The sequence below is a fragment of the Micromonospora sp. DT47 genome (assembly GCF_049844475.1).
In the GTDB taxonomy this organism is placed as follows: Bacteria; Actinomycetota; Actinomycetes; order Mycobacteriales; family Micromonosporaceae; genus Micromonospora.
In genome coordinates, this window is the sequence record NZ_JBNCLC010000020.1 from 1 (window position 1) to 55,098 (window position 55,098).

The 55,098-nt window shown below is 72.0% G+C and carries 54 protein-coding genes and 2 pseudogenes (1 of these 56 only partly in view); 29 read left to right on the forward strand and 27 right to left on the reverse strand.

What is annotated here, in order from left to right; all coding sequences use genetic code 11:
* Positions 1–82: 82 nt before the first annotated feature.
* Positions 83–496 carry a GntR family transcriptional regulator gene (locus tag ACLQ2U_RS24525; RefSeq protein WP_425753108.1) on the forward strand — a complete coding sequence of 138 codons (414 nt, stop codon included), beginning with the start codon at positions 83–85 and terminating at the stop codon, positions 494–496.
* A gap of 71 nt (positions 497–567) precedes the next feature.
* On the opposite strand, the gene ACLQ2U_RS24530 is transcribed toward ACLQ2U_RS24525, so the two are convergent.
* A complete protein-coding gene (locus ACLQ2U_RS24530) occupies positions 568–1,044 on the reverse strand; it encodes a GNAT family N-acetyltransferase (RefSeq protein ID WP_425753110.1) in 477 nt (158 codons plus the stop codon).
* A gap of 361 nt (positions 1,045–1,405) precedes the next feature.
* On the reverse strand, positions 1,406–2,062 hold the full coding sequence (locus ACLQ2U_RS24535; RefSeq protein WP_425753111.1) for a hypothetical protein: 657 nt from the start codon (positions 2,060–2,062) through the stop codon (positions 1,406–1,408).
* 87 nt (positions 2,063–2,149) lie between these two features.
* Here ACLQ2U_RS24535 and ACLQ2U_RS24540 point away from each other — a divergent pair, with 87 nt between their 5' ends.
* The 3 genes from ACLQ2U_RS24540 to ACLQ2U_RS24550 all read left to right on the forward strand — a co-directional run bounded on the left by ACLQ2U_RS24540 (position 2,150) and on the right by ACLQ2U_RS24550 (position 4,666).
* On the forward strand, positions 2,150–2,398 hold the full coding sequence (locus ACLQ2U_RS24540; RefSeq protein ID WP_425753112.1) for a hypothetical protein: 249 nt from the start codon (positions 2,150–2,152) through the stop codon (positions 2,396–2,398).
* Positions 2,399–2,408: 10 nt separating this feature from the next.
* Positions 2,409–2,939, forward strand: a complete 531-nt coding sequence (locus ACLQ2U_RS24545; RefSeq protein WP_425753113.1) for a GNAT family N-acetyltransferase — start codon at positions 2,409–2,411, stop codon at positions 2,937–2,939.
* A gap of 707 nt (positions 2,940–3,646) precedes the next feature.
* The gene (locus tag ACLQ2U_RS24550; RefSeq protein WP_425753114.1) at positions 3,647–4,666 is read left to right on the forward strand and encodes a hypothetical protein; all 1,020 of its coding nucleotides are present in this window, start codon (positions 3,647–3,649) and stop codon (positions 4,664–4,666) included.
* 447 nt (positions 4,667–5,113) lie between these two features.
* Here the strand turns inward: ACLQ2U_RS24550 and ACLQ2U_RS24555 are convergent, their stop codons facing one another.
* The 5 genes from ACLQ2U_RS24555 to ACLQ2U_RS24575 all read right to left on the reverse strand — a co-directional run bounded on the left by ACLQ2U_RS24555 (position 5,114) and on the right by ACLQ2U_RS24575 (position 8,868).
* A complete protein-coding gene (locus ACLQ2U_RS24555) occupies positions 5,114–5,425 on the reverse strand; it encodes an NIPSNAP family protein (protein WP_154936452.1) in 312 nt (103 codons plus the stop codon).
* A 283-nt stretch (positions 5,426–5,708) separates the two neighbouring features.
* Positions 5,709–6,044 (reverse strand): hypothetical protein, encoded by a 336-nt coding sequence (locus ACLQ2U_RS24560; RefSeq protein WP_425753115.1) that lies wholly within the window; start codon positions 6,042–6,044, stop codon positions 5,709–5,711.
* A gap of 210 nt (positions 6,045–6,254) precedes the next feature.
* Complete coding sequence (locus ACLQ2U_RS24565; protein ID WP_425753116.1) at positions 6,255–7,361, reverse strand: hypothetical protein; 1,107 nt, start codon at positions 7,359–7,361, stop codon at positions 6,255–6,257.
* A gap of 273 nt (positions 7,362–7,634) precedes the next feature.
* The gene (locus tag ACLQ2U_RS24570; protein ID WP_425753117.1) at positions 7,635–8,216 is read right to left on the reverse strand and encodes a GNAT family N-acetyltransferase; all 582 of its coding nucleotides are present in this window, start codon (positions 8,214–8,216) and stop codon (positions 7,635–7,637) included.
* A 364-nt stretch (positions 8,217–8,580) separates the two neighbouring features.
* Positions 8,581–8,868 (reverse strand): hypothetical protein, encoded by a 288-nt coding sequence (locus ACLQ2U_RS24575; protein WP_074310625.1) that lies wholly within the window; start codon positions 8,866–8,868, stop codon positions 8,581–8,583.
* Positions 8,869–9,265: 397 nt separating this feature from the next.
* Between ACLQ2U_RS24575 and ACLQ2U_RS24580 the strand changes: the two genes are divergently transcribed.
* Positions 9,266–10,009, forward strand: coding sequence for an SDR family NAD(P)-dependent oxidoreductase (locus ACLQ2U_RS24580; protein ID WP_109945170.1), 744 nt, complete (start codon positions 9,266–9,268; stop codon positions 10,007–10,009).
* A gap of 93 nt (positions 10,010–10,102) precedes the next feature.
* Positions 10,103–10,318 carry a hypothetical protein gene (locus ACLQ2U_RS24585; RefSeq protein ID WP_425753118.1) on the forward strand — a complete coding sequence of 72 codons (216 nt, stop codon included), beginning with the start codon at positions 10,103–10,105 and terminating at the stop codon, positions 10,316–10,318.
* Between the two features lie 23 nt (positions 10,319–10,341).
* Here the strand turns inward: ACLQ2U_RS24585 and ychF are convergent, their stop codons facing one another.
* A complete protein-coding gene (ychF, locus tag ACLQ2U_RS24590) occupies positions 10,342–11,427 on the reverse strand; it encodes a redox-regulated ATPase YchF (protein ID WP_425753119.1) in 1,086 nt (361 codons plus the stop codon).
* 104 nt (positions 11,428–11,531) lie between these two features.
* On the opposite strand from ychF, the gene ACLQ2U_RS24595 reads away from it, so the two are divergent.
* The gene (locus tag ACLQ2U_RS24595; protein WP_425753120.1) at positions 11,532–12,134 is read left to right on the forward strand and encodes an exonuclease; all 603 of its coding nucleotides are present in this window, start codon (positions 11,532–11,534) and stop codon (positions 12,132–12,134) included.
* A 3-nt stretch (positions 12,135–12,137) separates the two neighbouring features.
* Here ACLQ2U_RS24595 and ACLQ2U_RS24600 read toward each other — a convergent pair whose 3' ends face one another.
* Together ACLQ2U_RS24600 and ACLQ2U_RS24605 are read right to left on the reverse strand one after the other, a co-directional pair.
* The gene (locus ACLQ2U_RS24600; RefSeq protein ID WP_425753121.1) at positions 12,138–12,878 is read right to left on the reverse strand and encodes a Type 1 glutamine amidotransferase-like domain-containing protein; all 741 of its coding nucleotides are present in this window, start codon (positions 12,876–12,878) and stop codon (positions 12,138–12,140) included.
* Between the two features lie 68 nt (positions 12,879–12,946).
* Positions 12,947–13,447, reverse strand: coding sequence for a MarR family winged helix-turn-helix transcriptional regulator (locus ACLQ2U_RS24605; RefSeq protein WP_425753122.1), 501 nt, complete (start codon positions 13,445–13,447; stop codon positions 12,947–12,949).
* Positions 13,448–13,577: 130 nt separating this feature from the next.
* Here ACLQ2U_RS24605 and ACLQ2U_RS24610 point away from each other — a divergent pair.
* A pseudogene (locus tag ACLQ2U_RS24610) lies at positions 13,578–14,312 on the forward strand (EamA family transporter); the annotation flags it as partial.
* A 179-nt stretch (positions 14,313–14,491) separates the two neighbouring features.
* Here ACLQ2U_RS24610 and ACLQ2U_RS24615 read toward each other — a convergent pair.
* Positions 14,492–14,968, reverse strand: a complete 477-nt coding sequence (locus ACLQ2U_RS24615; RefSeq protein WP_425753123.1) for a hypothetical protein — start codon at positions 14,966–14,968, stop codon at positions 14,492–14,494.
* Positions 14,969–15,110: 142 nt separating this feature from the next.
* Here ACLQ2U_RS24615 and ACLQ2U_RS24620 point away from each other — a divergent pair, with 142 nt between their 5' ends.
* The 7 genes from ACLQ2U_RS24620 (at position 15,111) to valS (ending at position 24,646) form a co-directional block, all read left to right on the forward strand.
* Positions 15,111–15,620 (forward strand): SigE family RNA polymerase sigma factor, encoded by a 510-nt coding sequence (locus ACLQ2U_RS24620; protein ID WP_425753124.1) that lies wholly within the window; start codon positions 15,111–15,113, stop codon positions 15,618–15,620.
* Entirely contained in the window at positions 15,617–16,072 is a 456-nt protein-coding gene (locus ACLQ2U_RS24625) for a hypothetical protein (RefSeq protein ID WP_425753125.1), read from the forward strand. Before ACLQ2U_RS24620 ends, ACLQ2U_RS24625 begins: the two co-directional genes overlap by 4 nt.
* A gap of 79 nt (positions 16,073–16,151) precedes the next feature.
* Complete coding sequence (locus ACLQ2U_RS24630) at positions 16,152–17,654, forward strand: DNA-3-methyladenine glycosylase 2 family protein (protein WP_425753126.1); 1,503 nt, start codon at positions 16,152–16,154, stop codon at positions 17,652–17,654.
* On the forward strand, positions 17,651–18,169 hold the full coding sequence (locus ACLQ2U_RS24635) for a methylated-DNA--[protein]-cysteine S-methyltransferase (RefSeq protein WP_425753128.1): 519 nt from the start codon (positions 17,651–17,653) through the stop codon (positions 18,167–18,169). The genes ACLQ2U_RS24630 and ACLQ2U_RS24635 overlap by 4 nt, the downstream gene beginning before the upstream one ends.
* Before the next feature lie 37 nt (positions 18,170–18,206).
* Positions 18,207–20,015, forward strand: a complete 1,809-nt coding sequence (locus tag ACLQ2U_RS24640; protein WP_425753129.1) for an ABC transporter ATP-binding protein — start codon at positions 18,207–18,209, stop codon at positions 20,013–20,015.
* Positions 20,012–21,916, forward strand: coding sequence for an ABC transporter ATP-binding protein (locus tag ACLQ2U_RS24645; protein ID WP_425753130.1), 1,905 nt, complete (start codon positions 20,012–20,014; stop codon positions 21,914–21,916). The genes ACLQ2U_RS24640 and ACLQ2U_RS24645 overlap by 4 nt, the downstream gene beginning before the upstream one ends.
* 165 nt (positions 21,917–22,081) lie before the next feature.
* Positions 22,082–24,646, forward strand: a complete 2,565-nt coding sequence (valS, locus tag ACLQ2U_RS24650) for a valine--tRNA ligase (RefSeq protein ID WP_425753131.1) — start codon at positions 22,082–22,084, stop codon at positions 24,644–24,646.
* 16 nt (positions 24,647–24,662) lie between these two features.
* Here the strand turns inward: valS and ACLQ2U_RS24655 are convergent, their stop codons facing one another.
* From ACLQ2U_RS24655 to ACLQ2U_RS24675, 5 genes are all read right to left on the reverse strand, one after another.
* The gene (locus tag ACLQ2U_RS24655; RefSeq protein ID WP_425753133.1) at positions 24,663–25,364 is read right to left on the reverse strand and encodes an enhanced serine sensitivity protein SseB C-terminal domain-containing protein; all 702 of its coding nucleotides are present in this window, start codon (positions 25,362–25,364) and stop codon (positions 24,663–24,665) included.
* A gap of 64 nt (positions 25,365–25,428) precedes the next feature.
* Entirely contained in the window at positions 25,429–26,139 is a 711-nt protein-coding gene (locus ACLQ2U_RS24660) for an ABC transporter permease subunit (RefSeq protein WP_425753217.1), read from the reverse strand.
* Positions 26,139–27,089, reverse strand: coding sequence for an ABC transporter ATP-binding protein (locus tag ACLQ2U_RS24665; RefSeq protein ID WP_425753134.1), 951 nt, complete (start codon positions 27,087–27,089; stop codon positions 26,139–26,141). Before ACLQ2U_RS24665 ends, ACLQ2U_RS24660 begins: the two co-directional genes overlap by 1 nt.
* Positions 27,086–27,970, reverse strand: a complete 885-nt coding sequence (locus ACLQ2U_RS24670) for an ABC transporter permease (RefSeq protein WP_425753135.1) — start codon at positions 27,968–27,970, stop codon at positions 27,086–27,088. Before ACLQ2U_RS24670 ends, ACLQ2U_RS24665 begins: the two co-directional genes overlap by 4 nt.
* Positions 27,963–28,877: an ABC transporter ATP-binding protein gene (locus ACLQ2U_RS24675; protein ID WP_425753136.1), complete on the reverse strand. Its 915-nt coding sequence runs from the start codon at positions 28,875–28,877 to the stop codon at positions 27,963–27,965. The genes ACLQ2U_RS24670 and ACLQ2U_RS24675 overlap by 8 nt, the downstream gene beginning before the upstream one ends.
* A 200-nt stretch (positions 28,878–29,077) precedes the next feature.
* On the opposite strand from ACLQ2U_RS24675, the gene cysC reads away from it, so the two are divergent.
* From cysC to galT, 3 genes and pseudogenes are all read left to right on the forward strand, one after another.
* Positions 29,078–30,607, forward strand: coding sequence for an adenylyl-sulfate kinase (cysC, locus tag ACLQ2U_RS24680; RefSeq protein ID WP_425753137.1), 1,530 nt, complete (start codon positions 29,078–29,080; stop codon positions 30,605–30,607).
* A gap of 129 nt (positions 30,608–30,736) precedes the next feature.
* Positions 30,737–31,440: pseudogene (locus tag ACLQ2U_RS24685) on the forward strand (DeoR/GlpR family DNA-binding transcription regulator).
* Positions 31,437–32,513 carry a galactose-1-phosphate uridylyltransferase gene (gene galT / locus ACLQ2U_RS24690; RefSeq protein WP_425753138.1) on the forward strand — a complete coding sequence of 359 codons (1,077 nt, stop codon included), beginning with the start codon at positions 31,437–31,439 and terminating at the stop codon, positions 32,511–32,513. The pseudogene ACLQ2U_RS24685 and the gene galT overlap by 4 nt, the downstream one beginning before the upstream one ends.
* 336 nt (positions 32,514–32,849) lie before the next feature.
* On the opposite strand, the gene ACLQ2U_RS24695 is transcribed toward galT, so the two are convergent.
* A complete protein-coding gene (locus tag ACLQ2U_RS24695) occupies positions 32,850–34,067 on the reverse strand; it encodes an NADP-dependent isocitrate dehydrogenase (RefSeq protein WP_425753139.1) in 1,218 nt (405 codons plus the stop codon).
* Between the two features lie 135 nt (positions 34,068–34,202).
* Between ACLQ2U_RS24695 and ACLQ2U_RS24700 the strand changes: the two genes are divergently transcribed.
* Positions 34,203–35,024 (forward strand): MBL fold metallo-hydrolase, encoded by an 822-nt coding sequence (locus ACLQ2U_RS24700; protein WP_425753140.1) that lies wholly within the window; start codon positions 34,203–34,205, stop codon positions 35,022–35,024.
* A gap of 57 nt (positions 35,025–35,081) precedes the next feature.
* Here ACLQ2U_RS24700 and ACLQ2U_RS24705 read toward each other — a convergent pair whose 3' ends face one another.
* Together ACLQ2U_RS24705 and ACLQ2U_RS24710 are read right to left on the reverse strand one after the other, a co-directional pair.
* Entirely contained in the window at positions 35,082–36,032 is a 951-nt protein-coding gene (locus ACLQ2U_RS24705; RefSeq protein WP_425753141.1) for a malate dehydrogenase, read from the reverse strand.
* A 127-nt stretch (positions 36,033–36,159) separates the two neighbouring features.
* Positions 36,160–37,020 carry a bifunctional methylenetetrahydrofolate dehydrogenase/methenyltetrahydrofolate cyclohydrolase gene (locus ACLQ2U_RS24710; RefSeq protein ID WP_425753142.1) on the reverse strand — a complete coding sequence of 287 codons (861 nt, stop codon included), beginning with the start codon at positions 37,018–37,020 and terminating at the stop codon, positions 36,160–36,162.
* Between the two features lie 415 nt (positions 37,021–37,435).
* On the opposite strand from ACLQ2U_RS24710, the gene ACLQ2U_RS24715 reads away from it, so the two are divergent.
* The 5 genes from ACLQ2U_RS24715 to ACLQ2U_RS24735 all read left to right on the forward strand — a co-directional run bounded on the left by ACLQ2U_RS24715 (position 37,436) and on the right by ACLQ2U_RS24735 (position 43,066).
* The gene (locus ACLQ2U_RS24715; protein WP_425753143.1) at positions 37,436–39,040 is read left to right on the forward strand and encodes a peptide ABC transporter substrate-binding protein; all 1,605 of its coding nucleotides are present in this window, start codon (positions 37,436–37,438) and stop codon (positions 39,038–39,040) included.
* A gap of 80 nt (positions 39,041–39,120) precedes the next feature.
* Positions 39,121–40,059 carry an ABC transporter permease gene (locus tag ACLQ2U_RS24720; RefSeq protein ID WP_425753145.1) on the forward strand — a complete coding sequence of 313 codons (939 nt, stop codon included), beginning with the start codon at positions 39,121–39,123 and terminating at the stop codon, positions 40,057–40,059.
* Positions 40,052–41,008 carry an ABC transporter permease gene (locus tag ACLQ2U_RS24725; RefSeq protein ID WP_425753146.1) on the forward strand — a complete coding sequence of 319 codons (957 nt, stop codon included), beginning with the start codon at positions 40,052–40,054 and terminating at the stop codon, positions 41,006–41,008. Before ACLQ2U_RS24720 ends, ACLQ2U_RS24725 begins: the two co-directional genes overlap by 8 nt.
* A 5-nt stretch (positions 41,009–41,013) precedes the next feature.
* On the forward strand, positions 41,014–42,051 hold the full coding sequence (locus ACLQ2U_RS24730) for an ABC transporter ATP-binding protein (protein ID WP_425753147.1): 1,038 nt from the start codon (positions 41,014–41,016) through the stop codon (positions 42,049–42,051).
* Entirely contained in the window at positions 42,035–43,066 is a 1,032-nt protein-coding gene (locus tag ACLQ2U_RS24735) for an ABC transporter ATP-binding protein (protein ID WP_425753149.1), read from the forward strand. The genes ACLQ2U_RS24730 and ACLQ2U_RS24735 overlap by 17 nt, the downstream gene beginning before the upstream one ends.
* Positions 43,067–43,165: 99 nt before the next feature.
* On the opposite strand, the gene purH is transcribed toward ACLQ2U_RS24735, so the two are convergent.
* Positions 43,166–44,737, reverse strand: coding sequence for a bifunctional phosphoribosylaminoimidazolecarboxamide formyltransferase/IMP cyclohydrolase (purH, locus tag ACLQ2U_RS24740; protein WP_425753150.1), 1,572 nt, complete (start codon positions 44,735–44,737; stop codon positions 43,166–43,168).
* The gene (gene purN / locus ACLQ2U_RS24745) at positions 44,734–45,354 is read right to left on the reverse strand and encodes a phosphoribosylglycinamide formyltransferase (RefSeq protein WP_425753151.1); all 621 of its coding nucleotides are present in this window, start codon (positions 45,352–45,354) and stop codon (positions 44,734–44,736) included. Before purN ends, purH begins: the two co-directional genes overlap by 4 nt.
* Positions 45,355–45,536: 182 nt before the next feature.
* On the opposite strand from purN, the gene ACLQ2U_RS24750 reads away from it, so the two are divergent.
* Together ACLQ2U_RS24750 and ACLQ2U_RS24755 are read left to right on the forward strand one after the other, a co-directional pair.
* Entirely contained in the window at positions 45,537–45,836 is a 300-nt protein-coding gene (locus ACLQ2U_RS24750; protein WP_425753152.1) for a CD225/dispanin family protein, read from the forward strand.
* Between the two features lie 28 nt (positions 45,837–45,864).
* Entirely contained in the window at positions 45,865–46,632 is a 768-nt protein-coding gene (locus tag ACLQ2U_RS24755) for a DUF4190 domain-containing protein (RefSeq protein WP_425753153.1), read from the forward strand.
* Positions 46,633–46,821: 189 nt separating this feature from the next.
* Here the strand turns inward: ACLQ2U_RS24755 and ACLQ2U_RS24760 are convergent, their stop codons facing one another.
* On the reverse strand, positions 46,822–48,162 hold the full coding sequence (locus ACLQ2U_RS24760; protein WP_425753154.1) for a DUF6350 family protein: 1,341 nt from the start codon (positions 48,160–48,162) through the stop codon (positions 46,822–46,824).
* A 156-nt stretch (positions 48,163–48,318) separates the two neighbouring features.
* On the opposite strand from ACLQ2U_RS24760, the gene ACLQ2U_RS24765 reads away from it, so the two are divergent.
* Entirely contained in the window at positions 48,319–48,585 is a 267-nt protein-coding gene (locus ACLQ2U_RS24765) for a DUF4190 domain-containing protein (protein WP_425753155.1), read from the forward strand.
* A gap of 79 nt (positions 48,586–48,664) precedes the next feature.
* Here ACLQ2U_RS24765 and sucD read toward each other — a convergent pair whose 3' ends face one another.
* The 3 genes from sucD to ACLQ2U_RS24780 all read right to left on the reverse strand — a co-directional run bounded on the left by sucD (position 48,665) and on the right by ACLQ2U_RS24780 (position 51,710).
* On the reverse strand, positions 48,665–49,552 hold the full coding sequence (sucD, locus tag ACLQ2U_RS24770) for a succinate--CoA ligase subunit alpha (protein WP_425753156.1): 888 nt from the start codon (positions 49,550–49,552) through the stop codon (positions 48,665–48,667).
* Positions 49,553–49,554: 2 nt separating this feature from the next.
* Positions 49,555–50,733: an ADP-forming succinate--CoA ligase subunit beta gene (gene sucC / locus ACLQ2U_RS24775; RefSeq protein ID WP_425753157.1), complete on the reverse strand. Its 1,179-nt coding sequence runs from the start codon at positions 50,731–50,733 to the stop codon at positions 49,555–49,557.
* 572 nt (positions 50,734–51,305) lie between these two features.
* On the reverse strand, positions 51,306–51,710 hold the full coding sequence (locus ACLQ2U_RS24780) for a cobalamin B12-binding domain-containing protein (RefSeq protein ID WP_425753158.1): 405 nt from the start codon (positions 51,708–51,710) through the stop codon (positions 51,306–51,308).
* A gap of 388 nt (positions 51,711–52,098) precedes the next feature.
* On the opposite strand from ACLQ2U_RS24780, the gene ACLQ2U_RS24785 reads away from it, so the two are divergent.
* Together ACLQ2U_RS24785 and ACLQ2U_RS24790 are read left to right on the forward strand one after the other, a co-directional pair.
* Positions 52,099–52,815, forward strand: a complete 717-nt coding sequence (locus ACLQ2U_RS24785) for a M23 family metallopeptidase (RefSeq protein ID WP_425753159.1) — start codon at positions 52,099–52,101, stop codon at positions 52,813–52,815.
* A gap of 267 nt (positions 52,816–53,082) precedes the next feature.
* Positions 53,083–53,874, forward strand: coding sequence for a M23 family metallopeptidase (locus ACLQ2U_RS24790; protein WP_425753160.1), 792 nt, complete (start codon positions 53,083–53,085; stop codon positions 53,872–53,874).
* 165 nt (positions 53,875–54,039) lie between these two features.
* Here the strand turns inward: ACLQ2U_RS24790 and ACLQ2U_RS24795 are convergent, their stop codons facing one another.
* Entirely contained in the window at positions 54,040–54,216 is a 177-nt protein-coding gene (locus tag ACLQ2U_RS24795) for a VOC family protein (RefSeq protein WP_425753161.1), read from the reverse strand.
* Positions 54,207–55,098 carry the 3' portion of an MFS transporter gene (locus ACLQ2U_RS24800; RefSeq protein ID WP_425753163.1) on the reverse strand. It continues 368 nt past the right edge of the window, so the window shows 892 of its 1,260 coding nt (coding positions 369–1,260); the start codon falls outside the window, past its right edge; the stop codon is at positions 54,207–54,209. The genes ACLQ2U_RS24795 and ACLQ2U_RS24800 overlap by 10 nt, the downstream gene beginning before the upstream one ends.

A 55,098-nucleotide genomic window follows, 5' to 3' on the forward strand; every position in this document is an offset into this window, starting at 1 on the left:
CCAGGCCTGGACCCTCTACCGCTGGGACACCCGCTCCACCCGCCGACCATGAACCCGCCTAATTGCGCGACCTCTTACTGCCATGACAGTCGATCCGCGCTCGCATACGCCGGTCTATGTGCAGCTCGCCGACATTCTGCGTCAGCAGATCGAGTCCGGTGAGATGTCGCCCGGGTCGGCCCTGCCCAGCGAGGCGCGGATGACGCAGGAGTACGGCGTCGGCCGGGAGGCGGTTCGGATGTCGATCTCACTGCTGCGTTCGGAGGGTCTGGTCAACACCGTGCGCGGACACGGCAGTTATGTCCGCGAGACCCCTCAGCGGCGGCAGGTCGAGCTGTCGCCGGGCGCCTCGGTCGTGGCGCGGATGCCGAGCGGAACGGAACGCCGGGCGATGCAGCTCGACGAAGGCGTACCGGTGCTCGAAGTACGCGACGCGAAGGGTGACGTCGAGGTCCTGCCCGGCGACGAGGTCGAGCTGACCCGCCCGCCGGCCTGACTGGCAACCCGTGCCCAACCCCCGACCCCGCCCAGGCCGACATCGACCAGCTCGACGCGCGGTTCGACCGCCTAGGCGGTCAAGCGCTTGCGCATCTGGACGGCGGTGACCTCGAATCCCATCTGTTCGTACAGTGCGCGGGCGCCGAGGTTGAACCCGAAGACACTCAGACCGACGGACACCACACCCAGCTCCCGACACACCTGCTCGGCGGCCTGGACGATCGCTCGCCCGTAGCCCTTGCGGCGTAGATCCTGACGCACCTTGAAGTCGTTGCCGAAGGCGTGCAGGCCATCCGACTTCCGTTCGACGTGCAGCCACAGCATTCCGACCTCGTCGTCGCCGTCGTACGCGGTCCAGAGACGGTGCCCCTCGGTGCCCAGGCCGGCGGGCAGGAGTCGCTGATAGTCCTCGCGCGCCTTCTCCCGCGCCTCCGGCAAGGGCATGGCACCAGAGTCCGCGATGTTCTGCGCGTAGTCGATCTCGGCACACTCTCGGTAGCGGAGGTACTGCTGATCGGTCATCGGTTCGAGTTTCAGCGTCACCACGCCATCACCGTAATTCAGTCGGCCCCCAGGTTCTGCCCCGTGACGGGGTCGAGCCGGCGGGAGGGCGGTGATTCGTTGACGACATCAGCTCGACAGCGTGGATACGCCGAAGAGCAGGCTGGTCACCAGCCGCGGGTCCGCGCCGGGCTCGCTCCTCCAGCGGGCCGCGTCAAGATCTACCGACACCGGGGGATGATAAGCAGCCGCTCGGCGGACTCCCGGAGTCGGCTGCGACAGGCCACGTCACTGCCGCTGGCGACGACCCGATCACCGGTCCTGCCATCGCGACGTCAATTGCTCGTACCGGGCGATCAGCTCGTCGCGGCTGAGGCCGCCGCCGTAGACCGAACCCCACACCAGGTCACGGAACCACAGGTGGTCCCGCCGGGTCGTCCGGGTCGACGACCGGCGGGATCTCCGTCCCAAGCGGAAAACCCAGCGCGGCGAAGAGAGCCAGCACCTCGTCCTCCATGGCGGGCGCCTCGTTCCACGTGCCGTCGACGATGGCCGAGATGACCTCGGTCGACGAGGTTCGGCCCGCCTCGTAAGCCCAGGCCTCGATCGCTTCGACGGCGAGGCGGGGCTCCACCCGTCCCGGACGGCCCTCCAGATGCTCGTACCCACAGTCTTCGTCGGTGTTGGGCAGGTGCAGGGAGAAGGCACGGCCCGCCGGGGTGCGGCCTTCCAGGTGGGCGCACACGCTTTCGGCGACCCAGCCGGCCAGCACGGGTGCCGCGGTCGCCGCCGCGAGATTCTCGACGCCCGCCGCCAACCGCAACCGCTCGCTGTAGAACGGCTTGACGCCGACCCGCTGCCAACCGTGCCCCAGGTCGTACAGCCCCACCGCGTTGCCCCACACGGGGTCCGGCGTACCGAACCGCGAGCCGAACGCCGGGCGGACCTGCGGGTGAGTCGGAAGGGTTCCGGTCACGGGCTTCGCCAGCAGAAGCGTTCCGTACCAACCCATGAACGGCACTCTACGAGACGGGCCCGAACCGACATACCCGTAGCCATCCACCGCTCTCATCGCACAATGGACCGGGGGCCCACCGGAAGACATCTACTCGTCGCTTGAAGCCGTCCGCCACCGGGAGAGCGCACGCAGATGAATCTCACCGAACTGAAAGCCGCGCTGGAGCGGCAGGGCCTGCCGTCGCGGCGGTACAGCCTGAGCGGCGGCTCCCCGAACGGCGGGTTCGGTCTCGACCACGAGGGCGACACGTGGACCGTGTACTACAGCGAACGCGGCCAGCGCTGCTACATCATCGAGAGCTACGACACCGAGGATGCCGCCTGCCGCCGGCTCTGGGACCTGGCCACGGGCGGCCGACGCCTCCCCGGGGGAACCGACTAGGTTCGGTCGGATGCGCACCATCACGAGCGACCGCCTCCTGCTGCGCGGCTGGCGGGACGACGACGCCGACTTCCTCCTGGACCTCAAGTCGCGCTGGGAGGTCGTGCGCTTCCTGGGCGCGCATCCCACGACCATGGGCACCCGCGAGGACGCACTCGCCTCGATCGCGCGCCGGCGTGCCATCGACGACCCGATCCACGGAATCTGGGCCATCACCACAGCCGGGGACGGCCGGCTGGTGGGCAACCTTCTGCTCAAGCCGATTCCCCTGTCGGCGGGCGAACGCTCCGGCGGGCCGCACGACGTCGAGATCGGCTGGCACCTCCATCCGGACGCATGGGGACACGGCTACGCCACCGAAGCAGCAGAGGCCGTGCTCGACGACGCGTTCAGTCGGGGCCTGGCGAAGGTCCTCGCCGTCACGGATCCCGACAACCACGCCTCGCAGGCCGTCTGCCGGCGGCTCGGCATGACTCACCTGGGCCGCACGACGAGGTACTACGACACCCCGAACGAACTCTTCGAGAAGCTCTCCGGCTGACTGGCTGGACCGCCGCGGTCGCGCCTCGTCGTGCTCCTGGCTGCCAAGCTCCGCTGGTCGTCTCGCTAGCGGAGTTCGACCCCTTCTTTGCGAAGGAACGATCACTCGTCGATGAGCTGCGCGAGCAGCGGCGCGGAGCTGCCCGAACAGTCCGCCACCGTCCATGGGCGTCCGTCCTTGCACGCGTCCGTCGTCACCCAGTTGGTCACCCTGCCGTGAGCGTCCGATGGTCCGGTCGACACTTGGCGTTGCATTGACCTAACCGTTGGTCGTACTCACCGAAACTGGACGAGACGCCCTCTGAACTGCGGTTACATGGGTCGTCAGTGGTCGGCGTAGGTCACCGCTGGTTTGCCTTTGACGGCCTGGAGACGGCCTGATCTTGGTTGCCTCGGCTGAGGCCGTACTGGAACACCCTGGACCTCGACGATCTGACCTGGGCATGCGCCCGCGCGTTGGCCATCGCGGTGGGCGTCAGTGGAATCTCCTACTACTGGCGCACCTACCCCGCTTCGCCGAATGCCAAGCACGACTTCAGGCGATTCTGCTGCTGGTCTGAGCGCCCCGCGCGTCCGGCCCGGCGCCCCACCGCCCCAGGCCGGACGGGCCGCCCCCACGGCCGGTTCATTCCCAGCCGTTCGGCGGCCGCGATGATCAACGGCTATCGTGTGCCGATCGATCGATCTATCTAGAAACGGGGATGTTCCATGGATGATGTCATCAGCCGCCGTACCCTCCTACGCACCGCCGGCGGCGTCGCCGCCGGAGCCGTCCTCGGCGCCGCCGTCGCCCGCCCCGCGCTGGCCGCGGTGCCCACGTCGAAGCAGTTCGACCTCAGCGACCCGTCGGACCCGCTGATCCGGGAGAAGAACCTGCACAACGTCACCGTGATGCAGTCGTTCGCGATCGACAACGTCAACAAGCGCATCTACACCGTGCAGGTCGTGCAGGGCGGCCTTCAACTGCCCGGGGAGAGCGCACCGGTCAGCGGCACCACCCGCGCCGCCAACGGCGACCTCTGCGTCACCCAGCTCGACATCGCGGGCAGCAAGCTCGGCTTCATGTACCTCAAGGGCTTCGGCCACGGGGTGCAGATCGGCGTCGAACCGTCGGGCACGTCCGCCTACCTGTGGACCGAGACGGACTCGGTCAACCAGTGGGGCACCTCGATCGCCCGGTTCAAGTTCACCAGCGGCGCGGTCCTGACCACCTCGTCGACGGCGCTGGAGAAGCACAAGCCGGTCAGCGGATCCACCAACAACACCTGCACGATCGACCCGACCACGAACCGGTTGATCTTCCGCCACTACGTCAACGGCGGAATGCGGTACAACGTCTACAACCTGGCCGACGTACGGGCCGGCAATTACACCCCGCTGGCCAGCGTCGCCCAGCCGTCGACCGTCGGCTCCGCCCGGCCGTTCCAGGGCTACACCGCGCTGGGCAGCTACCTCTACATGCTGGAGGGCTCCGCGTACGGCACGTACGACTCGGTGGAGGGGACCGGCAACACGTACATCACCGTGCAGGACCTGAACACCGGCGCGCAGATCGACCGCCAGCTCACCAAGGCCGGCTACACCATCCCGTTCCGGGAGCCGGAGGGGATGGGCCTGCACCTGCCCACGGCCAGCGACCCGAACTCGGCCCGGCTCTGCTTCGGCTTCGCCGGCGGCGCCTCGGGCGCCCGCAACGCCAGCATCTACTACAAGAATCTGCTGGTCTGAGCCCACCGCTGTCCCGCCCGGCTAGCCGCTCTTCCTTTACGCCTTCAGCCATCCCGGAGTGCCTGAGCGCCCCGCCGGAGGCATGCCCTGGTCCTCGCCTTCAACACCGAAGCCCCGGATCTGCCAGCACCCATGGCAGCCCGGGGCTTCGTCGTATGTCGCGCCGCCGGCGGGCTAACACCGCCGCGCTGGCGGCCGAAGGCCAGAGGCGCGGCGGCGGGCCTTCGGCCCGGCTCAGGTTCGGCGGCGCGAGCGGCCCGCGACGCGGGCCGCCTTGAAGACGTACAGAAAGGTCCCACCACTTGGCCGGCAGCCGGCTTGTCGTGTCCCGGGAGATGCTTGACACTCGCGTCCCACCTGATGCCCGACATGATCCTCAAGACGCGCCGCGGAGGCCCTCACGGTCCGCGACAGGGGGCGCGCGCTTCGCGGCAGAAGAGTGCGCGCTCAATCAGTCGGCAGGAGCGGGCGCATGAACGTTCGCTCGTACCGCACGACACAACCCGAGTCGTCGCGGATGCTGTCAGCCGCGACGAACTCCGGGTCATTGCCGAACCGTGCGCGGTAACGCTCGTAGGCTGCCAGGCTCTCGAAGCTGAACAGCGCCTCGGCCTGGTCGCTGGCTCCCTCGGCGGGTAGGAAGTAGCCGTGGTGCACACCACCGTGCTTGGCCACTAGCCGCATCCACGCGCGGGCGAAGCGTTCAAACGCCTCGATCTGCGCGGGGTTGATGGTGTAGTGCACGACGCAGGTGATCATGGTGCCACCATACGGGCCGGTGCTCGCACATTTCGCCACGAACCGCGCGGTCAGCGGCTACTTATCTACTGGTGGTACGACCGCAGCCCGGCCAGGCTTGGTCGAGGTGACCGGAGGGCTCGGGAGATCGCCTGCTGCCACGATCGAGAGGCTAGCCGACGCGCCGACCGCCGTATCCGGTGTCGCGTCCCAGGCCAACCTGTCATCGGCAGGTTCGGGTGTTCGCTGCCCGACCCCTAGTGACGCACCGTGACGCCCGGTCGGCGGCATGAGAGTCCGTCATTCAGACCGAGGATTGGAGGTCAATTCCCGAGGCATCGGGCTCGGCTGAGACCAGTGCGGCCATGTCGTGAAGCCGGCGATAGTAGGCGGCCTCCTGGTCGGCGAGCACCGGGATTACGCGGATGAGTTGTTCCTGGCATGATGCGAGCACCCGGCGCCGCCGGGCGTCGAGACTGCCGCGGTTCTGCAGCCAGGAGCTGACGCAGCCTGCGACGTCGGCGTCCAGCATCACCATATCGACACCCGCTACCTCGGTGCCTCTCAGGCGACTCGGAAAGGGAGCTTGCAGATGCGTCTCCCACAGGTCGGCAACAGCCGCGAAGCGGTCATCTGCCATAGGAACAGCTCACTCCCGAACTTCTATACGCTGTCGGCGTGCCCAAACTAACGCACTCCTCTCGGCAGATCCGGTCGTCTCGAACGCGCTGTCAGCGGCAAATCAGTACGTTGGCTGCCAGTCACATTCCGGGGCGCGATCAGCGGCAGACGTGGAGGTCTACGGCCTGCTCGAAAGGTGAAATGAGACCGGTGAGGCTGCGAGCGGCAGCTACTTCTGGGTGAACACGGCTCGGAAAGCAGCGAGATCGACCGGGCCGATCTCGAGCGCGGACTTGAGCGTGCTCAGAGCGGCGACGAGCGGATCCTCCTCACGGGCGGCGACTATCGCGAAGACCATTTGCACCTGTGGCTCCATCGCGGGCAGCTCGATCTTCCCGATCGAGGTAGGGCTGTAGATGAAGGAAGAACTAAAGCTGTGCACGGCGGTTTCCTCCGGCACATCCCACAAGCGGTTGAGCGCCGTCCGGTAGTCGGTGAACGAGGGAGGCGGCGGGTCACCCCGGTCGAGGGCATCCAGTGCCTCGGCAACCCAGTCCAGCTCGGCGGCACCAGCCTGGATAGCAGCTGACCGGGCGGCCCAGGCTGCCATGGCACGCTGCTGCGCCGGCTCGGCGGCGGCGATCTCATCGACCAGGTCGCGGTCGACGCGGGCCACGTCCTTCGCCCACGCTCCGACCTGGCGGAGCCGGTCACTGTCCGACAGGCGACCGCCCCAGTCACGCGTCGCCCGCGCGCGGAAATACTCCCTCTCCCGCCTCTTTTTCTCCTCCTGTTGCCGGCGGGCCGCTTCGACACGTTCCGCGTAGGTCGGCCGCGGCGGCGTCTTCTGAGCGACGCGGTGCCGGTTCGCAGCGACCGTCGAGGTCTGCCGGACGATCCAGTCGGGCCCCGCCTTCGCGGGCCAGAACTGCAGCAGGTACCGCTCGGGCGGGTCGTCGACAACGCGATCCTCGTTGTCGTAGCCGATCGCGCAGAACCGTACGCGGTAGGTGTCCTGGTCCAACTCGAGCCGGACGGTCAGCCTGTGATCGCCCGTCAGGAGCAGCACGTCCGGCTCCGTGCGGGTGTACGACGCCTCCACTACCTCGGTCCAGACTGGGTCGAGCAGCGGCTCGCTTTCGTGCCGTTCGATGCGCAGGGGCACATAGCCGGTATGCAATCCCGTGTTGAACACGAGCGCGCCCGGTTCGGCGGCTCCGCACAGCCCGTTGACCTGACCGCCTTGCCCGTCGCCGACCGCGTGGGCGGCCACATCGCCCCCCAAGCGGAACACGTGGAATTCGACAGAGACGCGATCATCAAACAGAACATGCACGACATCCATGATGCGCGCTCATCGGCATGTCCGGACACTCCGAGGGCTGCTGCTGGGTGGTCACGCTCCGCGCGCGGATCGCGGCTGATGCGGAAGTTCTGCGTCGGAAGCGGTCGACGTCGCGGAGTCGACGATCCCGGCGCGGTGCGCCCGGGGCCCCATTCTGGGCTGAAGGTCCCTCGCCTGCCACGCTCCACAGGCCGTCAACCGTGAAGCCCGCGGCCGACGTCCGCTTGTCATGAGGCTGGGCGCTCTCTCGCTGGCGAAAAGCATTCAGCGGCCAGGATCCGACCCGGACGACGGGCGCCACTGCCGCCTGATCAGCCCGTACACCCACGAGTCCGACACCTCGCCGTTCACGACGCAGTCTTCCCGCAACGTCCCTTCACGCACGAATCCGAGCTTTTCCAGGACGCGAGCAGATGCCGTGTTGCGGGTATCGGTCTCGGCCTGGACTCGATTCAGGTCCAGCGTGTCGAATGCCCACTGCAGCAAGGCGCGCGCGGCCTCCGTCGCGTAGCCGTGGCCCCATGCCGCATCGTCGAGGCAGTAGCCCATCGACGCGCTGCGATAGTCGGGGTTCCATCGGGTCAGACTGCACCAGCCGATAAATGCCCTGTCGGAAACACGGTCGATGGCCAGCCGCGCCCCGCTGCCTTCGTCCGCCATTTGCTGGCAAGCCGTGATGAAGCGTTCGGCGCGCGCTCGTTCGCTCCAGGGCGGCGCGTCCCAGTAGCGCAGCACGTAGGCGCTGCTGTGCATCGCGAAGAGGGCGTCCGCGTCTGCGCTGGTCACGGGGCGCAGTAGCAGGCGAGCGGTGTGCAGCGTGGGGGTGGGCAAGGACATACGCGCCATGTTGCCTTGTCATGAGGGGCGGTCGGGCGGCGGCATAGGCCATGCCCTAGGAGCGCGGCGTGCCGAGTCCGAAGACGGCGTCCTCCTGGAGTTGGCGTAGCAACCGCAGCGGGCTTCCCCAGTCTGACTGACCGGACGTCGTCAAGGCCGCTCTCTCATCGGCTAGTACCGGGAGCTGAGGCACAGGGCGGACCGGTCACGGTCTGTGACGTGCGAACAGCGGCAGATCAGTACACCTGACCTTCGTCGACGCCCAGCCACGGGTGAGGCAATGCGCCCGGCAGCTATCCGGACGCATTGACATCGGCAGGGTCGCATACCGGCCGTCTCGAGCCGGTGGCGTCGGCGGCGATCAGTTTCCTGATCAGAAGGGGGGTGCGTCCTCGCCCATCAACGCCAGCACGACGCCTCCCTTCCCGCTCTTGAGGCTCTGGACCACGACCTTGCCGGTGCTGCCGTCGGGCAGCTCCAACGTAAAGGTCTTCCCGACCGCGTTTTTGGGGCCATTGCCGGCGCTGTTGGCGGGTCGGAAGTCGCCTGCCCACGGCGGGGTCCCACCCTTGCGGGCGGGCTCGGCGAAGAGCGCGGCGGTGCCGGGGGTCCTGGTGCCGTCCGAGGAGAGAAGCACTGAGGCGCTGCGATAGGTAGCCATATACGCCAAGGCTATCCCGGACTGCGCTCGATCGCGCCACGACAACTGCCCCGCAACGCGAACGGCCACGGAAAGCGACCTTGATCTGCTCTCACCCCTTGGGTTGACCGTGCGTTGGCCGCGGCCCGAGCTAGACCCCGGTCGCCGAACCTGCAGCTTCGGCGACCGACAGCCCGCCGGCTCGGCCGAGTCTCGCCACCGCGTCCACACTTGCCCGCACCAGACCCAGACGCCTCGCAGGTTGTCGGCGCGCACGATCGGCGGCAGAAGAGGATGTTGTCGGCGGTGCGGTCGGGGGTGGTTGCCACCGGCAGGTGGGGCCGTTGGTACCGGTGACGCGAACGCGGCGTCCGATCACCGCCGGACGGCTGGCCTTTTGTCGACCAGGCTTTCCGTCATGAACAACGCACTTGACGGCAAGGTAGCTCTGGTTACCGGCGGTGGCCGTGGCATTGGCGCTGCAGTGGCGTTGCGCCTGGCCAAGGAGGGCGCCGATGTGGCGCTGACGTTCCAGCAGAATCAGCAACGCGCCGACGACGTGGTGGACCAGATCAAGGCCGCGGGACGGCGGGCGATCGCCGTGCAGGCGGACAGTTCCGACCCGGCGGCGGTGGTCGCCGCGGTTGACCGGGTCGCCGGTGAGCTGGGTCGGTTGGACATCCTGGTCAACAACGCCGGCGCGTTCCTGCTCGGACCGCTGGAGCAATTGAGCCTGGAAGAGTTCGAACAGACCGTCGCGGTCAACGTCCGCGCGCCGTTCGTCGCCTCGCAGGCCGCGGTGCGCCACATGTCGGCCGGTGGGCGGATCATCAACATCGGCAGCAACGTGGCCGAGCGGGCAGTCTTCCCGGGCTTCTCGCTGTACGCGATGAGCAAGACCGCCCTGATCGGCCTGACCAAGGCGCTCGGACGCGAACTCGGCGGCAGGGCGATCACCGTGAATCTGGTAAATCCAGGGGCCACGGACACCGAACTGAACCCAGCCGACGGCCCTAATGCCGACACGATCAACGGGTTCACCGCCCTCGGCCACTACGCGGAGCCAGCCGACGTGGCCGCCGCGGTGGCGTTCCTCGCCAGCCCGGACGGGCGTTACATCACAGGGGCGACGGTCAACGTCGACGGCGGCTTCACCATCTGATCATCGGCTCACCGCCGTCCTGTCCACCCTTGCGCACCGCTCAGGTGTCACCGACTGTAACCAGGGCGACTGAGCAACCAAGGCCGGCTGTCCGTGCATGTGCTGGGACGGATCTGGGCGGGTTCAACCGGTGTGCGCGGGTTCAACGACTTCGTTATCGACGGCGAGGACCTGGCCGACGAGTTGGCTGACTGGAACCGCGACCGATTCGCTTACCGAGGAAAGACCCTCCGGGTCGAATGGCTTGACGACATCACCTCGCGGAGGCTGCGCGTTGAGGTCTTCGGCATCGAGGACAACGCCGGCTGACCGGTCCGCCCCGAGACCCCGGCTCAGACGTTGAAGCGGAACTCCACCACGTCGCCGTCCTTCATGACGTACTCCTTGCCCTCGATCCGGACCTTGCCGGCGGCCTTGGCCGCCGCCATCGATCCGGCCTCGACCAGGTCGTGGTAGGAGACCACCTCGGCCTTGATGAAGCCGCGCTGGAAGTCGGAGTGGATGACGCCCGCGGCCTCCGGCGCGGTCGCGCCGACCGAGACGGTCCAGGCCCGCGCCTCCTTGGGCCCCGCCGTCAGGTACGTCTGGAGGCCGAGCGTGCGGAAGCCGACCCGGACCAGCTGGTTCAGGCCGGGCTCGTTCTGCCCGATCGACTCCAGCAGCTCGCGGGCCTCCGCCTCGGGCAGGTCCACCAGCTCGGACTCGATCTTGGCGTCCATGAAGACGGCCTCGGCGGGGGCGACCAGCGCGCGCAGCTCGTCCAGGAACTCGGCGTTGGCCAGCTCGGCCTCGTCGACGTTGAAGACGTACAGGAAGGGCTTGGTGGTGAGCAGGTGCAGCTCGCGCAGGTGCTCCAGCTCGATCCTCGCGGCGGCCGCGCCGGCGTACAGCGTGATGCCGCCGTCGAGCACGTCGATCGCCATCTTCGCGGCCTCGACCGCGGCGGCCCGGTCCTTGCGGAGCTTGGCTTCCTTCTCCAGCCGCGGCAGCGCCTTCTCCAGGGTCTGGAGGTCGGCGAGGATCAGCTCGGTGTTGATCGTCTCGATGTCGTCGGCCGGGGAGACCTTTCCATCGACGTGCACCACGTTCGGGTCGGAGAAGGCCCGCACCACCTGGCAGATCGCCGAGGCGTCCCGGATGTTCGCCAGGAACGCGTTGCCCCGGCCCTGCCCCTTGGAGGCGCCCCGGACCAGGCCGGCGATGTCGACGAACGACACCGGCGCGGGCAGCACCTTCTGCGAGGCGAAGATCTCGGCCAGCTTCTCCAGCCGCTCGTCCGGCAGCCCGACGACGCCGACGTTGGGCTCGATGGTGGCGAACGGGTAGTTCGCCGCGAGCACGTCGTTCTTGGTCAGCGCGTTGAACAGGGTGCTCTTGCCGACGTTGGGCAGGCCGACGATGCCGATGGTGAGACTCACGACCAGCCAGCTTACGCGGTTCGCCGCCGGCACCGGACAGGCAGGCCCGCCAGAGGCACGGAAAGGGATCCCGGGGACGACCGAGGCGTTGCTAACGTGCCCCGGTGACCAGCGCACCAGGAGAGAAGCTGCCCGAGCTGTATGTGGCGGTGGACGTCGAGGCGGACGGCCCCATCCCCGGGCCGTACAGCATGATCTCGCTGGGCATGGCCGTCGCCGGCCGCCCCGACCTCACCTTCTACACCGAGCTGAAGCCGATCTCGGACGACGTCGTGCCCGCCGCGCTCGCCGTCTCCGGCCTCGACCGGGACCGGCTGCTCCGCGAGGCGCCCACCGCCGGCGAGGCGATGGCCGCCGCCGCGAACTGGGTGAACGGGCTGCGCCGGATCGGCCGTCCGGTCTTCCTGGCCGCGCCGGCGGTCTGGGACGGCATGTTCGTGCACTGGTACTTCGTGCGCTTCGTCGGGCACAGCCCCTTCGGCGCCACGGGCTCGGGCGTCGACCTGCGCAGCTTCTGGATGGGGATGACCGGCGGCGAGTGGGTGGCCACCCGCAAGGGGATCATCAAGCACCAACTCGGCCTGACCGACGTGCCGCACACCCACCACGCCGGGGAGGACGCGGCCGAGCTGGCCCAGGTCTTCGACGCCGCTCGCCGCCGCCGGGCCGGGTGGGCGGCGGCGGGCGAGCGGGCCGAGCCGACCTGACCGTCAGCCGGCGGTCAGCAGCCGGGGCTCGATCCGGGTCTCCGTGGCGCCGCCGGCACCGTCCGGCCTGACCTCGTACGCGTAGACGCCCTCCCGCTCCGCGACCGCCTCGGCCAGCCGGGTCCCCCGGTAGACCAGCCCCACCCCGTCGTCCGTGCAGTGGCTGACCGGCAGGGTGCCGTCGCCGACCAGCCGGTGCAGCAGCGGACGGCGCTGCTCCTCGCTGTCGTAGTGCACCCCGTTGCCGTACGGCAGCCAGCCCAGCCCGTCGGTGAAGGCGCGCAGTTCCGGGCCGTAGCTGTCGGTGGCGCCGCCGAGGTGCCAGCAGATCGAGCCGGCGGAGACGCCGCCGAGCACCACGCCCGCCTCCCAGCACTCGCGGAGGATCTCGGGCAGGCCGTGCACCCGCCACACCGCGCAGAGGTTGGCGACGCTGCCGCCGCCGACCCAGATGATGTCCTGGGCGAGCAGGTGCGCGCGGACGTCCTCGACGTTCGGCATCGGGAACAGCGCCAGGTGCGAAGGTCGGAACCGGGTGCCGGCGAACGCGCCGTAGAAGACGGTGAACGAGGTCGGCTGGTCGCCGACGGCCTGGTTGAGGTAGCAGATCCGCGGCGCGTCGCCGGCCTGCGCCAGCTCGGCCATCAGGGCGAAGACCGGGCCGGGATCGGCGTCCCAGGGGCCGTGGCCCCGGCGGGAGAAGCCCATGCTGGTGGCGACGATGGTGGGTTCGCTGGCGGGCACGCTCGTCCTTCCGTCGGTGGCACTGGCGTCCCCATCCTGCGTCATCGCCGGGCCGGCCGCCGCCCCGGTCAGGGTGGGGACTCGGCGGCGGCGAGCAGCGCGCGCAGCAGGTCGCCCAGGCGCGCCTGGTCCTCGGCGGGCAGAGCGTCGAGGGTGCGTCGCTGCACCTCCAGGCCCGCCTCGGCGGCCTCCTCGACCACCCGGCGGCCCTGCTGGGTCAGCGTCACCCGCAGCCCGCGCCGGTCGGCCGGGTCCGGGGTACGCCGGACCAGCCCCTGGCGTTCCAGCCGGTCGAGCCGGCCGGTCATCCCGCCGGAGGTGAGCATCAGCGCCGCGGTGAGCGCCTTCGGCGCGAGCGCGTACGGCTCGCCGCTGCGCCGTAGCGCGGCCAGCACGTCGAACTCGCCGCGGCCGAGGCCCCAGTTCGCGTACACCTTCTCCTGGGCGTCGCCGACGATCCGGGCCAGTCGGTAGATCCGGCCGAAGACGGCCATCGGCTCGGGGCGCATGCCGGCCCGCTCCCGCCGCCACTGCTCGACGATCACATCCACGTCGTCCCGCTCGGTCACCACCGGATTGTGCCCCACCTCGCACTTCCCCTTTCGCTCGCCACTGATTAGCTTAGCACTAAGCTACTTAGTGTCGAGAGAAAGAGGGCGTCCGATGAGCAGCCGCAGCACCGACGTCGTGTTGACCGCCATGGCCCCCGCCGCCTGGGGCACCACCTACCTCGTCACGTCCGAGCTGCTGCCGCCGGACCGGCCGCTCTGGTCCGGCGTCCTCCGGGCGCTCCCCGCCGGCCTGCTGCTGCTCGCGCTGACCCGACGCCGACCGCACGGCCCCTGGTGGTGGCGGGCCGCGCTGCTCGGCGCGCTCAACATCGGCGCGTTCTTCCCGCTGCTCTTCCTCGCGGCGTACCGGCTGCCGGGCGGCACCGCCGCGGTGCTGGGTGCCGCCCAGCCGCTGCTGGTGGCCGGGCTCACCGTGCTGGCGCTCGGCGACCGGCCACGCCGCACCGTGCTGCTGGCCGCGCTCACCGCCCCGCTCGGCGTGAGCCTGGTCGTGCTCCGCCCCGACGCCGGCATCGACCCGCTCGGCGTGGCCGCCGGCCTGACCGCCACCGCCGCGATGGCCACCGGCCTGGTGCTCACCCGCCGCTGGGGCCGCCCGCCCGGGGTCGGCACGCTCGCCGCGACCAGCTGGCAGCTGACCGCAGGCGGCCTGCTCATCATGCCGGTCGCGGTCGTCGTGGAGGGCACGCCGCCGACGCCGGACATTCCGGCCCTGCTCGGGTACGCCTGGCTCGGGCTGGTCGGCACCGCGCTGGCGTACGTGCTCTGGTTCCGGGGGGCGGGCCGGCTGCCGCTGACCCAGGTCTCGGTGCTGGGCGCGCTGAGCCCGCTGACCGCCGCCGCGCTCGGCTGGCTCGTGCTGGGCCAGGGGTTGACCCCGACCCAGCTCGCCGGCTTCGCGCTGGCGGTGACCGCGATGGTGGTCGGCCAGCTCCCCCCGCGCCCGGCACCCGCCGACCGGGCCACCCCGGCGCAGAGAACCGCCGTGCCCGCCGCCGGAGTCGCGGCCCCGGCCGCCGCGCGGGTCGGCGCCGACGCGGGTCAGCCGGCCAACCGCCAGCCCGCCCCGTCGGAGCCGACCTCCGGCAGCGCGCCGGTCGGCAGCTCGGCCGCGGCGGCCAGCGGCAGGGTGAAGCGGTGCGCGGCGGACGGGCCGGCCAGCTCCGACTCGCCGAGCATCCAGCGCACCTCGTCGACCGTCCAACCGAGCCCGGGCCGGTCGGCGATCTCGCGGACCAGCCGCAGACCGACCCGGGTGTCGTCGTCGTAGCTGCGCATGCACCAGTGGTGCGCCCACATGCCCAGCGCGCGCAGCCCGTCCGCGTCGAGGGACGCCGCGAGCCGGCCGCAGGCGGTGTCGGCGAAGGGCCGGGCCGGATCGTCCGCCCCGTCCCGCTCGATCGCGCCGAAGGCGGCCGGAGCCACCACCCGCATCCGGTCGTAGAGGCCCTGCGCCACCGCGCGGTCGATCCCCGCCCGCCCCGACCGAGAGGCTCCTCGCCCGGCCACGCCCGCCATCGCCGCACCCTTTCTGGAGTTGGTGGCGCGACGCTACCGACCACTACCGACACTTTCCCGGGCCGGATTCGTTGCCGCGCAATGGATAGCCGGGCTGACCTGCGGCGTCTGTATCTGTGACAACCGAAACCGGGGAGGGTGGGTGGACGAGGACGATCGGGCCCGGCTGGCCGAGTTCGTGGCCAGCCGGACGCCGGCCCTGATGCGGGTCGCGTATCTGCTCACCGGGGACCGGCACGCCGCCGAAGATCTGTTCCAGTCGGCGCTGGCCAGGACGATCCCCCGCTGGCGGACGCTGCGGCACGCCGACCCGGAGGGCTACCTGCGCACGGTCATGTACCGGGAGCGGGTGAGCTGGTGGCGGCGGCTGCGCCGGTACCGGGAGACGTCGCTCACCGGAGCGGACGAACGCGTCGACCCCGATCCGAGCGGCGGCGCCGACGTACGCCTGGCGATGCGGGCCGCGCTGGACGCGCTGCCCGCGGCGCAGCGCACGGTGGTGGTCCTGCGCTACTACGAGGACCTCACCGAGAGCCAGGTCGCGGCGGCGCTGGGCTGTTCGGTCGGCACCGTCCGCAGCCGTACCCACCGGGCCGTCGCCCGGCTGCGCCAGCTCCTGCCGGACGTCGAACTCCTGGAGGTACGGCGGTGACCACGCCCTTCGAGAACCTCATCCGCGCCACCCTCTCCGACCTGGCCGAGGAGGCACCGACAGTGCACGACCAGTTGATCCCGGCGGAACGACGTGCCCGGACCCGCCGCGCCACGGTGACGATGGCCGCGGCGGGCACCCTCGCCGCCGTCCTGATCGCCACCCCGCTCGCGCTGGCCGACCCGGGCCCGGACGCCCCCCGTCCTGCCGCCCCCACCGCGCCACCGACCCCGAACCCGGCCACCCCGGTCCCCTCGCCCAGCCCCACCGACCCGCCCACCCCCCGGCCCCCGGCGCCCGGCCCGTCCCGCCCGGGTCCGGCCTGGCCGACGGCGACGCCCAGTCCGCGCGGACCCGCGCCGGGGCTGCCCTCGCCCGTCCCGGCTCGGCCGTCGGCCAGCCCGGCCGGCCCGATCCGGTTCACGCCCGTCCCCAGCCCGTCGCCGCGCTGACCGGCGCGCCCGGTGCCGGCGACGCTCAGGTCCGAATCCCGCGAGCCACCGGCCCTGAGCTGCAGGCATCATCGGTGGCGTGGACTTGGACTTCGAGCGGTGCTACCGGGCCGTGGACAGCCGTGACCAGCGGTTCGACGGCTGGTTCTACACCGGGGTCACGTCGACCGGGATCTACTGCCGGCCGTCCTGCCCGGCAATGACGCCCAAGCGGCAGAACGTCCGGTTCTTCCCGTCCGCGGCCGCCGCGCAGGGCGCCGGGCTGCGGGCCTGCCGGCGCTGCCGACCGGACGCCGCGCCCGGCTCGCCGCAGTGGGACGTCCGCGCCGACGTGGTCGGCCGGGCCGTCCGGCTGATCGCGGACGGGGTGGTCGACCGGGACGGCGTCCCGGGCCTGGCCACCCGGCTCGGCTACACCGAACGGCACCTGCACCGGATGCTCCGCGCCGAGCTGGGCGCCGGCCCGCTGGCGCTGGCCCGGGCGCAGCGCGCGCAGACCGCCCGGACGCTGATCGAGACGACCGGGCTGGGGATGGCCGAGATCGCGTTCGCCGCCGGGTTCGGCAGCGTCCGCCAGTTCAACGACACAGTCCGCGAGGTGTACGGCGTCGCGCCGTCAGAGCTGCGGTCGGCGCGGCGAGCGCCCGCGACGGGCGGCGCGGGCACGATCACGCTGCGGCTGGCGTACCGGCCACCGCTGCACGCCGCCGCGCTGCTCGACTTCCTCGCCCGACGCGCGCTGCCCGGCGTCGAGGAGGTGCGCGACGGGACGTACCGCCGGGGGTTGCGGTTGCCGCACGGCGCCGCGGAGGCGGCGCTGACCCCGGCGGACGGCCACGTCTCGGCGACCCTGCGGCTGGCCGACATGCGCGACCTGGCGCCCGCGGTGGCCCGCTGCCGCCGGCTGCTCGACCTGGACGCCGACCCGCAGGCCGTCGACGGCACCCTCGCCGCCGACCCCGCCCTGGCCCCCGCCGTCGCGGCCGAACCCGGGGTACGTCTCCCCCGCGCCGCGGACGGCTTCGAGATGGCCCTCCGCGCCGTCATCGGCCAACAGGTCTCGGTCCGATCCGCCCGCACCACCCTCACCCGCCTCCTCCAGGCCACCTCCCCCACCCCAGCCCTCGTTGATCATGAAGTTGTCGCCCTCGGCGACGGCGTGTCGGGACAACAACTTCATGATCAACGCGCGGAGTCAGGGACGCTGCGGGGGTTTGCCGGGGCCGAGGAGGTGCTCTCGGTGCCGGATGAGGCGTTCGGGATGCCGGCGGGGCGGCGGGAGACGATCCGGGCTCTCGCGCGTGCCGTGGCCGCCGGGGAGATCGACCTGGAGCCGGGCGGGGACCGCGAGGAGACCGTACGGCGGCTCACCGCGCTGCCCGGCATCGGGCCGTGGACCGCCGGCTACGTGGCCATGCGCGCGCTCGGCGACCCGGACGTCCTGCTCCCCACCGACCTCGCGGTACGCCGGGGCGCCGCCGCCCTCGGCCTGCCCACCGACCCGAAGACCCTCGACGCGTACGCCGACCGCTGGCGCCCCTGGCGGTCGTACGCGATGATCCGCCTCTGGAGAGCAGCATGAGCATCGACAGCACCGTCATCGACACCCCTGCCGGGCCGCTGAGCATCCTGGCCGGCCCGGACGGGGCGGTCCGCGCCGCCGGCTTCACGCCCGCGCCGGAGACCCTGCTCCCCCTGGTGCACCCGAGCCTGCGCGGGCCGCTGCGGCACCGCGCCGACCTCGGGCCGGTCGACCTCGCCGTGCGGTCCTACCTGGATGGTGACCTGACCGCGATCGACGGGGTGCCGGTGGAGCAGCACAGCGGCGGGGCGTTCATGACCCACGCCTGGGCGGTGCTGCGCGAGGTGAAGCCGGGCGAGCCGGTGACGTACACCGGGTTCGCCGGGCTGGCCGGGCGGCCCGCCGCGGTCCGCGCGGCGGCCGGCGCCTGCGCCCGCAACGCCGCCGCCCTCTTCGTCCCCTGCCACCGGGTGCTGCGCACCGACGGCACCCTCGGCGGTTACCGCTGGGGACTGGACGTGAAGACCTGGCTCCTGAACCACGAGCGCCGGGAGCAGGGAGTGACGGAAAGATGACACAAGCGTGACTCACATTTGACGCTAACGTCGGGTAGTGCCTGCGGAGAGCGACGGCAACCCGGCGACCCCGGTTGACGCCGGACCCCGTCCGCTGCGCAACCTCTGGCGGCTGCGTCGCTACCTGCGCCCGTACGCGGTGGAGTGGTGCTGGCTGCTGGTCGCGGCGCTGGCGGCCACCGCGGCCAGCCTCGCGGTGCCCCTCGTGGTGCAGCGGGTGGTCGACGGGCCGATCGCCCGGCACGACACGGCCGGCCTGCTCCGGCTCGGCGGCCTGGCCCTGCTGCTCGGGCTGACCGAGGCGGTGCTGATCTTCATCCGCCGGTGGGCCCAGTCGTCCTCCTCGGTCGGCATGGAAGCGGCCATCCGCGCCGACATCTACGCCCACCTGCAACGCCTGCCCGCCGGCTTCCACGACCGGTGGCAGTCCGGCCAACTGCTCTCCCGGGCGGTCAGCGACCTGTCGGTGATCCGCCGGTTCCTCTCCTTCGGACTGCTCTTCCTCGTGCTCAACCTGGTCACCTACGTCGCCGTGGTGCTGCTGCTGATCCGGTTGCACGGGCCGCTCGGCCTGCTCGTCGCGGCCAGCGCGGCGCCGCTGTTCCTGATCAGCCGCCGGTTCGCCCGGCACTACCACGCGGCGTCCCGCCGGATGCAGGACCAGCAGGGCGACGTGGCCACCCTGGTCGAGGAGACCGCCCAGGGGCTGCGCACCATGAAGGCGTACGGGCGGGGGCCGGAGCTGGCCGAGCGGTTCGCCGGACGGGCCCGGGCGCTGCACGACACCGGCGTCGGCAAGGCGCGACTGCTGGCCCGTACCTCGGCGCTGTTCGACCTGGTACCCAACCTGACCCTCGGCGTGGTGCTGGTCTGCGGGGCGGCGCTGGTGGCGCGGGGCACGCTCACCATCGGCGAGCTGGTCGCCTTCGTCAGCCTCCAGCTCATGCTGACCTGGCCGGTGCAGTCGCTGGGCTGGATCATCGCCAACGGGCAGGAGGCGGCGACCGCCGCCGACCGGATCCAGGAGGTGCTGGACACCCCGCCGTCGATCGTGGACGCCTCGAACGCCGTCCCGCTGGCCCGGGAGGCCGTCCGCGGCCGACTGCGCTTCGAGGGCGTCTCGTTCCGCTATCCCGGCAGTCCGGCGCCGGTGCTGCGGGAGATCGAGCTGGCCGTCGAGCCGGGCGAGACGCTGGCCCTGGTCGGCGCGACCGGCGCCGGCAAGAGCACCCTGCTCTCCCTGGTCCCCCGGCTGCACGAGGTGACCGGCGGGCGGATCACCCTGGACGGGCGCGACCTGCGGGACCTGCGGCTGGCCTCGCTGCGCCGGCTGGTCGGGGTGGCCTTCGAGGAGCCGACGCTCTTCTCCATGTCGGTCTGGGAGAACCTCACCCTGGGCCGGCCGGACGCCGACGAGGAGGAGGTCCGGGCCGCGCTGACGCTGGCCCAGGCCGACTTCGCGTACGACCTGCCGTGGGGGCTGGCCACCCGGGTCGGCGAGCAGGGGCTGTCCCTCTCCGGCGGGCAGCGGCAGCGGCTCGCGCTGGCCCGGGCGGTGCTGGGCCGGCCCGCGCTGCTGGTGCTGGACGACCCGCTCTCCGCCCTCGACGTGCACACCGAGGCGCTGGTCGAGGCGGCGCTGAAACGGGTGCTGCGGGACACCACCGCGCTGCTGGTGGTGCACCGGCCGTCGACGGTCGCGCTGGCCGACCGGGTGGCGCTGCTCGACGCGGGCCGGATCACCGCGGTCGGGCGGCACTCGGAGCTGCTCGCCACCGTGCCCGCGTACCGGGCGGTGCTCTCCGCCGAGTCGTCGGCGCAGGACCGTGGCCTGGTGCGCTCATGAGCCCGCGCCTGCCCCGCCCCCGCGCCCCGGCCGAGGACGGCCCGGCGGGAGGCGGCCCGGCGGGGGACCTGTCCCGGTGGCGGGGGGTGGCCACCGACCCGGACGCCGACCGCAGCCGCGCCGAGGACACGTCGCCCGAGGCGATGGCCCGGCTGCGCGGCCGCAGCCGGGTGCTGCTGCGTGAACTGCTCCGCCCGCACCGGCGCCGGCTCGGGCTGGCGGTCACCCTGCTGCTCGCCCAGAACGCCGCCGCGATGTCCGGGCCGTACCTGGTCATGCTGGGCATCGACCGGGCGATCGGGCCGCTGCGGGCCGGTGACCCGCGGCCGCTGGCCGCCGTCGCCGGCGCCTTCGCCGTCGCGGCGAGCACCGAGTACGCGGCCCGGCGCAGCTTCCTCACCCTCTCCGCCCGGATCGGCCAGGCCGTCCTGCTGGAGCTGCGCCAGCGGGTGTACCGCCACTTCCTGACCCTCTCCGTCGGCTTCCACGAGCGCTACACCTCGGGTCGGGTGGTCTCCCGGCTCACCAGCGACCTGGACTCGATCGCCGAGCTGGTCGACGGTGGCATCGACAGCCTGGTGCTCGCGGCGCTGTCGGTGCTCTCGGTGGCCGGGATCCTGCTCTGGCTGGACCTGCCGCTGGCCGCGGTGACCCTGCTGGCGTTCCCCTTCCTCTACTGGCTGTCCCGCTGGTTCGCCCGCGCCTCGGCCGACGCGTACCGACGCAGCCGGGAGGCGGTGGCGCTGGTCATCGTCCACTTCGTCGAGTCACTGCGCGGCATCCGGGCGGTGCAGGCGTTCCGCCGGGAGCCGCGCAACCAGCAGATCTTCGCGGCGGTGAACGACGAGTACCGACGGGCCAATGTGCGGGCGTTCCGGCTGATCGCGACGTTCTCCCCCGGCATCAAGGTGATCGGCAACGTCACCGTCGCGGTGGTGCTCGGCTACGGCGGCTGGCGGGTGCTCGGCGGCGGCATGGAGGTGGGCGTGCTCGCCGCCTTCCTGCTCTACCTGCGCCGGTTCTTCGAGCCGATGCAGGAGCTGAGCCAGTTCTACAACTCCCTGCAGTCGGCGACCGCCGCGCTGGAGAAGCTCGCCGGGGTGCTCGACGAGCGGCCGGGGGTGCCCGAGCCGGCGTACCCGGTGCCGCTGCCGGCCGGGCCGGGGCGCGGGGCGGTGACCTTCCGGTCGGTCACCTTCGGCTACCGGCGGCAGACACCGATCCTCGCCGGGTTCGACCTGGTGGTCCCGGCCGGGCAGACGGTGGCGCTGATCGGGCCGACCGGCGCCGGCAAGTCGACCGTCGCCAGGCTGCTGGCCCGCTTCCACGACCCGGACGACGGCACGGTAAAGCTGGACGGGGTCGACCTACGCGACCTGTCCGACCCGCAGCTGCGGCGCGCGGTAGTGCTGGTGACCCAGGAGAACCACCTGTTCAGCGGCACCGTTGCGGAGAACATCCGGTTCGGCCGCCCGACCGCCGACGATGCGGCGGTGGAGGCCGCCGCGCGGGCGATCGGCGCGCATCACTTCATCGCCGCCCTCCCCGACGGGTACGCCACCGAGGTGCACCGGCGCGGCGGCCGGCTCTCCGCCGGGCAGCGGCAGCTGGTGGCGTTCGCCCGGGCGTTCCTGGCCGATCCCCGGGTCCTGATCCTGGACGAGGCGACCTCGTCGCTGGACGTGCCGACCGAGCGGCTGGTGCAGCGGGCCCTGGCCACCGTGCTGCGGGACCGCACCGCGCTGGTGATCGCGCACCGGCTCTCCACCGTGGAGACCGCCGACCGGGTGCTGGTCCTCGACGGCGGCCGGATCGTCGAGGACGGGCCGCCCGCCCGGCTCGCCGCCACCGGCGGCCGGTACGCCGCCCTGTACCAGCAGTGGCGCGACTCGCTGGTTTAGCCGGCGGCCGGGCGGGGCCGGGCCGGCCTCGGCTTCCAGATCGCCACCCGCGGCCCGCTGCTCGGCCCGATCGTCTCCACGACCCGTCAGGCGTCATAGCGACAAGCCGTGGCGCGGCGACGATAAAACCATGGCGCGGCGACGCGGGCTGCCTAGGATCGACGGATGACCGATACGGCGAGGACGGCCCGCGTCGGCGTCCCCGAGCGGCCCACGCTGGACGGGCTCGAGGAGACCTGGGCGCGCCGCTGGCAGGAGGAGGGCACGTACGCGTTCGACCGCTCGAAGGAGCGCTCGGACGTGTACGCGATCGACACCCCGCCGCCGACCGTATCCGGCGAGCTGCACATGGGGCATGTCTTCTCGTACACGCACACCGACACGGTGGCCCGGTTCCAGCGGATGCGCGGCCGGACGGTCTTCTACCCGATGGGCTGGGACGACAACGGCCTGCCCACCGAGCGCCGGGTGCAGAACGTGTACGGCGTGCGCTGCGACCCGGCCCTGCCGTACGACCCGGACTGGGTGCCGCCCGCCACCCCGGTGAGCGAGGCGGCCCGGAAGGAACAGACCCCGATCTCCCGGCGCAACTTCATCGAGCTGTGCGAGCTGCTGACGGTCGCCGACGAGGAGGTCTTCGAGGCGCTCTGGCGGCGGCTCGGGCTCTCGGTGGACTGGTCGCTGACGTACACCACGATCGGCCGCGTCGCCCGGGCCGCCAGCCAGCGGGCATTCCTGCGCAACCTGGCCCGGGGTGAGGCGTACCAGGCGGAGGCGCCGACCCTCTGGGACGTCGGGTTCGCCACCGCGGTCGCCCAGGCGGAACTGGAGGACCGGGAGCGGCCCGGGGCGTACCACCGGCTGCGGTTCACCGGGCCGGACGGGCGTGAGGTGCTGATCGACACCACCCGGCCCGAGCTGCTGCCGGCCTGCGTGGCGCTGGTCTGCCACCCCGACGACGAGCGGTACGCGGACCTGGTCGGCACGGCCGTGCGTGCCCCGGTCTTCGGGGTCGAGGTGCCGGTCCGCGCGCACCCGCTGGCGGACCCGGCCAAGGGCACGGGCGTCGCGATGGTCTGCACGTTCGGTGACCTGACCGACGTGACCTGGTGGCGGGACCTGGACCTGGAGACCCGGGTGGTGATCGGCCGGGACGGTCGGCTGCTGCCCGAGCCGCCGGCCGGCGTGCCGGCGCAGCCCTACGCGGCGCTCGCCGGGCAGACCGTCAACGGCGCCCGGCGGACCCTGGTGGAGCTGCTGGCCGATGCGGGTGACCTGGTCGGCGAGCCGCGCGAGATCACCCACCCGGTGAAGTTCTACGAGCGCGGCGACCGGCCGCTGGAGATCGTCTCGACCCGGCAGTGGTACCTGCGCAACGGTGGCCGGGACGCCGGCCTGCGCGAGGAACTGCTGGCCCGGGGCGGCGAGCTGCGCTGGGTGCCGGAGCACATGCGCCACCGGTACGAGCACTGGGTGGCCGGCCTGACCGGCGACTGGCTGGTCAGCCGGCAGCGCTTCTTCGGGGTGCCGGTGCCGGTGTGGTACCGGCTCGACGACGTTGGCGAGCCGGACTGGTCCCAGCCTCTCACACCGGAGGAGTCGATCCTGCCGGTCGACCCGTCCAGCGAGGCACCGCCCGGCTTCGACGAGTCGCGGCGCGGTGTGCCGGGCGGTTTCGTCGGTGACCCGGACGTGCTGGACACCTGGGCCACCTCGTCGTTGACCCCGCAGATCGTCGGCGGCTGGGAGACCGACCCGGACCTGTTCGGCCGGGTCTTCCCGATGGACCTGCGCCCGCAGGGGCAGGAGATCATCCGGACCTGGCTCTTCTCCACCGTGGTCCGCGCCCACCTGGAACACGGCGTGCTGCCCTGGCGGGACGCGGTGCTCTCCGGCTGGATCCTCGACCCGGACCGGAGGAAGATGTCCAAGTCCAAGGGGAACGTGGTCACCCCGATGGGCCTGCTGGAGCAGCATGGCTCCGACGCGGTCCGGTACTGGGCGGCCAACGGCAAGCCCGGCATGGACCTGGCCTTCGACCCGGCGCAGATCAAGGTGGGCCGGCGGCTCGCCACCAAGCTGCTCAACGCCTCCCGGTTCGCCCTGGGGCTGGGCGCCGCGGACGCGTTGCGCGCCCCGGCCACCGAGCCGCTGGACACCGCCATGCTCGCCGAACTCTCCGGCGTGGTCGCGACCGCGACCGCCGCCTTCGACGGGTACGACCACACGGCGGCGTTGCAGGCCACCGAGGCGTTCTTCTGGCGGTTCTGCGACGACTACATCGAGCTGGTGAAGGAGCGCGCCTACGGCACCGGGCCGGGCGCCGACTCGGCCCGGGCGGCGCTGGCCACCGCGCTCTCGGTGCAGCTGCGGCTCTTCGCACCGGTGCTGCCCTTCGTGACCGAGGAGGTCTGGTCCTGGTGGCGGTACGGCTCGGTGCACCGCGCGCCGTGGCCCACCACGTACGAGGTGGGCCGGGCTGTCCAGGGGCCGGGCGACCCGGGGCTGCTGCGGCTGGCCGGGGACGCGCTGGGGCAGGTGCGCCGGGCCAAGTCGGAACGGAAGCTGTCCATGAAGGCGGACGTGCCGCTGGCCGAGGCGCTCGGCCCGGCCGCCCTGCTCGACCGGCTCACCCTGGTCGCCGACGACGTCCGCGCGGCGGGGCGGATCGCCAAGCTCGACCTCCTCCCCGACCGCACCCCCGAGCTGGTCATCGCCTGCGCCTTCTGACCAGCCTGAGGAAACATCAGCGCTCGTGGCAGGGCTGGGTGTTGTCCAGCAGCCAGCCCTGCACCGTGTCGGCAGGGTTGTCGAGGAAGATCGTGTCGACCGCGTAGTCCACCGGCACCGCGGCGACAGCGTCCCGCACGGCCGCGAGCGTCCGCTCCCGGTCCGGGTCGGTCGCCGGGTCGAGCGCCACACCGATCAGCAGGCCCGGCGGTTCGTCGCCGACCTGCATCCACGCCCGGCGGGCACTGGCCACGGCCGGCACCGCGCGCAGCCGTTCGGCCAGCGCGGCGAGCAGCTCCTCCGGCTCCTCGGCGGGCAGGCCGAGCCGGACCTGCTGACCGGCCCGCAAGGTGTGCGCGCCGCCGCTCATCGCACGCACCCCCACAGGGCGGATCGGCAGGCCGTACTCCCCGCCGGGGTTGACCGCGAGCCCCAGTTCGGCCGGCAGCCGGTCGGCCAGGTCGCGGCCGCGCATGACGGCGTGCGTCCCCTCCCCCGCGCCGCGCGCGTACTGCTCGGCGGAGGTGTAGACGACCACCAGCGGGTGGCCGTCCATGGCGACGATCGGCAGTTGGATCTCGTCGTCGGCCGGCGCGCCGGCCGGCAGCGACAGCCACAGTTCGCCGTCGGCGAGGGCGGCCAACAGCTCGTCCGGGCTCCCCTGTCCCGCCCGCAGGCGGCTCAGTGCCGTCTCCACGTCGTTCGCCGGAAATGGCATCGTCGCTCCCCCGCCCGGTGGTCGTGTCGTCCGGATCATGCCAGGTGACCGGGCGGCCGGTGGGTCAGCTCGTCTCGCCGGCCACGCTGAAGGAGCGGAGGCGGTCGATCGCCAGCACCGTGAAGCCCACGCTGACCAGGGCGGTCAGCACGGCGGCCACTGGGACGGAGACGGTGGTCGAGAGCAGCTCGGTGGGGGCCATCCGGTCGGCGAGGGCGATCACCCACTGCTGGATCGACAGCACCTTCGTGCCGCTGACGAAGTTGCCCAGCAGGCCCTCCCAGATCAGCACGTAGACCAGGCCGAGCAGCACCGGCCGCCGGGTGACCAGGCTGAGCGCCAGGAAGAGCGCCGAGTACGCCAGCGCACCCAGCGCCGAGGCGGCGGCGAGCGCCAGTCCGAGGCGTACCGAATCGGCGAGCACGCCTGCGACGTAGAGCGGCACGGCGACGGTGCCCGCGCTGACCGCGGCGGCCACCGCGAGCTTCGGCAGCACGATCTGCCAGCGCGGCAGCGGCTTGGTGAGGATGTGCACCAGCGTGCCGTCGTCGATCTCGGCGCCGAGCACGCCGGTGCCGACGATCAGCGCCACCACCGGCAGCACCACGGCCAGGCCGAGGCCGACCAGCACCGGCGGCGCCCACTGGCCCGGGTCCACCCGCAGCGCCCGGCAGAGCACGGCGAGCCCCACCAGGACGAGCGGCAGCGGGAGCAGCATCAGGAACCGGCGGCGGCCGAAGAGCCCGCGCGCGGTGATCCAGGAAACGGTCGACATCATGCCTCCACCAGGTACGAGAAGACGCTCTCCAACGACTCGTCCTCCGGCAGCAGCTGCCGGACCCGGATCCCCTGGCGCAGCGCGATCTTCGGCAGCGCCCGGGTGAAGGCGCCGTAGTCGCCGGCCTTGACGGTCAGGCCGGTGCGGTCCAGCTCGACGCCGGTGACCGAGGGCTCGGCCATCAGCGCCACGGCCAGCGCACGATCATCGGTGGAGCGGACCGCGAACACGTGCGGCCGGTTGGTCATCAGCCGGCGGATGGTCCGGAAATCGCCGGAGGCGGCGAGCCGGCCGGCCACCATCACCTGCACGGTGCCGGAGACCTGCTCGACCTCCTCCAGGATGTGCGAGCTGAACAGGATCGTCCGGCCGGCGTCGCCCAGGCTGTGCAGCAGCTGCATCATGTGCAGCCGCTGGCGCGGGTCCATCCCGTTGAACGGCTCGTCGAGGAGCAGGACCTGCGGGTCGTGCACCAGCGCTGCGGCGACCCGGGTGCGCTGCCGCATGCCCTTGGAGTACGTGCCGATCCGCCGGTCCTGCGCGTCGGCCATCTCGACCAGGGCGATCGCCCGCCGGGCCGCGGCCTCCGGGTCGGCCAGCCGGTGCAGCTTCGCGCTGGCCAGCACGAACTCGTACGCGGTGAGGAAGGTGTGCACCGCCTCCCGCTCGCTGACCAGGCCCAGCCGGCGGTAGACGCCGGGGTTGCGCCAGGTCGGCTCGCCGTCCAGGGTCACCGCGCCCCGGGACGGGGACAGGAACCCGGCCATCATGTGCAGCAGCGTGGTCTTGCCGGCCCCGTTCGGGCCGAGCAGCCCGGTCACCCCCGGGCCGAGCCGCATGGTGACGTCGTTGACCGCCACCACGTTGCCGTACCAGCGGGAGACCCCGGCGAGGTCCAGGGTGCTGGTGGTGACGGCCGGCGGCGCGCCGGCGCTGAGCGTGGTCATCGGGCGGCCACCTTCCGGTATCGCAGGAGCAGCAGGGTGACGCAGGCGGCGACCAGCAGCACGGCGGCGGTCGCGTAGACCGGCCCGAAGTCGCCGATCGGTATGCCGCCACCCTGGCCCTCGGGCACCAGCAGGTCACCGAGCGCCCAGGTGCCCACACCGCCCACGAGGGTCGACGGCGAGGCGAGGAAGGCCAGCTCGTTGATCGTCCGGGACGGCATGATCGACAGGACGCCGACGATCGGGGTGGTCATCAGGAAGACCGCCACGATGCCGCCGGCGGCGAACGCCCGCTTGCCGGTGAGCGAGGCGACCAGCAGGCCGACCGAGGCGAAGACCACCGCCCAGAGACCGGCGTAGAGCAGCCCGGGCAGCAGGTCCAGCAGCTCGTCCCAGACCCCGCGCATCCCGTTGTCGGTGGTGAATGCGGCGCCGAGGAACATCACCAGCTGCGGGCCGCCGAGTAGCAGCCAGAGGGCGGTGACCAGGGCCAGCAGCTTGGCCAGCGCGTAGTCGCCGCGCGGCAGCGGCCGGGAGAAGTACAGCGGCAGCACGCCGCTGCGCAGGTCACGGGAGACCAGCTCGGGAGCGGCCACCGCGACGAAGAAGATGACCAGCCAGCTCATCGCGTCGGCGAACTGGGCGTACGTCATCACCACCTGGCCGATCTGGCTGCGTACCGCGGTGACCCCGGCGGCCACCACGGTGACGATGGCGACCACCAGCCAGGGGAAGATCTTCGCCTTGGCGCTGCGCCCCAACCCGAAGACGGTCCGCAGGCCGTGCAGGTAGAGCGCGCCGAAGACATGCCGGCGCCCCAGCCGGGGCCCGGTGTACCGCTGGTAGCCGATGTCGTGGATGACGCCGGTCGGCTCAGGCATGGCTGGGCTCCCTCGTGGCGAAGAGTTCGGCCACCCGGTGCCGGCGCTGGTCCAGCCGGTGCAGCGGCAGGTCCAGCGCGGCGACCGCGCCGAGGATCAGGTCGTAGGTGCCCTCGTCGGCGAGCGGGACGAGCAGCATCCGGCCGTCCCGGCTGACCGGCAGGTCGAGCGCGGCGAGCCGGGCAGCCAGCTCCTCCGTACCCTCGCTGACCTCGACGGCGAGCACGTCGGTGACCGACGTCATCGCGGAGATCCGGTCGGCGCGCAGCAGTCGGCCGCCGTCGATGGCGACCAGCGTGTCGCAGATCCGCTCGACCTCGCCGAGCAGGTGCGAGCAGACCAGCACGGAGATGCCGAACTCGGTGCCGATCCGGTGGATCAGGGCGAGCATCGCCTCCCGCCCGGCCGGATCGAGGCCGTTGGTCGGCTCGTCGAGCAGCAGCAGGTCCGGGTCGTGCACCAGGGCCTGGGCGAGCTTGACCCGCTGCTTCATACCGGTGGAGTAGCCGCCGACCGGGCGGTAGCGCTCCTCGTAGAGGCCGACGTGGCGCAGCGCCTCGGAGGCGCGTTCCCGGGCCACCGTGCGGGGCAGGCCGCTGATCCGGCCGAGGTGGGTGACCAGCTCGGCGGCGGAGAGGTCGGGCGGGAGCGCGTCGTGCTCCGGCATGTAGCCGACCCGGGCGCGCACCGCAGCCGGGTCGGTGGTCGGGTCGAGGCCGAGCACGGAGACCCGGCCGCTGGTCGGGGCGAGCAGGCCCAGCAGGATCTTGATCAGGGTGGACTTGCCGGCGCCGTTCGCGCCGACCAGGCCGATGATCCCCGGCTCGACCGCGACGGTCAGGTCGGCCAGCGCGGTGACCGGACCCCCGTACGTCTTGGTCAGCGACTCGGTCGCGATCAGTGTCACGCCCGCCAGCGTAGGGACCGGACGCCCGTGCGGACATCAGGCACGCCCCTGATCCCGCCAGTAGGGGTAAGAAAGTCGTAGGGCGGCCCGGTCGGCCGGCTGATCGGCGCCCACCCCGGTGGCCGGGAGTGGAGTGGCGCTCTCGACCGATCGCCGGTCGGCTGCGAAACTGTGTGCCGGTCGGCGAGTGAGGGGTACGAATGAGCAACGGGTGGGTGCTGCCCGACGAGGTGCTTCGGGACGCGCCGGCGTACACGCCGCGCCCCGGGGAGCTGGCCGATCTGGAGTTGCTGCTGAGCGGGGCGTACGCCCCGCTGGCCGGCTTCATGACCCGCGCCGACCTGGCCTCGCTGCAGCGCCGCGGCCGGCTCGCCGACGGCACCGCCTGGCCGGTGCCGGTGGCCCTCCAGGTGCCGGCGGCGCTGGCCGACGGGCTGGACCCGGCCGACCCGGTGCGCCGCGCCCTGGTGCTCACCGACGGCGAGGGCGCTCCGGTGGCCGCGCTGGAGGTCGCCGACGTCTGGGCGGCCCGGGACGGGGTGGCCGGGGTGGGCGGCCCGGTGCGCCGGCTCGGCGACGGGGGGCACGGCCCCTTCCAGCGGCTGCGCCGCAACCCGGAGGAGGTCCGTGCGCTGCTGCCCCCGGGCCGGGTGCTCGGGGTGATCGCCGACCGGCCGCTGCACCGGCCGCAGCTGGCCCAGATCGCGCACGCCGCCCGTACCCTCGCCGCCCACCTGCTGGTGATGATCCCGGTGGATGCGGACGGCACCGGCGGGCTGCCGCCGGAGGCCCTGGTCCGCAGCGTCTTCGCGGCCCGCGACCGGATGCCCCCGGCCACCCTGATCGCGGTGCCGATGCCCCGCCGCCGGGACGAGATCAGCGACGCCCTGCTGCGGGCCCGGATCTCCGCCGCGTACGGGGTGACCCACCTGCTCTCCACCGGCGAGATGCTCTCCGGCGCCGGGCTGCGGGTGCTGGTGCCGCGCGAGCTGGCCTACGACAACCGGGACGGGCAGTGGCGCTGGCGGGAGGACATCCCGCCGCGCAACCGGCGGCTGGCGCTGAGCCAGGAGGAGATCGACGATCTGCTGGACCGGGGCTTCCCGCTGCCCGAGTGGCACACCCCGCCGGCGGTGGCCAAGGAGCTGAGCCGGGCCCGCCCGCCGCGCCGGCACCGCGGCCTGGTGGTCTTCCTGACCGGCCTCTCCGGCTCGGGCAAGTCGACCATCGCCCGAGGGCTGGCGGACGCGCTGCGCGAGCAGGGCGACCGCACGGTGACCCTGCTCGACGGTGACGTGGTGCGCCGGGAACTCTCCGCCGGGCTGGGCTTCAGCAAGGCCGACCGGGACGCCAACGTCCGCCGGATCGGCTGGGTGGCGGCCGAGGTCGCCCGGCACCGCGGGCTGGGCATCTGCTGCCCGATCGCCCCGTACGCCCGGGCCCGGGCGACCGCCCGGGAGATGGCCCTCGCCGCCGGGGCCGGCTTCCTGCTGGTGCACGTGGCCACCCCGCTCGAGGTCTGCGAGCAGCGCGACCGCAAGGGCCTGTACGCGCGGGCCCGGGCCGGCCTGCTCACCGGGATGACCGGCATCGACGACCCGTACGAGGCGCCGGCCGACGCCGAGCTGGTGATCGACACCACCGACCTGACCGTCGAGGAGGCGGTGCAGTCGGTGATGCACCACCTGACCGAGACCGGTTGGGTGGAGCCGCGCCTCCAGTCCGCCTGATTCCCGCCCGGATTCCTTCTTCCCGCCCGGATTCCTTCCGTCGCTTTCCCCTGCCCGCTAGTGTTCATTCTTGTTGGAACACGTTTGACCGCGTGAGAGTGCGTGGGGAACAGGCGGAGGTGCGGCGGGATGCTGGCGCGGCAGCGACAGGCGGCCATCCTCGACCGGGTCCGGGCCTCCGGCGGGGTCCGGGTGACCGACCTGGCCGCCGAGTTCGGCGTCTCGGACATGACCATCCGGCGTGACCTGGAGACGCTGCACGACCAGGGCCTGCTGCCAGCCGGGCCGCCGGGCTGGTCCGCCCGGGCGCGGCGATCGCCCTCTCCGCCGGCACCACCACCGCCGAGCTGGCCCGCCGGCTGGTCGACGTCCCCGGCCTGACCGTGGTGACCAACTCGCTGCCGGTCGCCGAGATCCTGCACACCGGGGGTCGCCCCGACCAGACCGTGGTGCTCACCGGCGGCGTAAGGACCCCGTCCGACGCGCTGGTCGGGCCGCTGGCCGTGGAGGCGATCCGCTCGCTCCACCTGGACCTGCTCTTCCTCGGCGTGCACGGGATCACCGCGCGGGCCGGCTTCACCACGCCCAATCTGAGGGAGGCGGAGACCGACCGGGCCCTGGTGGCCGCCGCCGACCGGCTGGTCGTGCTGGCCGACCACACCAAGTGGGGCACCGTCGGCATCTCCTCCATCGTCGGGCTGGACGCCGCGGACACGCTGGTCACCGACGACCGGTTGGCGCCGGATGCACGACGGGTACTCGACGAGAAGGTGGGGGAACTGGTGATCGTCACGGGCACGGGGCGGACGACGGCGGAGGAGGCGGTGCGGTGAGGCGTACGGCGATCGAGCTGGCGGACGGCCGCGAGCTGATCTACTTCGACGAGCGGGACGACGCCGTCCGGGACCAGCGGGACCTCCGCGACCTCCTCCCGCCCCCACCGGCGTCCCAGCTGCGCTACGACCCCCTCACCGACGAGTGGGTGGCGGTCGCCGTGCACCGGCAGACCCGGACCTTCCTCCCGCCGGCCGACCAGTGCCCGCTCTGCCCGTCCACGCCGGACCGGCTGAGCGAGATCCCGGCCCCCGACTACGACGTGGCCGTCTTCGAGAACCGCTTCCCCTCGCTGAGCCAGCGGGTCGCCGAGGAGCCGGCCGAGATCACCCCGTTCACCCCGGTCCGCCCCGGTCGGGGGCGCTGCGAGGTGGTCTGCTTCACCGACGACCACAACGCCTCCTTCGCCAGCCTGCCGCCCCAGCGGGTACGCACCGTGCTGGACGCGCTCGCCGACCGGACCACGGCGCTCAGCGCACTACCCGGCGTGGAGCAGGTGTTCCCGTTCGAGAACCGGGGCGTCGAGATCGGGGTGACCCTGCACCACCCGCACGGTCAGATCTACGCGTACCCGTTCGTCGCGCCGCGGACCCGGTCGCTGCTGGCCGCCGCCCGCCGGCACGCCGAGCGGACCGGCGGCGGCAACCTCTACGCCGACGTGCTCGCCGCCGAGCGGGCCGCCGGCGACCGGGTGGTCACCGCCAACGAGCACTGGACGGCGTACGTCCCGGCGGCCGCGCGCTGGCCGTACGAGGTGCACGTGGCGCCGCACCGGCCGGTGCCGGACCTCCCGGCGCTCACCGACGCCGAGCGGGATGCCTTCGGGCCGCTCTACCTGGACCTGCTGCGCCGCTTCGACGGGCTCTTCGACCTGCCGATGCCGTACATCGCGGCCTGGCACCAGGCGCCGGTGCGGATCGACCGGGAGCTGGGCCACCTGCACCTGCAGCTGTTCACCGTCCGGCGGGCCACGGACAAGCTGAAGCACCTCGCCGGCTCCGAGTCCGGGATGGGCGTCTTCATCAACGACATCGCACCCGAGCGGGCGGCGGAGCTGCTCCGCGCCGCCTGACTCCCCGTTCTTTCGTCGGAGTGGATCAGCCCGGGCGGCGCGGCGGGGGGCGAGCGCGGGAAGGGGGCGGGAGACAGGGCGCGGGGGGCCCGGGACAGGGCCCCCCGCAGGGAAGGGACGGCTGGCTGTCCACGACAGCCGGGAAGGCTGGCTGATCGGCACTCGCGCCGCGAGGCGACCGCGGTCAACCCTCCTGGACGAGACTGGCATCGCGTCCACCCATTTCAACGACCCACGCCCCCGCCGGTGACGCGCCCGCCCGGCGGGCGGCCCGGGGTCCGGGTACGACGGAGCCCGCCGGCGGGTGCCGGCGGGCTCGGTCGGTGCGGTGGCGAATCAGGCGGCGAGCTTGCGCGCCAGGTTCTCGTCGAGCGCGTTCATGAACTCGTCGGTGGTCAGCCACGGGGCGTCCCGCGAGATGAGCAGCGCGAGGTCCTTGGTCATCTGGCCGCCCTCGACGGTGTCGATGCAGACCCGCTCCAGCGTGTTGGCGAACTCGGTGACCGCCGGGGTGCCGTCCAGCTTGCCCCGGTGGGCCAGGCCGCGGGTCCAGGCGAAGATCGACGCGATCGGGTTCGTCGAGGTCTTCTCGCCCTTCTGCCACTGCCGGTAGTGCCGGGTGACGGTGCCGTGGGCGGCCTCGGCCTCGACCGTGCGGCCGTCCGGGGAGAGCAGCACCGAGGTCATCAGGCCGAGCGAGCCGAAGCCCTGCGCGACGGTGTCGGACTGCACGTCACCGTCGTAGTTCTTGCAGGCCCAGACATAGCCGCCCTCCCACTTGAGCGCGGCGGCGACCATGTCGTCGATCAGCCGGTGCTCGTAGGTGATGCCGGCGGCCTCGAACTCCGACTTGAACTCGTTCTCGAACACCTCGGCGAAGATGTCCTTGAACCGGCCGTCGTACGCCTTGAGGATGGTGTTCTTGGTCGACAGGTAGACCGGGTAGTTGCGGTCCAGGCCGTACCGGAACGAGGCGCGGGCGAAGTCCCGGATCGACTCGTCGAAGTTGTACATGCCCATGGCGATGCCGCCGCCCGGGAAGTTGGCGACCTCCATCTCCATCGGGGCAGAGCCGTCGGCCGGGGTGTAGGTGATGGTCACCGTGCCCGGGCCGGGGACGACGAAGTCGGTGGCCTTGTACTGGTCACCGTGGGCGTGCCGGCCGATGATGATCGGCTTGGTCCAGCCGGGGACGAGCCGCGGCACGTTGGACATGATGATCGGCTCGCGGAAGACGACGCCGCCGAGGATGTTGCGGATGGTGCCGTTCGGCGACCGCCACATCTTCTTCAGGCCGAACTCCTCGACCCGGGCCTCGTCCGGGGTGATGGTCGCGCACTTGACGCCCACGCCGTGCTGCTTGATGGCGTTGGCGGCGTCGACGGTGACCTTGTCGTCGGTCTCGTCGCGGTGCTGGATCGACAGGTCGTAGTAGTGGAGGTCGACGTCGAGGTAGGGCAGGATCAGCTGCTCCCGGATCTGCTTCCAGATGATCCGGGTCATCTCGTCGCCGTCGAGCTCCACGACCGGGTTGTTTACCTTGATCTTCGCCATCGGCCGGCGCTCCTCTCGGGGGACACGTGCTCAAGCAGTACGAGCGTACTGGAAACTCGCCGGCACCCCCCAGCCGGCCTCGCTCGGCCGGATAACCGGATGCCCGGCCCGGGAGATCACTGGCACCATCGCCGGATGCCACTGAGCCGTACCCTCGGGTCTATCACGGTCACCGCACTCACCGACGGCGAGGGGGCGTTCTTCCAGCCCCGCGCCGAGGCGTTCCCCGACGCCACCGAGGCGCACTGGCGCGAAGCGGACCGGCGCGACCCCGCCTCGGTCACCGCCGACGGTCGCTGGTGGCTGCCGTTCCGCAGCTTCGCGCTCCGCGCCGGCGACGGGCCGGTCACGCTGGTCGACGCCGGCATCGGCCCGGCCGGCTCCCCCGCCGCGAGCTGGGCTCCGGTGCCGGGCCGGCTCCCCGCCGAGCTGGCCGCGGCCGGCATCGACCCCGCCGACGTCGACACCGTGGTGCTGACCCACCTGCACAGCGACCACATCGGCTGGGCGGTGACCGGCACGCCCGGACGGCCGTACTTCCCGAACGCGAGCTACGTCGTGCAGCGGGCCGAGGTGGACGCGATGGAGATGGTCAACCCGGGGCTGCCGGCCGGCCTGGTCGCGCCGTTGCGCGCCGCCGGCCAGCTCCGGGTGGTCGACGGCGACACCACCCTCACCCCGGGGGTACGACTGCTGCCCACCCCGGGGCACACCGCCGGCCACCAGTCGGTGCTGCTGGAGGCGGCCGGCGAGCGACTGCTGCTCACCGGAGACCTGCTGGTCCACGCCGTACAACTGCTCGACCCGGACCTGTCGTACGCCCACGAGGAGGACCCGGCAACGGCCCGCACCTCCCGCGTGACCCTGCTACGCACCCTGGCCGCAACCGGCCCCACCCTCCTCGCCACCCCCCACCTCGGCACCCCCTTCACGCCCCTGCCGCCCAGCGGGGCGTGAAGGGGGAAGGGGGCACGTCGGCGGGTGCCGGCGTGCCCCTTCCGAGCAGGTGTCAGGTCACATGTTGGCGACGTCGGCCTGCTTGGCGCGGACGGCCTCGGCGGCCGCCATGAGGCTGGCCAGCTCGTCGGCGTCGAGGTCGGTCTCGACGATCCGCCGGATGCCCTCGCGGCCGATCTCGGCCTCGACGCCCAGGTAGACGCCGGAGATGCCGTACTCGCCGTCGACCCAGGCGCAGACCGGCATGATCTCGCCGGAGTCCTCCGCGACGGCCTTGGCCATCCGGGCGGCGGCGGCCGACGGGGCGTAATACGCCGAACCGGTCTTGAGCAGCGCGACGACCTCGGCGCCACCGTTGCGGGTCTTGACGACCAGCTCCTCGATCTGCTCGGCCGGCATCGCCTCACGCAGCGGCTTGCCGTTCACGGTGCTCTTCGACGGCACCGGGACCATCGTGTCGCCGTGCGAGCCCAGCGTCAGCGTCTTCACCGACTTCACCGGTACGTTCAGCGCCTCGGCGACGAAGTTGGTGAACCGGGCGCTGTCGAGCATGCCGGCCTGGCCGAGCACCCGGTTCTTCGGGAACTGGGTGGCGAGCTGGGCCAGCGCGGTCATCTCGTCCAGCGGGTTGGACACGACGATGACGACGGCGTTCGGGGCGTACTTGGCGACGTTCTCGGAGACCTGACGGACGATCTTGGCGTTCGTCTCCAGCAGGTCCATCCGGCTCATGCCCGGCTTGCGGGGCAGGCCCGCGGTGATGACGACGACGTCCGAGCCCTCGATGGCCTCGTAGCCCTCGCCGTTCGGGCCGGTGGTGACGCCGACGACCTTGGTCTCGAAGCCCTCGACCGCGCGGGACTGGTTGAGGTCCAGCGCGAGACCCGCCGGCTTGCCCTCCACGATGTCGGTGATCACGACGGTGTCGAAGACGTCGTACTCGGCCAGGCGCTGTGCGGTGGTGGAGCCGTAGAAGCCGGCCCCGACGACAGTGACCTTCTTACCCATGGTCGTCCCACTCCCTGATACCAGTCGGTTTTCCGGACCGTATCAGTCATCCTGGCACCGATCGGGCCAGGGGCGGCGGCCATCGCCGGGATGGGGCGCACGTCACCGGTGTCCGCTTCGTCGCGGGTCAGTCCCGCTCGGCGCGCTCCACCACGTTGGTCAGCAGCATGGCCCGGGTCATCGGCCCGACGCCGCCGGGCATCGGGACCAGCTTGCCGGCCACCTCGGCCACCTCCGGGTCCACGTCGCCGGTGTAGCGGCCCTTGCCGTCCGGCCCGACGACCCGGGTGATGCCGACGTCGACGACGGTCGCGCCCGGGGTGATCAGGTCGGCGGTGAGCAGTCCGGGGACCCCGGCGGCGACGATGACGATGTCGGCCGCCCGGGTGTGCGAGGCAAGGTCCAGGGTGCCGGTGTGGCAGAGGGTCACGGTGGCGTTCTCGCTGCGCCGGGTGAGCAGCAGGCCCAGCGGACGGCCCACCGTGTTGCCCCGGCCGACCACGGCCACCGTGGCGCCGCGCAGCGCGACGTCGTGCCGGCGGAGCAGCTCGACGATGCCGCGCGGGGTGCAGGGCAGCGGGCCGTCGTAGCCGAGCACGAGCCGGCCCAGGTTGACCGGGTGCAGGCCGTCGGCGTCCTTGTCCGGGTCGATCATCTCCAGCACCCGCTGGGTGTCGAGGTGACCGGGCAGCGGCAGCTGGACGATGTAGCCGTGGCAGGCCGGGTCGGCGTTCAGCTCGGCCAGCATGTCGTCGACCTGCTGCTGGCTGGCGTCGGCGGGCAGCTCGCGGCGGATCGAGGCGATGCCGACCTCGGCGCAGTCGCGGTGCTTGCCGTTGACGTACGCCTGGGAGCCCGGGTCGGCGCCGACCAGGACCGTACCCAGACCCGGGGTGACCCCGCGCTCGGCGAGCGCCTTCACCCGCGTCCGCAGCTCGTCCTTGATCTCCGCCGCGGTCGCCTTGCCGTCCAGGATGGTCGCCGTCACGTCCGCATCGTCTCACGCCGTCGGCCCGGCGATCCGACGACAAGCAATGGTGACGATCCGTTACGTGGGGTTCGTCACGGAGAGTTATCGAGTGTGGATCGCGTCACATGGTGAGGCGGTCAGTCGATCACCAAGCGGCATGGAGCGGACAGTCAGCACCGAACCATCCGGCCGGCCCCGAAGTGGCCGACAGGCCCGGCAAGTCGCCCGGAAAACCGCCGTTGGCCAGCACTAACGCGGCACCCCTCATAGCAGACGGGCCAGGCCGGGACAAGACTGGGGCGGCCCACCTGTTATCCGTTCGCAACGCTCTCGTTGCCGAAACGGCTCCTGACGACCTACCGTTGCCGATTGTTGCGCAGCGTAACCCAACACCCGGGCCTGACTGCGCAGCGTGAGGAGATGAGGAGACTCAATGCGAGTTCGTAGGCTGGCTGCCTGGACCGCCCTCCCGCTCACGGTGACCCTGGGCCTGGTGGCCTGCGGCTCGGGCGGCGACGGCGGATCCGGCGAGAGCGACCCCAACGCGGCCGTGCGGATCGAGATCGCCGAGCCGCAGCACCTGGTGCCGACCAACACCAACGAGACGAGCGGCTCGCAGGTGCTCAGCGCGCTGTTCAGCCCGCTGGTGGAGTATGACGAGGCCAACAAGCCCGTCGAGGTGGCGGCCGGGTCGGTGACGTCGTCGGACAACAAGGTCTGGACGATCAAGCTCAAGGACGGCTACACCTTCCACAACGGCGAGAAGGTCACCGCCCAGAACTACATCGACGCGTGGAACTACGGCGCGTACGGCCCGAACGGCCAGAACTCGAGCTACTTCTTCGAGAAGGTCGCCGGCTACGAGGACCTGCAGGGCGAGAAGCCGAAGGCGAAGACCCTCTCCGGCCTGAAGAAGGTCGACGACTCGACCTTCACCGTGACGCTGGCCCAGCCGTACAGCGAGTTCAAGACGATGCTCGGCTACACGGCCTTCTACCCGATGCCGAAGGCGGCCTTCTCCGCCCCCGGCGTGCTGGCGGAGGGCTACGAGCAGGCGCCGATCGGGCAGGGCCCGTTCAAGATGAAGGGCACCTGGCAGCACGACGCCAAGGTCGAGGTCACGAAGTACGACGCATTCCCCGGCCAGAAGCCGAAGGTGGGCGGCGTCGAGTTCCGGATCTACCAGCAGCCGACGGCCGCGTACGCGGACGTGCTCTCGGACAACCTGGACGTCATCAAGACGATCCCGACCGAGAACCTGTCCACGGCCGGCACCGACCTGGGTGTCCGGTTCCAGCAGAGCCCGGCCTCGTCGCTGCAGGTGCTGGCGTTCCCGACGTTCCAGAAGGAATTCAGCAAGCCCGAGGTCCGCAAGGCCATCTCGATGGCGATCGACCGGGACGAGATCACCAAGTCGATCTTCAAGGACTCGCAGCAGCCGGCCCGCTCCTTCGTCTCGCCGGTCGTCGCGGGCTACCGGGAGAACACCATCGGCGCGGCGGGCGAGTTCGACCCGGCCAAGGCCAAGGCGATGTACCAGGCCGCGGGCGGCCCGAAGAAGATCGAGCTGTCCTACAACGGCGACGGCGGCCACAAGGACTGGGTCGACGCGACCTGCAACCAGCTCAAGGCCAACCTGGGCGTGGAGTGCGTCGGCACCGCCGAGCCCAAGTTCGCGGACCTGCTGACCAAGGTCAAGGCCAAGCAGCCGGTCGGCCTGTTCCGGATGGGCTGGGTCATGGACTACCCGTCCATGGAGAACTACCTCGGCCCGCTGTACAGCAGCAACGGCTCCTCGAACTACTACGGCTACAGCAACCCCGAGTTCGACAAGCTGCTGGCCGAGGGCGCCAAGGCGCCGAACGAGGAAGAGGCGATCAAGAAGTACCAGGCGGCGGAGGACCTCCTGGCCGAGGACATGCCGGTGATCCCGCTCCGGTACGGCCAGAACAACTTCGGGCACTCGACCAAGGTCAAGAACGTGGAGATGGATCTCTTCGACCGGGTCGACCTGCTGAAGATCGAGGCCGTCAAGTAACACCCGCTGGACGGGTCGGGCCACCGCGAGGTGGCCCGACCCGCCACGCTATTCGCCCTTTTTCGGAGAGACTGAACAGTATGTTCCGCTTCATTCTGCGGCGACTGCTCCAGATGGTCCTCGCCTTCTTCGGCACCACCCTGATCGTCTACGCGCTGATGTTCGCCGGTCAGGGCGACCCCATCCAGGCGCTCGCCGGTGAACGCCCGGTCACCGCCGCCCAGCGGGCATACCTGACTGAGAAGTTCCACCTGGACCAGACCGGGGTCGGCGGCTTCTTCTACCGGTACTTCGACTACATCAAGAACCTGCTCCAGGGTGATCTCGGGCAGTCGCTGACCGGCCGCCAGATCGGCGACATCCTCGCCGCCGCCTGGCCGGTCACGGTCAAGCTGGCGCTCATCGCGATGGCCGTGACGATCGTCGTCGGCGTCACCGCCGGCGTGCTCGCCGGCATCCGCCGGGCCAGCATCTTCGACAACTCGACGCTGGTGCTCACCCTGCTGGTGCTCGGCATCCCGACCATCGTGCTCGCCCCGCTGGCGCAGTACTTCCTGGGCGTGAGGTGGCAGCTCTTCCCGCCCACCGCCGGCGCCGAGCCCGACCTGTACGCGCTGCTGCTCCCCGGCATCGTGCTCGGCTCGCTCTCGCTGGCCACCGCGCTGCGGCTGACCCGTACCTCGGTGGCGGAGAACCTGCGCGCCGACTACGTCCGGACCGCCCGGTCCAAGGGCCTGCTGAAGCGACGGATCGTCAGCGTCCACGTGCTGCGCAACTCGCTCATCCCGGTGATCACCTTCCTCGGCGTCGAGCTGGGCAACCTGATGAGCGGCGCGATCATCACGGAGGGCGTGTTCAACATCCCCGGCGTCGGCTTCAACCTCTTCCGCGGCATCCGCACCGAGGACGGCCCGCTGGTGGTGGGCATCGTCAGCGTGCTCGTCGTGGTCTACCTGGTCGCGAACCTGGTGGTGGACGTCCTGTACGCCGTACTCGACCCGAGGATCCGCTATGAGTGACTTCGAAACGGTGGCGGCGACGGAGAACCAGGCGGCGCGGCGCGGCGTGTCCGGCGAGCCCGGGACGCCCAACCAGGTCGGCGCGCCGCACAAGCCGCGCAGCCTGGCCGGCGACGCCTGGCGGGACCTGCGCCGCAACCCGATCTTCTGGATCAGCCTGGCCCTGGTCGTGCTGGCCGCCGCGATGGCCGCCGTACCCTCGCTCTTCACCGCCAACGACCCGCGCGACTGCGTGCTCTCCCGGCAGCACGCCGGGGCCTCCGGCGGGGCCATCTTCGGGTACGACTTCCAGGGCTGCGACACGTACGCCCGGGCCGTCTACGGCGCCCGCGCCTCGCTGCTGGTCGGCGCGGTCTCCGCGCTGCTCACCGGCGTGATCGCGCTGGTCGTCGGGATGCTGGCCGGCTACTTCGGCCGATGGGTCGACGCGGTGCTCTCCCGCGTGATCGACATCGTGCTCGGCATCCCGCTGCTGCTCGCCGCGATCGTGCTGCTCAAGCGGGTGAGCACGAGCAGCGACAACGTGCGGCTGTTCGCGGTGATCTTCGTGCTGGCGGTGCTCGGCTGGACCACCGCGGCCCGGGTGGTGCGCTCCTCGGTGATCATCGCCAAGGAGCAGGACTACGTCGCCGCGGCCCGGATGCTCGGCGCCGGCAACGGCCGGATCATGTGGCGGCACATCCTGCCGAACGCGCTCGCCCCGGCGATCGTGGTGCTCACCATCGCGCTCGGCTCGTTCATCGCCGCCGAGGCGACGCTGAGCTTCCTCGGCATCGGCCTGAAGGCCCCGACCATCTCCTGGGGCATCGACATCGACGCCGGCCGGGTGCACATGCGCGAGTCGGCGACGCCGCTGGTCGTCCCGTCCGCCTTCCTCGCACTGACCGTGCTCGCCTTCATCATGCTGGGCGACGCGATCCGCGACGCCTTCGACCCGAAGCTGCGGTGACACCCATGACCCGGTCCGCTGTCCAGCCGACTCCGGCCTCCCCCACGCCCGAGGGCGGCCACCTGCTCGAGGTCCGGGACCTGCACGTCGAGTTCCGGACCGGCGAGGGCGTGGCCAAGGTGATCAACGGGGTCTCGTTCCACCTGGACGCCGGCGAGACCCTGGCCGTGCTCGGCGAGTCCGGCTCGGGCAAGTCGGTCACCGCCCAGGCGATCATGGGCATCCTGGACACTCCCCCGGCGGTGATCCGGTCCGGCCAGATCCTCTACCGGGGTCGGGATCTGCTGACCCAGCCGGAGGAGCAGCGCCGGCAGGTGCGGGGCAAGGAGATCGCGATCATCTTCCAGGACGCACTCTCCGCGCTGAACCCGGTCTTCCCGGTCGGCTGGCAGATCGGCGAGACGCTGCGCCAGCGGGAGGGGGTGTCCAAGGGCGACGCCCGGCGCCGGGCGATCGAGCTGATGGACCTGGTCGGGATCCCGGCCGCGGCGCGGCGGATCGGCGACTACCCGCACCAGTTCTCGGGCGGCATGCGGCAGCGCGTGATGATCGCGATGGCGCTGGCCATGAACCCGAAGGTGCTGATCGCCGACGAGCCCACCACCGCGCTGGACGTCACCGTGCAGGCCCAGATCATGGATCTGCTGGCCGACCTGCGCCGCGACCTCAACATGGCGATGATCCTGATCACCCACGACCTCGGCGTGGTCGCCGGCGTCGCGGACCGTATCGCGGTCATGTACGCCGGCCGGATCGTCGAGCACGCCGACGTGCGCTCGCTGTACCGGGCGCCGGCCCACCCGTACACCAAGGGGTTGCTGGAGTCGATCCCGCGCCTGGACGTCCGCGGCCAGGAGCTGTCCACGATCAAGGGGCTGCCGCCGAACCTGATGCGGATCCCCTCCGGTTGCCCGTTCCACCCCCGGTGCCCGTACGTGCAGCAGGTCTGCGTGGACGTGGTGCCGCACGACCTGGTCCTCGGTGACGGCCGAACCAGCGCGTGCCACTTCGCGCAGGAGGTCCGTGATGACAGCGCCCGCTAGCCCGACCAAGGTCCGGGGCGAGACGATCCTGTCCGTCGACAACCTGGTCAAGCACTTCCCGATCAGCCAGGGGTTGCTGTTCCAGAGGCAGACCGGCGCGGTCAGGGCCGTCGACGGGGTGAGCTTCGAGCTGCGCCGGGGCGAGACGCTCGGCGTGGTCGGCGAGTCCGGCTGCGGCAAGTCGACCCTGGCCCGGCTGCTGATGCGGCTGGAGACGCCCACGTCGGGTCGGGCCACCCTGGAGGGGAAGGACCTGTTCAAGGCCTCCGGGGCGGAGCTGCGCCGACTGCGCCGCAACATGCAGATGGTCATGCAGGACCCGTACACCTCACTCAACCCGCGGATGACGGTCGGCGACATCATCGGCGAGCCGTTCGAGATCCACCCGGACGCCGCACCGAAGGGCAGCCGGCGGCAGCGGGTGCGGGAGCTGCTGGACGTGGTCGGGCTCAACCCCGAGCACATCAACCGCTACCCGCACCAGTTCTCCGGCGGCCAGCGGCAGCGCATCGGCATCGCCCGGGCGCTCGCCCTGCGCCCCGAGGTGATCGTCTGCGACGAGCCGGTCTCCGCGCTGGACGTCTCCATCCAGGCCCAGGTGATCAACCTGCTGGAGAAGCTCCAGGACGAGTTCGGGCTCTCGTACATCTTCATCGCGCACGACCTGTCGGTGGTCCGGCACATCTCGGACCGGGTCGCGGTGATGTACCTGGGCAGGATCGTGGAGATCGGCACCGAGCACGAGATCTACGAGCGGGCCACCCACCCGTACACCCAGGCGCTGCTCTCGGCGGTGCCGGTGCCGGACCCAGACGCCCGCGGCGACCGGAACATCATCCGGCTCGTCGGCGACGTGCCGTCGCCCGCCGATCCGCCGTCCGGCTGCCGGTTCCGCACCCGATGCTGGAAGGCCCAGGAGATCTGCGCGATCGAGGATCCGCCCACTGTGGCGCGCGCGGCGGACCCCCACCCCTCGGCCTGCCACTTCGCCGAGATACTCCCCACCGCCGCCTGACGACGGGCACCGCTGGTTGATCATGAAGTTGTTACCAGCCGCCTCGGCGTGTCGCGGCAACAACTTCTTGATCGACGGGGGCGGCCGGGGGGCGGGGGATCAGTGGAAGAAGTGGCGGGTGCCGGTGAGGTACATCGTGACGCCGGCCTCCTTGGCGGCGGCGATGACCTCCTCGTCGCGGATGGAGCCGCCGGGCTGGACGATGGCGCGGACGCCGGCCTCGATGAGGATCTGCGGGCCGTCGGCGAACGGGAAGAAGGCGTCCGAGGCGCAGACCGCGCCGCGGGCCCGGTCGGCGCCGGCCCGGCTGACCGCCAGCCGCGCCGAATCGACCCGGTTGACCTGACCCATCCCGACCCCGACGGTGGCACCGCCCCTGGCCAGCAGGATCGCGTTGCTCTTCACCGCGCGCACCGCCCGCCAGGCGAAGGCGAGGTCACGCAGGGTCGCCTCGTCGGCCGCCTCGCCGGTGGCCAGCCGCCAGTTCGCCGGGTCGTCCCCCTCGGCGTCGATCCGGTCCCGCATCTGCACCAGCACGCCACCGGTGACCTGCCGCCACTCGGCCGGCAGCGGAGCGAAGGCCGGGGCGTGCAGCAGCCGGATGTTCTTCTTCGCCTGAAGGACCTCGACGGCGCCGGGCTCGAACTCCGGCGCGACCAGCACCTCGGTGAAGATCTCCGCGACCTGTCGAGCCAGCTCCACGGAGACCGCGCGGTTGACCGCGATCACCCCGCCGTACGCCGACACCGGGTCGCAGGCGTGTGCCTTGCGGTGCGCCTCGGCCACGTCCGCGCCGACCGCGATGCCGCACGGGTTGGCGTGCTTGATGATGGCCACCGCCGGCCGGTCGGCGAAATCGTTCGCGGCCCGCCAGGCGGCGTCCGCGTCGACGTAGTTGTTGTAGGACATCTCCTTGCCGTGCAGCTGCTCCGCCTGGGCGAGCCCGGGCGGGCTGCTCGGGTCGGCGTAGACGGCGGCGTCCTGGTGCGGGTTCTCGCCGTAGCGCAGCACCGCCTGACGGCGCAGCGCCAGGCCGGCGAAGCGCGGCCAGCCGTCCTGCTCGGGGGCCAACGTGGCGGCGAACCACTCGGCGACGGCCACGTCGTACTCGGCGATGTCGGCGAAGGAGCGGGCGGCCAGCGCCCGGCGCTGGGCCAGCGTGAAGCCGCCCTCGCCGAGGGCGGCCAGCAGGGCCGGGTAAGCCGCCGGGTCGGTCACCACGGCGACCGAGGTGTGGTTCTTCGCCGCCGCCCGGACCATCGCCGGGCCACCGATGTCGATCTGCTCGACGCACTCGTCCTGGCTGGCGCCGGAGGCGACGGTGGCCTGGAAGGGGTAGAGGTTGGAGACCAGCAGGTCGATCCCGGCGATGCCGTGCTCGTCAAGCTGGGCCGCGTGCGAGTCCCTGCGCAGGTCGGCGAGGAGACCGCCGTGGATCTTCGGGTGCAGGGTCTTCACCCGGCCGTCGAGGATCTCCGGGAAGCCGGTCACCTGCTCCACCGCGGTCACCGGCACGCCCGCGCCGGAGATCGTCGACGCGGTGCTGCCGGTCGACACGATCTCCACCCCGGCGTCGTGCAGGGCCCGGGCCAGCTCGACCAGACCGGTCTTGTCGTAGACGCTGACCAGGGCCCGCCTGATCGGGCGGCGCTCGTCCTGAGTGGAACTCACGGGACCGTGACCCTTCTTCCGGTGATCGTCCAACCTTCACGGACCAGCCGACCGACCTGCTCGACGAGCTGGCGTCGCTCGGCGTCCTTGATGCGCTCGGTGAGCGTCTCCTCGTCGTCGTCGTCGAGCACCGGCACGGCGACCTGCGCGACGATCGGGCCGGTGTCCATTCCGGCGTCGACGAAGAAGAGGGTTGCCCCGGTGACCCTCACGCCGTAGGCGAGGGCGTCGCGCGGGCCGTGGATGCCCGGGAACGCCGGCAGCAGGGTGTTGTGCGTGTTGAGGTAACGGTCGCCGAAGGCGGCCAGGAACTGCGGCCCGACCAGCTTGAGGAAGCCGGCGGAGATGACCAGGTCGGGCCGGTGCTCCGCGACCCGCGCGGTGAGCGCGCGGTCCCAGTCCTCCCGGCTCGGGTGGTCCTTCACCCGCTCGACGAAGGTCGGCACCCCGGCGGCGGCGGCCCGGTCCAGGCCGGCGATCCCGTCCCGGTCCGCGCCGACCGCGACCACCCGGGCCCCGTACGCGGGGTCGGCGGCGGCGTCCAGCAGCGCCTGGAGGTTGCTGCCGGAACCGGAGACGAGGACGACGAGGCGGGCGACGGACGCGGGCTCGGTCACGCGACCAACCCTAACGGGCAGGTCGGGACGCCCAGCGGGCGGGCAGCGGCGGTTCGGGTGATCTCCCGCATCGCCTGGACGCGATACGCTGCCGGTCGCTCGGTGGCCGGCGTACGCCCGCTGCCGCACCCTTCACCAGTGAGCCGGCACGGACACGTGCCGTCGGACGAGGAGCACGCGCGATGCAGCCCGGTTACCCGAACGCCCCGCAGCAGCAGCCGATCAACAACAACATGACGATGTCCATCGTCGGCATCTTCTTCTTCTGGCCGCTGGCCATCCCCGCGATCATCAACGCCTCCAAGGTCAACCCGCTGCTCCAGCAGGGCGACTACGCGGGCGCGCAGGCGGCGGCGGCCGAGTCGAAGAAGTGGTCCAAGTGGGCGCTGATCATCGGCATCATCGGCTGGGTCATCTCCCTCGTGTGCTGCGTCGCGGGTGGCCTCGCCAGCATGATGGGCTCCGACACCGGCACCTACTGACAGACCATCGACTGAGGAGCATCGCCACATGCAGCCCGGACACCCCGGTCAGGACCCGTACGGTCAGCAGCCCCCGCACGACCCGTACGGCCAGCAGCCCGGCTCCGGGCAACCGTACGGGCAGCCTCAGGATCCGTACGGCCAGCAGCCCCAGCAGCCGTACGGCCAGCAGCCCCAGGCGCCGTACGGCCAGCAGCCGCAGCAGCCGTACGGGCAGCAGCCCCAGGCGCCGTACGGGCAGCAGCCCCAGCAGCCGTACGGCCAGCAGCCCCAGGCGCCGTACGGGCAGCAGCCGCAGCAGCCGTACGGGCAGCAGCCGCACGACCCGTACGGCCAGCAGCCCGGCTCCGGGCAACCGTACGGGCAGCAGCCGCAGCAGCCGTACGGGCAGCCCACCTCGGGGCAGCCGTACGGCCAGCCGGCGTACGGGCAGCCGACGTCCGGCCAGCCCTACGGGCAGCCCTACCAGGACCCGTACGGTCAGCAGCCGTATGGCGCGGCGTCCTACCCGGGCGCCGGCTACCCGATGGCGCAGGGGCAGCAGAACACCCTGGGCCTGGTGTCGATGATCCTCGGCATCGCGTCCATCCCGCTGGTCTGCTGCTACCTGGGCATCCCGCTCGGCATCGCCGCCGTGGTCACCGGCTGGCTGGGCCGGCAGAAGGCGACCCGCGGCGAGGCGGACAACGCCGGCCAGGCCCTCGCCGGCCTGATCTGCGGCGGCGTCGGCCTGCTGCTCGGCATCGTGCAGATCGTGGCGGTCGTGGCGCTGAACATGGACCTGCCCGGCGCCTGACCGATCCGCAGCACGCGAGGGGGCGTCCCGGACCTGGCCGGGCGCCCCTTCGTCGTTCCCGGCCAGGGGCCGCCGCAGGCCCGCGGCGGGCCGCCCCGACCGCCGGCGACGACCGCTCGGCAGGGTGCCAGCGAACGGCCGCGACAACGCGACGATCGGGCCGACAGGCCGCTCGGGTCGGGCGCGGGATCAGCCGCGGGTCGGGCGCGGGTCGGCCGACGGGCGGGCGCGGGGCGGGCGCGCGGCCGTGGCGGGCCGGGCGGTGACCTTGGCGGCGGCGGCCCCGAGCAGGGCGCCGGCCATGACGACGGCGGTGGACACCGCCGCCACCTGCCAGGGCACCGGCCCGATCTCGGCCAGCCGGCCGCCGCCGAGCGGCCCGCCGGAGGCCGCCGCGGCGAGTCCGGCGAGCAGGCCGACCACCGGGCCGGCGAGCGCCGCCGGCCCGAGCAGTGCCGCCCAGCCCAGTTCCGTGCGTTCCTCCGCCGCCGGGCGCAGCAGCCGCCGGGCGAGCAGCCAACCGGCGGCCATGCCGGCCAGCACCGGCACCGCGAGCAGCGGGGCGCCGAGCCCGTCGGCCGGGCCGCTGGGCAGGCCGGCGAGCAACGGTACGGCCGGCAGCGCGCCGACGGAGACCTCGCTGGTGCGTACCGCCGTGCCGGTGCCGACGGCGAAGCCCGGCCCGAGCAGGTAGGCGGTCGACCAGACGGTGGCGTTCGGCGCGTAGGCCAGGCTGATCAGCGTGATGCCGGCCTGCCCGGCCACCCCGGTCCGGTACGCCCCGATCATGTCGGCGGCGTCGCCGCCGCCGGTCGCCACCGCCAGGCCGGCCGCCCCGCCGCCGGCGCCGAGCAGCAGCAGCCCGGCGACCAGGCCGGTCCGGACGCCGTCGCGCAGCACCGCCGGCGCCCGAGCGGCGAGCAGGCCGGCGACGCCGGTGGTGCGGGCCGCTCCGACCAGCGCCGACAGCGTGCCGAAGACCGCGAAGGTGACCCCGGCTCGGACCGGGGAGACCCGCAGCCCGCCGGTGCCGGCCAGCACCGCGGCCAGGGCGCCGAGCAGTGCGTACCCGAGGCCGACCGCAGCGGCGGCGGTGAGCGCCTGCCCCGGCGAGCGGCCCCCGCGGGCGCCGATCGCCCGGCTGGTGTGCACGCCGGCCCGGGTCAGCCGCCAGACCGCGAGGCCGGAGAGGGCCAGCGGGATGAGGCCGAGCGGACCGGCGGAGGTCTGCAACGGCACCCCGTGGCCGAGCAGCCAACCGGCCAGCCCGGCGCGCAGCGCACCGGTGACCGAGGCGGCGTCCTCGCTGAGCTGGGCCAGCCCCAGCACCAGCGCGACCGGCAGGTACGAGGTGAGCGCGGCCCAGCCGGCGGCGACCCCGGCGGCGACGACGAGCGGCGCCCGACCCCGGGACGGCTCCGGCCGGCGGGGTGCGGGCACCCGCGGGCCCGGCATGGCACGGCCGGGTGGCCTCGCGCCGGCACGGACGCCGGCGGGACGGCGGGGCTGATCAGGGGGGACCGGGGACATCGGGTCTACTCTGGCACGCCGCACGAGCGGCGGGTGCCCGGCGGTGCGGCGTGGCACCGGCGAGTTCCGTGATCCACCGGCCCCCGGGCCCGGATCCGGTCTAGCCTCGGCGCAGGGCGCGACCCGAGTCGCGGCCCCGAGCGCTGGGAGGAAGCCGTGAACGCTCCGTACCCGCCACCCCCGCCACCGCCCGCCGCGGGTAGGGACCGCACCACGCTGTGGGGGGTGCTCGGCATCGTCCTCGGCCTGGTGTGCTGCGGCATCCTGGGCATCGTCTTCGGCTACCTGTCGATCCGGGACGCCAAGCGGTACGGCCAGTCGCCGGTGCTCGGCTACCTCGCGATCGCCTTCGGCGTGATCAACATCATCGGCACCGCGATCTGGCGGGCCAGCGGGACGTACCCGCTCTGGAACGACAACTGAGGGGGCCGACCGTCCTCGGTCGACCCCCTCGGTGACTCAGCCGTCCGCTCAGCGGCCGGCTCAGTCATCATCCGTCCGCTCAGCGGCCCGACATGATCTCCCGCATCAGCTTGGCGGTCTCGGTCGGCGTCTTGCCGACCTTGACGCCGACGGCCTCCAGGGCCGCCTGCTTCCCCTCGGCGGTGCCCGCCGAGCCGGAGATGATCGCGCCGGCGTGCCCCATGGTCTTGCCGGGGGGCGCGGTGAAGCCGGCGATGTAGCCGACCACCGGCTTGGTGACGTTGGCCTTGATGAACTCGGCGGCCCGCTCCTCGGCGTCGCCGCCGATCTCGCCGATCATCACGATGGCGTCGGTCTCCGGGTCGGCCTCGAACGCGGCGAGGGCGTCGATGTGGGTGGTCCCGATGATCGGGTCACCGCCGATGCCGACACAGGTCGAGAAGCCGATGTCCCGCAGCTCGTACATCATCTGGTAGGTCAGCGTGCCGCTCTTGCTGACCAGGCCGATCCGGCCGGAGCCGGTGATGTCGGCCGGGATGATGCCGGCGTTGGAGGCGCCCGGCGAGGCGATGCCGGGGCAGTTCGGGCCGATGATCCGGGTCTGCTCACCCCTGTCGACGTTGTACGCCCAGAACGCGGCGGTGTCGTGCACCGGCACGCCCTCGGTGATCACCACCGCCAGCGGGATCGCGGCGTCGATCGCCTCGATCACGGCGCCCTTGGTGAACTGCGGCGGCACGAAGATGACCGTGACGTCGGCCCCGGTCTCCTTCATCGCGTCCGCGACGGAGGCGAAGACCGGCAACTCGGTGCCGTCGAAGTCGACCGTCTGACCCGCCTTGCGCGGGTTGACGCCGCCGACCACGTTGGTGCCGGCGGCGAGCATCCGCCGGGTGTGCTTGGAACCCTCGGAACCGGTCATCCCCTGGACGATGACCTTCGAGTCCTTGGTCAGCCAGATAGCCATCGTCAGACCCCCGCAGCTGCCAGCTCGGCGGCCCGCTCGGCCGCGCCGTCCATGGTGTCGACCCGCTGCACGAGCGGGTTGTTCGCGCCGTCGAGGATCGCCCGACCGGCCTCGGCGTTGTTGCCGTCGAGCCGGACGACGAGCGGCTTGGTGACCTTCTCGCCGCGCTGCTCGAGCAGGGCCAGCGCCTGGATGATGCCGTTGGCGACCTCGTCGCAGGCGGTGATGCCGCCGAAGACGTTGACGAAGATGCTCCTCACCGACGGGTCGGAGAGCACGATCTCCAGGCCGTTGGCCATCACCGCGGCGCTCGCGCCACCGCCGATGTCGAGGAAGTTGGCCGGCTTGACGTTGCCGTGCCGCTCACCCGCGTAGGCGACCACGTCGAGCGTGGACATGACCAGGCCCGCGCCGTTGCCGATGATGCCGACCTCGCCGTCGAGCTTGACGTAGTTGAGGTCCTTCTCCTTGGCGGCCTGCTCCAGCGGGTCCACCGAGGCCTGGTCGACCAGGGCCTCGTGGTCCGGGTGCCGGAAGCCGGCGTTCTCGTCCAGGGTGATCTTGGCGTCCAGCAGCAGCACCTTGCCGTCGCCCGTCTTGGCCAGCGGGTTCACCTCGACCAGCGTGGCGTCCTCGGCGACGAAGGCCTGCCACAGGCCGACCGCGACCTCGACGACCTGGTCGGCGACCTCGGCCGGGAAGCCGGCCGCGGTGACGATCTCGCGGGCTTTCGCCTCGTCGACGCCCTTGACCGCGTCGATCGGGGCCTTGACCACCTTGTCGGGGGTCTCGGCGGCGACCTGCTCGATGTCCATGCCGCCGGCGACGCTGGCGATGCAGAGGAAGGTGCGGTTCGCCCGGTCCAGCAGGTACGAGAAGTAGTACTCCTCGGCCACGTCCGCGGTCACCGTGATCATGACCTTGTGGACGGTGTGACCCTTGATGTCCATGCCGAGGATGTCGGTGGCCCGGGCCACCGCCTCATCCGGGCCCTCGGCCAGCTTGACGCCGCCGGCCTTGCCTCGACCGCCGACCTTCACCTGCGCCTTGACGACCACCCGACCGCCGAGGCGTTCGGCGATCGCGCGGGCCTCCTCCGGGGTAGTGGCGACGCCGCCGGCGAGCACGGGCAACCCGTGCCGCTCGAACAGGTCCCGCCCCTGGTACTCGTACAGGTCCACGATTGCGCGTCCCGTCCCGTCTCCGCGGCGCGCCGTCGCGCCGCCACCAGCGTTGTGGAAACTCCGTTGACGCCTGTCATCAGTTGACACAGGCCGTTGGCCGCAGCCTAGCGAGGTGGGCACCGGGGGCAACCGAGCGGGTGCGCGGTGTGCGGTAATGCACAGCGCGCCGGGCGCGACTCGCCGGTGGCCGGACGGGGTCGCACCCGGCGCCGAGGATGTCGCGGAAGATGCGTAACCCCCGGATGGGGGCGTCGTTGAGTCTGATGTCGGAGCGCTGATTCAGCGCGAGGACGGGAGCGGCCGATGCCCTGTCGGTCGAGGGGTGGCGGCGGGGCATCGTGCATAGAAGGGCCGGGCGTGTGAGGGGTGCGTCCGGCCCTTCCCCCTGCCCGGATTTCGGCGCCGGTCCGGCCCCGCGGATGTTCGTGATCGACTCCGTATCGGCGACATCGCGGCAACGCGACCGGACACCGCAACTTCGACATGGCGAGGAACAGGTCCCGGCGGCATCCCGCCAGGGGGACAACCGCCACTCGCGCGCAACGGGGTCGGGCCGGACGAGGGGCCCGTCAGGCGACGGCCTGCGCCACGTTCGTCCGGACCCACTCGACGATCGACTGGGTGGTCGCGCCCGGGGTGAAGATCTTCGCCACGCCGAGCTGCTTCAGCTCGGGGATGTCGGCGTTCGGGATGATGCCGCCGCCGAACACGACGATGTCGCGGGCGTCCCGCTCGCCGAGCAGCTCCAGCACCCGGCGGAAGAGCGTCATGTGCGCGCCGGAGAGCACGGAGAGGCCGACCGCGTCGGCGTCCTCCTGGATCGCGGTCTCCACGATCTGCTCCGGGGTCTGGTGCAGGCCGGTGTAGATGACCTCCATGCCCGCGTCGCGGAGGGCACGCGCGACCACCTTGGCGCCCCGGTCGTGGCCGTCAAGGCCGGGCTTCGCGACGACGACCCGGATACGAGAGCTCATCAGCGCACACCTTTCACGGGCTCCGCGACTTCTCACCTGAACGAACGGTAACCCGGCCGACCGGGGGCGGGACAACCGGGCCACACCATTACCGCCCGGCCGGTCGGCCGGGAAGCGGGACACCTCCGCCGAACGGTCACTCTGCGCGACGAACGGGCAGTACCAGGGACAGCCGTCCGGTGTCCCGAGCTATGACAATGGTGGACGGAAAGGGACAGAAAGATTCACCGGTTCGGCGGTTCCGCTTGTGACGGGGGCGGCGGTTGGCTAACGTGTCCACGGTTGTCATCAGGTCCACGGACGGGTGATGACGCGATCAACGGACGTTCGACCGAGCTTCATCGAACGGCCGGAGATCGCATCGGATCCCCGACAACGGAGGGTGTGCGTGCGCCAGCGCCTGTCGTCTGAGCCCGATAGATATCGCGGCCGCCGCCGCGTACCCACCCCGCCGCGGAGCCGCTACGCGGCGGTCGTCACGACCGCGTTCGTCGGCGCCGGCGTCGTCGCGCTCGGCGCGGGCGCCCTCCCAGACGCCAAGAGCGTCAGCCCGTCGGTCCTCGACGAGCTCAAGCAGGCCTCGGTCACCAGCCAGGACGCGGCGGCCCGGGCCGACTCCGCCGACCGGGCGACCCGCGACAACGACCGCGGCGCCGTGGCGGAGTCCACCGAGCAGGACCCGTGGCTCCTGCCCCTGCAGGGCTACGACTTCAAACAGCCGTACGGCATGCGCTGGGGCAAGCTGCACACCGGCGTCGACCTGGTCGCGCCGGAGGGCACCCCGTACGTCGCCATTCACTCGGGCACCGTCACCAAGGCCGGCTGGTTCGGCGGCTACGGCTACGCCGTCATCGTCCAGCACACCGACGGCAGCGAGGCCATCTACGGCCACTCCTCCTCGGTCAGCGTCCAGGAGGGGCAGCAGGTCAAGGCGGGCGACCAGCTCGGCCTGGTCGGCAACACCGGCCACTCGTACGGTTCGCACCTGCACCTCGAGATCCATGTCAAGGGGCAGCCGCTGGACCCGGTGCCGTGGCTGCAGGACCGCGGAGTGGACATCAAGCTGCAAGTCGAGGCGTATTACAGCGAGGTAGCGGCGTCCTGACGCTCCGTATCGCCCGATGACCGCCCGGATCACGCGATCCGGGCGGTTTTTCGTGCCCGGAAGTCTGTTGGGTCACAGTCATGAATGTGAGCGGCGACACGATGTCGCAAGATCACCTATCTGGACGTAATCCCCGGCATCGGGACAAAGGCGGACAGCGCCCGTCACCGCGCACGGTTACCCGACGGTACCCGTACCCACCGCCGGCCGGTCCCACACCCAGGATGGTCGGGTCCCCGTCCCCCTGAGTGTGTGAAGGCCGGCCGCGTGCAGAAAGACAGCAACCCCCGCAACGAGAAGACCGCGGTCGCCCCGGGCCGGCACCGGCTGCGCAAGCGTCGCGGCGGGCGCTCCCTCGTCGTCGGCGCCGTCGCGCTGGTCGGTCTCGGCCTCGCCGGCGTCTCGACCGTCGCGTTCGACCGCGGCCACCACGCCCCGACCGCCACCGCCGTGGCGCTCGACGCGCAGGCCCGCGCCGAGGCCGCCGAGCGGGCCGACCGCTCCGACCGCGAGCCGGTCGCCTCCGTCAGCCCGGCCAGCCCGTCGGCCACCCCGAGCCCGACCACCGCCAGCCCGACGGCGAGCCCGAAGCCCACCCCGACGCGGAAGGCCACGCCGAAGCCCACGCCCACGCCCACGAGGACGGCGAAGCCGAAGCCGTCCTGGGTGATCCCCATGAAGGGCGCCGAGATCACGTCCTGCTACGGGCAGCGGTGGGGCACCCTGCACGCCGGGATCGACTTCGCGATGCCCGCCGGCACGCCGATCCACGCCGCCGCAGCCGGCACCGTGGTCAAGGCCGGCGACGCCGGTGACGGGTACGGCAACTCGGTCTTCATCGACCACGGCAACGGCTACCTGACCCACTACGCCCACCAGAGCAGCCTCGAGGTCACCGGCGGCGAGAAGGTCAGCGCCGGCGAGGTGATCGGCTACGAGGGCTCCACCGGCGACTCCACCGGCCCGCACCTGCACTTCGAGGTGCACCAGGGTCAGATGTGGAACCAGATCGACCCGGCGCCGTTCCTGCGCGCCCGAGGCATCGACGTGCCCTGCTGACGGCGCGCTGTAGTTCTCATTAGATCTTTCGGACCGGGCTCCTGCTGGGCCTGGGCCCGGTCGCGCTGCTGGTCGCCAGCGTCTATCCGGCCTGACGGGCGGCCCGCGTCGCGCCCACCGAGGCGCTCGCCACGCCGCAATCCCCGTGCCTGCCCGGCCGGCCACCTACCTGGCGCTCGCCGGCTCACGACGGCCGGCCCGGCTCGCGGGGCGGGAAGGGTCGTCGTACCCGCCCGGGCTCTCGGGTTCTTGGACGTCCCAGGTGAGCAGCTGGCGCCAGAACTCGGCGATGGCGTGGGGATCGTGGGCGTCGAAGGTGGTGTGGGACAGACTCAGTGCCATGCTGGATTCCTTTCAGGGTGATGGGTTGTTTCGGCGTCACGGAGGGCTTGGGTGGTGACCCGGGAGGCGAGCAGGAGCGCGGCGAGCACGAGTCCGAGGGCTGCGGCGATGAAGGGGGCGCGGATCCCCAGGCTGCGTCCGAGCAAGCCGCCGGCGAGGGCTCCGAGGGGGACGACACCCAGGACGACCAGGCGGTAGGCGGCGGTGACGCGGCCGAGGAGTTCGTCGGGGACTGCTGCTTGGCGCAGGGTGCTGACGACGATCTGGTTCAGCGAGGTGGCAATGGCAGCGCAAAACATGCCGGCAAGGGCGAGGGGTGTGTTGTGACCCAGGCCGAGGATGGCGTAGCTCGCGGCCGGGGCGAGGGCGGCGAGCCAGGTGATGGGGCCGCCGCCGATGCGGGGCACGACGTGTTCGGCGAGCAGTGAGCCGGCGATCGCACCGGCGGCGGGAACGGCGACGAACAGGCCGTAGCGCGACATGGGCATTTGGTACGGGCCGGTGATCAGCAGAACGAGCAACCCGCCGGTGGCCGAGCCGAAGAAGTTGATTGCCGCCGAGATGAACGCGACTCGGCGCAGCAGGTCGTGGCGCCAGAAGTGGGCCCATCCGGAGCGGATGTCCTGGGTGATGGTGGTCGGGGTCGAGCGGCGGCGCTCCTGTTCCTCGCTGGTGGGGCGCAGCGCGGGCAGCAGCAGAGCTGCCAGGCCGGCGAGGGCGAACGCGGCCGCGCCGGTGTAGAAGGCCGCTGATGCTGCCAGCGCGAACAACGCCGCCCCGGCAGGCGGACCGATGAAGGTGTTGATGACGGACTGGGTCGCGAACAACCGGCCGTTGGCGCGCTCGAGCTGCTCGCGTGGCAGGAGACGGGGCGGGATGGTC

What these genes read in the sequence shown, in the direction of transcription:
- ACLQ2U_RS24525 (WP_425753108.1), top strand. Translation starts at nt 83, where the DNA reads ATGACAGTCGATCCGCGCTCGCATACGCCGGTCTATGTGCAGCTCGCC.
- ACLQ2U_RS24540 (WP_425753112.1), top strand. Translation starts at nt 2,150, where the DNA reads ATGAATCTCACCGAACTGAAAGCCGCGCTGGAGCGGCAGGGCCTGCCG.
- ACLQ2U_RS24545 (WP_425753113.1), top strand. Translation starts at nt 2,409, where the DNA reads ATGCGCACCATCACGAGCGACCGCCTCCTGCTGCGCGGCTGGCGGGAC.
- ACLQ2U_RS24550 (WP_425753114.1), top strand. Translation starts at nt 3,647, where the DNA reads ATGGATGATGTCATCAGCCGCCGTACCCTCCTACGCACCGCCGGCGGC.
- ACLQ2U_RS24555 (WP_154936452.1), bottom strand. Translation starts at nt 5,425, where the DNA reads ATGATCACCTGCGTCGTGCACTACACCATCAACCCCGCGCAGATCGAG.
- ACLQ2U_RS24560 (WP_425753115.1), bottom strand. Translation starts at nt 6,044, where the DNA reads ATGGCAGATGACCGCTTCGCGGCTGTTGCCGACCTGTGGGAGACGCAT.
- ACLQ2U_RS24570 (WP_425753117.1), bottom strand. Translation starts at nt 8,216, where the DNA reads ATGGCGCGTATGTCCTTGCCCACCCCCACGCTGCACACCGCTCGCCTG.
- ACLQ2U_RS24575 (WP_074310625.1), bottom strand. Translation starts at nt 8,868, where the DNA reads ATGGCTACCTATCGCAGCGCCTCAGTGCTTCTCTCCTCGGACGGCACC.
- ACLQ2U_RS24580 (WP_109945170.1), top strand. Translation starts at nt 9,266, where the DNA reads ATGAACAACGCACTTGACGGCAAGGTAGCTCTGGTTACCGGCGGTGGC.
- ACLQ2U_RS24615 (WP_425753123.1), bottom strand. Translation starts at nt 14,968, where the DNA reads ATGGCGGGCGTGGCCGGGCGAGGAGCCTCTCGGTCGGGGCGGGCGGGG.
- ACLQ2U_RS24635 (WP_425753128.1), top strand. Translation starts at nt 17,651, where the DNA reads ATGAGCATCGACAGCACCGTCATCGACACCCCTGCCGGGCCGCTGAGC.
- ACLQ2U_RS24645 (WP_425753130.1), top strand. Translation starts at nt 20,012, where the DNA reads ATGAGCCCGCGCCTGCCCCGCCCCCGCGCCCCGGCCGAGGACGGCCCG.
- valS (WP_425753131.1), top strand. Translation starts at nt 22,082, where the DNA reads ATGACCGATACGGCGAGGACGGCCCGCGTCGGCGTCCCCGAGCGGCCC.
- ACLQ2U_RS24655 (WP_425753133.1), bottom strand. Translation starts at nt 25,364, where the DNA reads ATGCCATTTCCGGCGAACGACGTGGAGACGGCACTGAGCCGCCTGCGG.
- ACLQ2U_RS24660 (WP_425753217.1), bottom strand. Translation starts at nt 26,139, where the DNA reads ATGTCGACCGTTTCCTGGATCACCGCGCGCGGGCTCTTCGGCCGCCGC.
- ACLQ2U_RS24665 (WP_425753134.1), bottom strand. Translation starts at nt 27,089, where the DNA reads ATGACCACGCTCAGCGCCGGCGCGCCGCCGGCCGTCACCACCAGCACC.
- ACLQ2U_RS24670 (WP_425753135.1), bottom strand. Translation starts at nt 27,970, where the DNA reads ATGCCTGAGCCGACCGGCGTCATCCACGACATCGGCTACCAGCGGTAC.
- cysC (WP_425753137.1), top strand. Translation starts at nt 29,078, where the DNA reads ATGAGCAACGGGTGGGTGCTGCCCGACGAGGTGCTTCGGGACGCGCCG.
- ACLQ2U_RS24695 (WP_425753139.1), bottom strand. Translation starts at nt 34,067, where the DNA reads ATGGCGAAGATCAAGGTAAACAACCCGGTCGTGGAGCTCGACGGCGAC.
- ACLQ2U_RS24700 (WP_425753140.1), top strand. Translation starts at nt 34,203, where the DNA reads ATGCCACTGAGCCGTACCCTCGGGTCTATCACGGTCACCGCACTCACC.
- ACLQ2U_RS24705 (WP_425753141.1), bottom strand. Translation starts at nt 36,032, where the DNA reads ATGGGTAAGAAGGTCACTGTCGTCGGGGCCGGCTTCTACGGCTCCACC.
- ACLQ2U_RS24715 (WP_425753143.1), top strand. Translation starts at nt 37,436, where the DNA reads ATGCGAGTTCGTAGGCTGGCTGCCTGGACCGCCCTCCCGCTCACGGTG.
- ACLQ2U_RS24720 (WP_425753145.1), top strand. Translation starts at nt 39,121, where the DNA reads ATGTTCCGCTTCATTCTGCGGCGACTGCTCCAGATGGTCCTCGCCTTC.
- ACLQ2U_RS24725 (WP_425753146.1), top strand. Translation starts at nt 40,052, where the DNA reads ATGAGTGACTTCGAAACGGTGGCGGCGACGGAGAACCAGGCGGCGCGG.
- ACLQ2U_RS24730 (WP_425753147.1), top strand. Translation starts at nt 41,014, where the DNA reads ATGACCCGGTCCGCTGTCCAGCCGACTCCGGCCTCCCCCACGCCCGAG.
- ACLQ2U_RS24735 (WP_425753149.1), top strand. Translation starts at nt 42,035, where the DNA reads ATGACAGCGCCCGCTAGCCCGACCAAGGTCCGGGGCGAGACGATCCTG.
- ACLQ2U_RS24750 (WP_425753152.1), top strand. Translation starts at nt 45,537, where the DNA reads ATGCAGCCCGGTTACCCGAACGCCCCGCAGCAGCAGCCGATCAACAAC.
- ACLQ2U_RS24755 (WP_425753153.1), top strand. Translation starts at nt 45,865, where the DNA reads ATGCAGCCCGGACACCCCGGTCAGGACCCGTACGGTCAGCAGCCCCCG.
- ACLQ2U_RS24760 (WP_425753154.1), bottom strand. Translation starts at nt 48,162, where the DNA reads ATGTCCCCGGTCCCCCCTGATCAGCCCCGCCGTCCCGCCGGCGTCCGT.
- sucD (WP_425753156.1), bottom strand. Translation starts at nt 49,552, where the DNA reads ATGGCTATCTGGCTGACCAAGGACTCGAAGGTCATCGTCCAGGGGATG.
- ACLQ2U_RS24780 (WP_425753158.1), bottom strand. Translation starts at nt 51,710, where the DNA reads ATGAGCTCTCGTATCCGGGTCGTCGTCGCGAAGCCCGGCCTTGACGGC.
- ACLQ2U_RS24795 (WP_425753161.1), bottom strand. Translation starts at nt 54,216, where the DNA reads ATGGCACTGAGTCTGTCCCACACCACCTTCGACGCCCACGATCCCCAC.